At 37.5% G+C, this 57,671-nt stretch carries 39 protein-coding genes and 3 tRNA genes (2 of these 42 running past the window's edge); 15 read left to right on the top strand and 27 right to left on the bottom strand.

The genetic code is table 11. The annotated features are described in order from the left end of the window. The 12 genes from EO244_RS09730 to EO244_RS16930 form a co-directional block, all read right to left on the bottom strand. Window positions 1–388 carry the 5' end (the start) of a glycoside hydrolase family 2 TIM barrel-domain containing protein gene (locus EO244_RS09730; protein ID WP_129254476.1) on the bottom strand. It extends 2,756 nt beyond the left edge of the window, so 388 of the gene's 3,144 nt are visible here — the first part of the coding sequence; its start codon is at window positions 386–388; the stop codon falls past the left edge of the window. 102 nt (window positions 389–490) lie between these two features. Next, on the bottom strand, window positions 491–2,122 hold the full coding sequence (locus EO244_RS09725; protein ID WP_129254475.1) for a dipeptidase: 1,632 nt from the start codon (window positions 2,120–2,122) through the stop codon (window positions 491–493). A gap of 59 nt (window positions 2,123–2,181) precedes the next feature. Then, on the bottom strand, window positions 2,182–3,492 hold the full coding sequence (locus tag EO244_RS09720) for a S28 family serine protease (protein WP_129254474.1): 1,311 nt from the start codon (window positions 3,490–3,492) through the stop codon (window positions 2,182–2,184). Between the two features lie 136 nt (window positions 3,493–3,628). Next, window positions 3,629–4,669 (bottom strand): proline racemase family protein, encoded by a 1,041-nt coding sequence (locus EO244_RS09715; RefSeq protein ID WP_129254473.1) that lies wholly within the window; start codon window positions 4,667–4,669, stop codon window positions 3,629–3,631. A gap of 41 nt (window positions 4,670–4,710) precedes the next feature. Then, window positions 4,711–5,670: an ornithine cyclodeaminase family protein gene (locus tag EO244_RS09710; protein ID WP_164977457.1), complete on the bottom strand. Its 960-nt coding sequence runs from the start codon at window positions 5,668–5,670 to the stop codon at window positions 4,711–4,713. A 75-nt stretch (window positions 5,671–5,745) separates the two neighbouring features. Continuing rightward, on the bottom strand, window positions 5,746–7,125 hold the full coding sequence (locus EO244_RS09705) for an aminopeptidase P family protein (RefSeq protein WP_129254471.1): 1,380 nt from the start codon (window positions 7,123–7,125) through the stop codon (window positions 5,746–5,748). Window positions 7,126–7,500: 375 nt separating this feature from the next. Then, window positions 7,501–8,106 carry a lysine exporter LysO family protein gene (locus tag EO244_RS09700; RefSeq protein ID WP_129254470.1) on the bottom strand — a complete coding sequence of 202 codons (606 nt, stop codon included), beginning with the start codon at window positions 8,104–8,106 and terminating at the stop codon, window positions 7,501–7,503. 61 nt (window positions 8,107–8,167) lie between these two features. Continuing rightward, entirely contained in the window at window positions 8,168–8,455 is a 288-nt protein-coding gene (locus tag EO244_RS09695) for a LysO family transporter (protein WP_206734525.1), read from the bottom strand. Window positions 8,456–8,606: 151 nt separating this feature from the next. Then, window positions 8,607–10,139 (bottom strand): RagB/SusD family nutrient uptake outer membrane protein, encoded by a 1,533-nt coding sequence (locus EO244_RS09690; protein WP_129254469.1) that lies wholly within the window; start codon window positions 10,137–10,139, stop codon window positions 8,607–8,609. Between the two features lie 16 nt (window positions 10,140–10,155). Continuing rightward, window positions 10,156–13,341 carry a SusC/RagA family TonB-linked outer membrane protein gene (locus tag EO244_RS09685; protein WP_129254468.1) on the bottom strand — a complete coding sequence of 1,062 codons (3,186 nt, stop codon included), beginning with the start codon at window positions 13,339–13,341 and terminating at the stop codon, window positions 10,156–10,158. A gap of 514 nt (window positions 13,342–13,855) precedes the next feature. Further along, window positions 13,856–17,950, bottom strand: a complete 4,095-nt coding sequence (locus tag EO244_RS09680; RefSeq protein WP_129254467.1) for a hybrid sensor histidine kinase/response regulator transcription factor — start codon at window positions 17,948–17,950, stop codon at window positions 13,856–13,858. A 111-nt stretch (window positions 17,951–18,061) separates the two neighbouring features. Next, window positions 18,062–18,235, bottom strand: a complete 174-nt coding sequence (locus tag EO244_RS16930) for a hypothetical protein (protein WP_164977456.1) — start codon at window positions 18,233–18,235, stop codon at window positions 18,062–18,064. A gap of 134 nt (window positions 18,236–18,369) precedes the next feature. Here EO244_RS16930 and EO244_RS09675 point away from each other — a divergent pair, with 134 nt between their 5' ends. From EO244_RS09675 to EO244_RS09645, 7 genes are all read left to right on the top strand, one after another. Then, entirely contained in the window at window positions 18,370–19,284 is a 915-nt protein-coding gene (locus EO244_RS09675; RefSeq protein ID WP_129254466.1) for a discoidin domain-containing protein, read from the top strand. A gap of 78 nt (window positions 19,285–19,362) precedes the next feature. Continuing rightward, window positions 19,363–22,395, top strand: coding sequence for a SusC/RagA family TonB-linked outer membrane protein (locus tag EO244_RS09670; RefSeq protein ID WP_164977455.1), 3,033 nt, complete (start codon window positions 19,363–19,365; stop codon window positions 22,393–22,395). Between the two features lie 125 nt (window positions 22,396–22,520). Beyond that, a complete protein-coding gene (locus EO244_RS09665; RefSeq protein ID WP_206734524.1) occupies window positions 22,521–24,185 on the top strand; it encodes a RagB/SusD family nutrient uptake outer membrane protein in 1,665 nt (554 codons plus the stop codon). A gap of 234 nt (window positions 24,186–24,419) precedes the next feature. Next, a complete protein-coding gene (locus EO244_RS09660; RefSeq protein WP_129254463.1) occupies window positions 24,420–26,231 on the top strand; it encodes a DUF3472 domain-containing protein in 1,812 nt (603 codons plus the stop codon). A gap of 199 nt (window positions 26,232–26,430) precedes the next feature. Then, a complete protein-coding gene (locus EO244_RS09655) occupies window positions 26,431–27,753 on the top strand; it encodes a DUF3472 domain-containing protein (protein ID WP_129254462.1) in 1,323 nt (440 codons plus the stop codon). A 199-nt stretch (window positions 27,754–27,952) separates the two neighbouring features. Then, entirely contained in the window at window positions 27,953–29,398 is a 1,446-nt protein-coding gene (locus EO244_RS09650) for an SUMF1/EgtB/PvdO family nonheme iron enzyme (RefSeq protein WP_129254461.1), read from the top strand. Window positions 29,399–29,412: 14 nt separating this feature from the next. Next, window positions 29,413–30,726, top strand: coding sequence for a Gfo/Idh/MocA family protein (locus tag EO244_RS09645; RefSeq protein WP_129254460.1), 1,314 nt, complete (start codon window positions 29,413–29,415; stop codon window positions 30,724–30,726). 123 nt (window positions 30,727–30,849) lie between these two features. Here the strand turns inward: EO244_RS09645 and EO244_RS09640 are convergent, their stop codons facing one another. From EO244_RS09640 to EO244_RS09625, 4 genes are all read right to left on the bottom strand, one after another. Beyond that, complete coding sequence (locus EO244_RS09640; protein ID WP_129254459.1) at window positions 30,850–31,869, bottom strand: hypothetical protein; 1,020 nt, start codon at window positions 31,867–31,869, stop codon at window positions 30,850–30,852. A gap of 277 nt (window positions 31,870–32,146) precedes the next feature. Then, complete coding sequence (locus tag EO244_RS09635) at window positions 32,147–33,562, bottom strand: SDR family oxidoreductase (protein ID WP_129254458.1); 1,416 nt, start codon at window positions 33,560–33,562, stop codon at window positions 32,147–32,149. 259 nt (window positions 33,563–33,821) lie between these two features. Then, entirely contained in the window at window positions 33,822–36,065 is a 2,244-nt protein-coding gene (locus tag EO244_RS09630) for a spermine/spermidine synthase domain-containing protein (protein ID WP_129254457.1), read from the bottom strand. Window positions 36,066–36,288: 223 nt separating this feature from the next. Further along, on the bottom strand, window positions 36,289–37,302 hold the full coding sequence (locus EO244_RS09625; RefSeq protein WP_129254456.1) for an aldose epimerase family protein: 1,014 nt from the start codon (window positions 37,300–37,302) through the stop codon (window positions 36,289–36,291). 230 nt (window positions 37,303–37,532) lie between these two features. Here EO244_RS09625 and EO244_RS09620 point away from each other — a divergent pair, with 230 nt between their 5' ends. The 4 genes from EO244_RS09620 to EO244_RS09605 all read left to right on the top strand — a co-directional run bounded on the left by EO244_RS09620 (window position 37,533) and on the right by EO244_RS09605 (window position 42,637). Continuing rightward, on the top strand, window positions 37,533–38,546 hold the full coding sequence (locus tag EO244_RS09620; RefSeq protein ID WP_129254455.1) for a GntR family transcriptional regulator: 1,014 nt from the start codon (window positions 37,533–37,535) through the stop codon (window positions 38,544–38,546). Window positions 38,547–38,643: 97 nt separating this feature from the next. Then, a complete protein-coding gene (locus EO244_RS09615) occupies window positions 38,644–39,831 on the top strand; it encodes a galactokinase (RefSeq protein ID WP_241687967.1) in 1,188 nt (395 codons plus the stop codon). Window positions 39,832–39,840: 9 nt separating this feature from the next. Continuing rightward, the gene (locus EO244_RS09610; protein WP_129254454.1) at window positions 39,841–40,893 is read left to right on the top strand and encodes a UDP-glucose--hexose-1-phosphate uridylyltransferase; all 1,053 of its coding nucleotides are present in this window, start codon (window positions 39,841–39,843) and stop codon (window positions 40,891–40,893) included. Window positions 40,894–40,975: 82 nt separating this feature from the next. Then, window positions 40,976–42,637: a sodium/sugar symporter gene (locus EO244_RS09605; RefSeq protein ID WP_129254453.1), complete on the top strand. Its 1,662-nt coding sequence runs from the start codon at window positions 40,976–40,978 to the stop codon at window positions 42,635–42,637. 206 nt (window positions 42,638–42,843) lie between these two features. Here the strand turns inward: EO244_RS09605 and EO244_RS09600 are convergent, their stop codons facing one another. After that, on the bottom strand, window positions 42,844–43,431 hold the full coding sequence (locus tag EO244_RS09600; RefSeq protein ID WP_129254452.1) for a pentapeptide repeat-containing protein: 588 nt from the start codon (window positions 43,429–43,431) through the stop codon (window positions 42,844–42,846). Between the two features lie 297 nt (window positions 43,432–43,728). After that, a complete protein-coding gene (locus tag EO244_RS09595; protein WP_129254451.1) occupies window positions 43,729–46,209 on the bottom strand; it encodes an AsmA-like C-terminal region-containing protein in 2,481 nt (826 codons plus the stop codon). Window positions 46,210–46,491: 282 nt separating this feature from the next. Between EO244_RS09595 and EO244_RS09590 the strand changes: the two genes are divergently transcribed. From EO244_RS09590 to EO244_RS09580, 3 genes are all read left to right on the top strand, one after another. Continuing rightward, a tRNA-Arg gene (locus EO244_RS09590) sits at window positions 46,492–46,565 on the top strand. Between the two features lie 212 nt (window positions 46,566–46,777). Further along, window positions 46,778–46,851, top strand: a tRNA-Arg gene (locus EO244_RS09585). 120 nt (window positions 46,852–46,971) lie between these two features. After that, a tRNA-Arg gene (locus tag EO244_RS09580) sits at window positions 46,972–47,045 on the top strand. A gap of 614 nt (window positions 47,046–47,659) precedes the next feature. On the opposite strand, the gene EO244_RS09575 is transcribed toward EO244_RS09580, so the two are convergent. The 9 genes from EO244_RS09575 to EO244_RS09535 all read right to left on the bottom strand — a co-directional run bounded on the left by EO244_RS09575 (window position 47,660) and on the right by EO244_RS09535 (window position 56,822). Continuing rightward, window positions 47,660–48,613, bottom strand: coding sequence for a glycosyltransferase family 2 protein (locus tag EO244_RS09575; protein ID WP_129254450.1), 954 nt, complete (start codon window positions 48,611–48,613; stop codon window positions 47,660–47,662). A 687-nt stretch (window positions 48,614–49,300) separates the two neighbouring features. After that, window positions 49,301–49,915, bottom strand: coding sequence for an NlpC/P60 family protein (locus EO244_RS09570; protein WP_129254449.1), 615 nt, complete (start codon window positions 49,913–49,915; stop codon window positions 49,301–49,303). Window positions 49,916–50,020: 105 nt separating this feature from the next. Then, complete coding sequence (locus EO244_RS09565; protein ID WP_129254448.1) at window positions 50,021–51,139, bottom strand: ABC transporter permease; 1,119 nt, start codon at window positions 51,137–51,139, stop codon at window positions 50,021–50,023. A 46-nt stretch (window positions 51,140–51,185) separates the two neighbouring features. Then, window positions 51,186–52,292, bottom strand: coding sequence for an ABC transporter permease (locus EO244_RS09560; protein ID WP_129254447.1), 1,107 nt, complete (start codon window positions 52,290–52,292; stop codon window positions 51,186–51,188). Between the two features lie 36 nt (window positions 52,293–52,328). Next, on the bottom strand, window positions 52,329–53,075 hold the full coding sequence (locus EO244_RS09555) for an ABC transporter ATP-binding protein (RefSeq protein WP_129254446.1): 747 nt from the start codon (window positions 53,073–53,075) through the stop codon (window positions 52,329–52,331). Next, window positions 53,072–53,998, bottom strand: a complete 927-nt coding sequence (locus EO244_RS09550) for an ABC transporter ATP-binding protein (RefSeq protein WP_129254445.1) — start codon at window positions 53,996–53,998, stop codon at window positions 53,072–53,074. The genes EO244_RS09555 and EO244_RS09550 overlap by 4 nt, the downstream gene beginning before the upstream one ends. A 3-nt stretch (window positions 53,999–54,001) precedes the next feature. Beyond that, on the bottom strand, window positions 54,002–54,892 hold the full coding sequence (locus tag EO244_RS09545) for an HlyD family secretion protein (protein WP_129254444.1): 891 nt from the start codon (window positions 54,890–54,892) through the stop codon (window positions 54,002–54,004). A 22-nt stretch (window positions 54,893–54,914) separates the two neighbouring features. Further along, on the bottom strand, window positions 54,915–56,204 hold the full coding sequence (locus EO244_RS09540; protein ID WP_129254443.1) for a TolC family protein: 1,290 nt from the start codon (window positions 56,202–56,204) through the stop codon (window positions 54,915–54,917). A 9-nt stretch (window positions 56,205–56,213) separates the two neighbouring features. Then, window positions 56,214–56,822 carry a TetR/AcrR family transcriptional regulator gene (locus EO244_RS09535; RefSeq protein ID WP_129254442.1) on the bottom strand — a complete coding sequence of 203 codons (609 nt, stop codon included), beginning with the start codon at window positions 56,820–56,822 and terminating at the stop codon, window positions 56,214–56,216. Between the two features lie 319 nt (window positions 56,823–57,141). On the opposite strand from EO244_RS09535, the gene EO244_RS09530 reads away from it, so the two are divergent. Next, window positions 57,142–57,671, top strand: partial view of a putative quinol monooxygenase gene (locus EO244_RS09530; RefSeq protein WP_129254441.1) — the 5' portion only. The gene runs 136 nt beyond the window's last position; only the first 530 of its 666 coding nucleotides appear in the window; its start codon is at window positions 57,142–57,144; the stop codon falls past the right edge of the window.

The raw sequence follows: 57,671 nt of genomic DNA, 5'->3' as shown, positions 1-57,671 counted from the left end.
GAATATAAGGTTCGTTGTTTGGAAAAGGGTAGGAGACATCGGTATAAATAGGTACACCATAGCCTTGCAATTCCCAATGACCGGGAACCTTAATGTCTTTCCAGTCTGAGATATCGTAATTGGTTTTGTAAAAATCCACAGGTCGATCAGCTGGTTTGCGAACCCAGTTGAATTTCCATGTGCCGTTCAGATTGATATAATATTCTGAATTCTCTTTTGAGTTTTTAAGAGCATTGTTCAAGTTGCGGTAGGCAAAATAGGATGCTCTCGGTTTTTCTTTATTAATGCCAATGATCTGAGGGTTTTCCCAATCGTTGACAGCTGCGTTCTCTTGAGCAAAAATGCCCTGGTAGAAGAGAATAAGCACTAGCGTTAAAGTTGTTCTCATTTTATGGTTCGTTATCGATTGTAAGTTTTAGTTCTTAGGTTGAGACGCACAATTGTGCGTCTGTACGTAATTGCTAATCATTAATTGTTTCTGATGAATGGTTTAGCTTCCTTGTTTGTTATTGGTGTATTTTGTAATGAGGATATTCCTGATTTTCGTGAACAAATCTACCACAGCTTGCATATTTTCATTGCTTTTTTGAGTCAGGAATGCCTTAGCCTTTTTAGGGTTTTTATTGTATAAGGCAGTCGCTTTTTCATCAATGGCTTCCATATTGTCGAAGAGGCTTTGTTGAAAAGGGTCGCGATACATTTGCATATCTTTTACGGCATCCTGCCAGCGCAAATACATTAGGTTATCCACAAAGTCGATAGCCCAGCGTGCCGATGTTGGATCGTATTGGTCGGGATTGTAATTCTTATATGATTCGTGGATTTTCTGTGTGCCTGCATAGATGGGCACATAAGGAGATGTGAACTGATTATCCTGAAAAACCCAGTAAACCCCACCTATGGCATCAGGTAACCACGATCGCAACTGACAGATCATCCCATAATTTCCTTTCGATACATTTCGACGATTTGTAATATCCAGTAATTCGCGCATGGCTGTGGTTGGGAAAGGTGTTGTTAAGGGGCTCTTCACAAGTTTTCCGTCCTTGTTTGGGACATACCAATCCGGATCTGAAGTTTTATCGTAAATGGTTCCTTCGAATGTTGATCGTTGAAAAGCCATAATGTCCTGTACGGAGATTTTCTTCTCAGGTTTTACTGAAAAAGGGTAGAGTGAAACATCCTCGACATATTGGTGGTAGGCATCCTGCCCCTTGTAAGGATCACTCAAGCTACGGTCAGGCCATTGCTTTAAATTGGGTGCAAAAGTGCTGTAGAATAACCAGAAACGACCGCTTGCCCATTCGCGAAAACAGGGGCTGTAGGCTTCCTGCCAAATAAAGGGTTTGCCTGAATTTTCTTTATACCAACCATGATCAATGGCTACTTGCTTGTAGTTGTCTGATGCCATAAACCATTCCGGTTTTGAAAGATCGATCTCCTTAATAATACTCCAGTTGGGGACAATGGCAATGTGATCGTCCGGTACACGTTGTGCGGCCCAAATGGCACCCGCTTTTCCAGATTCAGGCGTCCAGTTTTGACCAACAGCTACAATTTCGAGTACCCAAACTTCATTGGGGTCGGCAATACAAAGCGCTTCAGATTCGGGACCACAAGAAGGTAAAAATCCATATTTGTCCATCAGTGAGGTAATGAATTTGATAGCTTCGCGAGCTGTTTTGCAGCGCTGCAAGGCAAAAATCATAGCTTGTTCTACAGTCATAATTTGTTTGCCCGTTTCTCTGTCAACCTGCAATTCCGGTTTTTGACTCAGAGTACTTTCAGCAATAGCCAGCTGATGTTCGTTCATGTGCGAATAGGCTGAATGAAAGTAGGTGTAGGTTTGTTCTACTTGTGGAATTTGTCCAATAATCTCTCCGTAATTATCCAAAGCTCCATTAATTTCCTGGATGCCGTAATAAACGGGGCACATGCTTCCAGACGGAAATTTTTGCCCGTGTACAACACGAATTCGTGTATCGTTCCCCCCATAGGTGTGGGAGGTAATCACCGAACCGTCAACCGTTGCCTTTTTGCCTGCGACAATATCGGTACATGCCTTTGTATTTTGTCCTGTTATCAGGCTGATGAGGCCTAGTAGAATGAGTAGCTTTTTCATATATCTTATTGTTTTCTGTTGTCGGAAAACTGATAATCGAAAACAGAGAATAATTTTATTTAGTTACGGATTAATTTTTCTTCGTCAATATCCATTTTCAACCAGGTTTCCAGCGCTTTCACAATTTCTTTTTGCATTTCAGGAGGAAAGCTTTTAATTCGGGTACTGTGTGCTCCTGCAGGATTGATGAATTTCTTGCATTTGTCATTACCGTTTAAATCCACTTGAGTTGCTGACCATGTATCGTATTCACCATAGATGCATAGCATTTTATCAGCATCAGTTTGTAGCCAATGGTTGACAGCCAGCATCGATTCCGGCATGAAAGCTCCTTCAACACCTTTGGGCAAAGTAAAATCGAAAGTTAAATTCTTTGGGGCGTTGAGGTATTTTGCAAAAGGTGAAACTTCGTAGCTGTACATACCAATTTCGGTTAGTGCCTGATAGAAAAAGGGTTGTTGTTTAATGATATCTTTATCTTCGAAGAAGCTAAATGATGACGTTTTGGTCAAGTGCTGGAATAGTTCTTCAGCACTGGCATCCGATCCCGGGATTTCATCGGAATTGGTATTACCCCATTGCCAAAAGGAAAAAGAATATTCAAGAATATTCAGGTCCAGAGCCTTCTCAAGTCCTATCGAAAATTGGTAATCTTTATCTAGAGCAAGTTGTTCGAGTAATGGTATTAGCTCGGCTTTCTTTTCGAAACACGCAATCTGAAAATCTTTGATTTTTTTTCGAGTCAATTCATCTCCTACGCTTGCCAGATGTTTGTGTATTCTTTCATCTTCGCGGCTGAGGTTCATCGGAGCCACATAAGGCACACTCACATCCACATCATCGGGATAGAAAAAACGATGATAAATGGTTGTTTGCCCGCCTTTGCTGATACCTGTTGAGATCCATTTGTTTTTATAGATCTTTTTCAAGGCTTGAATGACAGCATGTTGGTCGGCTGCAGCTTGTTTGATGGTAAGCTTGTCCCATTGCAAGCTATCAGGTCTTGATTGTTTGAAGTAGCGATGTTCAATGGTCAATTGGTTGGCATCGATTAGTTTACTGAGTTCTCCGGCTTTTTCAGTCCAGATATTATAGCCCTGAATCTCAACAACCATGGGTTTAGAAAGATCGCGGTGTCCCAGAAGAACTCTTTGCTTAAAAGTACCGAGTTTTGGATTTTCGTGATCGATGGGCTGTGTGAACCACATTTCGTAATAGTCATTGAAAGTGGTATCGCCGACTATTTTTTCGACACTTACATTCGGTAGTTCGCTAAGTTGTGTGAGTAGATCTTTGGGCTGTGTTTGGCAGGCTGTCACAAGCCCTATGGCAGCGATGACTAATAAATATTTGAGTTTTTTGATTTTCATATGATTTCAATTTAGAGTTTTTTATCAAAAAGAAAACCTGACAGCTAAAGTCTAAGGCTTACTGCAAATAAGGTGAATCTTATATAATTCTTTTGACTCAGCTTACAGGTTTTCTATTTTCATGGTTGTTGTTGTCTTATCTAAAAATAAACCCATCCTTTAGAGGATCATTGGGGTCGAAATAAAATTCGTTTTGGCCTGTTATCGAGGCCGTGCCACTCACTTCCGGAATGACGGCCTGATGATTGCCATATTCACATGTTTTCACAACTTTTACGGTCATGGTGCTGCCTAAAATACTCTCGATTGTGATTTCCTCATTCTCTTTCAGTTCTCCTTTAGCATAATGGATAGCTGCTCGGGCACTCACGCCTGATCCGGTTGGAGAACGATCGACCTCACCTTCGGCAAAAATGCAGACATTGCGTGAGTGATGCTTGGGATCGTTCGCTTCTCCAATAAAGATTGTTCCATATAAAAAGCTTAGGTCTTCTTCAAAGGGATGTTTTACTTCGAATTGATCCATGACGGCATATTTGATTTTACGGCCATAGTCAATTAGCTTATTATAATCTGATTCATCCAGATTTAAACCCAAATCTTCAACTTGTACATAAGCATAAAAAGCGCCTCCATAAGCCAAGTCAAATTTAATTTTGCCTAATTTGGGGACGTTGACAATTTGATCTCTCAAAGCCATAAATGAGGGAACATTTTGAAAAGAAACGCGTTGTACTTTACCCTTTTCTCTGAAAGCCTGACAAGTGATTCTTCCCGGAGGAGCATCGATGCGGATGATGGGATCGTTTTCCTCGCGAACAATCATACCTGTATCCAGAACCAGTGTAATTAGTGCAATCATGGCATGACCGCACATGGTACTGTAACCTTCGTTGTGTAAGAAGAAAGTGCCGAAGTCTCCATCTTCAGTAGTGGCTTCAGTAATGATTGCCCCGTACATATCAGCATGTCCACGGGGTTCCCACATAGTTCCGGTACGGATGTAATCAAAATTATCACGAAAGTAGCGACGCTTTTCAAGTATGGTATTGCCTTTGATCTCTGGCAAGCCATGGGTGAATACGCGTAAGGGTTCGCCTCCGGTGTGCAGGTCGATGGTTTTTATTTTTAACCAGTCTTTGGGTGCTTCCCATTTCCAATTGTCGAGTATGTTCATTGTTTAAGGATAAAGGTTAAAGTGAGAAAAGCTGATAACATCTAGATTTCTATTTCGGAACCGATTTTTGATTCCATTGCACGCGCGTATATTTTTTGAGCCATAACAAGGTCGAATAAAGCCATGCCAACAGATTTAAATAGGCTGGTCGTTTCAGCTATTGTTTTTTTTGATGCAATAAGTTTACTAATTGGAGTCACTTGTGAATCTGAAATGAGTCCATTTTTAAGAGCAGTTGCTACATCGCCGGTTTCTTCTTTGGCAAAGGGTGTGTCCACATATAATTTATCCAGAAGCGGGTAAAGTTGTGCAGGAAATTCATGCATATCGGGTTTGTAGGATCCAATGCCAATAAAATGCTTCCCCTTTATCAGTTCTGCATCATCAGGAACAACTGCTTTTTTCGAGGTGGTTGTTGTAATGATAATTTGACTCTTGTTTACCAATTCTATATTGCTGCTACAGCTTTGTAGTTTTAGATGGGGTAATTCCATCTTAAGCTTGGCAATAAATTCATTTGCTTTTTTTTGCTGCGTATCGAAGACGTAAAGTTCTTTGATAGGACGGACTTTACAGGCAAATAGAGCTTGAGTAAAGCCTTGCACGCCAGTGCCAATAATGCCGACTGAATTTGCATTTACAGGCGTGGTGTATTTTATACCAATACCTCCAACAGCTCCGGTACGGAAAGCGGTTAGAGCCGCACCATTCATTAGTGATAAGGCTTCACCACTTGTCGTATCGTTTAAAATCATACTGCCGTAAATGGCAGGTAGATTTCTTTTTGGATTTTCCGGGTTTACACTAACGAGTTTTGTTCCAAAATATTGATTGGTGAAGCAAGGCATCAGAAGCAGGGTATTGTCTCCGTGGTGCGCATGCATGCGATCGGGCATGTGAAAGTCTCCTGCCTCAAAAAGCAGAAAAGCTTCTTCCATGGCGCTTAGTGCTTCCTCAAACGAAAGCGCTGACCATATTTCTCTTTGGTTTAGTATGAGCATGAATTCTAAAATCATGGAAAAAATAGAGTTGTCAGTTTTCGTCTGTTTCAATTGAAAACTGACAACCCATAACACTTATCTCATAGCTTCGACATCAGCTATAGTTTTAGGAATAGGTTTCCCCAGAAGACGAGCGCCATCCTTGGTAATCAGGAAGTCTTCTTCGTTGCGGCAACCACCAAAATCTTTGTATTGTTCTACTTTGTCGTAGTTGATAAATTCAGCGAAGCGATTCTCGGCTTTCCACATATCAATTAGCTCAGGAATAAAGTAGATGCCGGGCTCAATAGTCAGCACGAAATTTTCTTCCAATTCACGACCTAAACGCAGTGACTTTAGTCCAAATTGTGTGCTTTTAGGCTCGCCGTTGTAGCCAACATAAACTTCACCCAGGTTTTCCATATCATGCACATCCATACCCATCATATGACCGAGTCCGCACTGGAAGAAAAGTGCATGAGCACCTTGTTGAACGGCTTCGTCCAGATTCCCTTTCATAAAGCCCAGTTCCTTCATACCTTCGGCGATGGTTCGTCCGGCTTTTAAATGAATATCCTTAAATTTTACACCCGGAGCAAGCATTTCAATCGCTGCCTCGTGGGCATTAAGAGCGATTTGGTAAATTTCTTTTTGGCGAGTTGTGAATGTTTTGTCAACCGGGAAGGTACTCGACATATCACCAGCATAATGCATGCTGTTTTCTGCTCCACAGTCGAGAAGTAACATATCGCCACTTTTTAGGGTGTTGCCATGATAATGGTTGTGCAGTGTTTGTCCGTTGATGGTTGCAATAACCGGAAAGGACAGTTGTCCACCGGCAGCAATTGCCACTTGTTGAACGGCTGCTGCGATCTCAGATTCCTTCATGCCTGCACGAGCCATTTTCATAGCCGCCAAATGCATATCAGCAGTAATGTTTACGGCATCTTCAATTAACACAATTTCTTCCTGACTCTTGTAATTTCTCTGGTTTACCACAGCTTTTACAAAGTCGATAGATTGACCCGCATTGGCTTGAGATGGCACAATATTTAAAAGTTCAAATAATTTAACCTGATGTTCCGGACGGTATGGCGGTAAATAATGTATCTTTCTTCCCTTTGCCATTGCTGCTTGCAGATAATCTTTAAGTTGAGCAGCAGGTGCTGTTTCATGAATTCCAACATGCTCTGATTTTTCTTTTATGGTAGGTTGAGTTCCCATCCATACAATATGGTCTATTGTTAATTCGTCCCCGAAAATGATTTCTCTATTCTCATCAATATCTATAATGGCATTTAAGCCTGCATAGTCAGAACCAAAGAAATAGAGAAAGGTACTATCCTGACGGAAATGGTAGGTGTTGTCGGCATAATTCATGCCTGATTCATCATTCCCTAAAAATAGAAGAATGCCGGGTTGAACATCAGATTTAAGTTTATTGCGTCTGTTGATATAAGTTTCTTTTGAAAACATATTAGTGGATTTTGGGTTTGTTTAGCTTTGTTTTATAGTTGCTTACAATGAGCTGGTTTTAGCTTGTAAGTGTTTGTTTTGTCCAATTTACAGAATACAATAGTCCCATGTAAAGAGTATAATCTATTGAATTTTAATGAACAAAATGGGATAATAGAGTGGGGGAAGAAGTTAACAGATCCAGCATTCGTACAGACCCTTGTACGAACAATTATAGAGAAGTATGAATTCGTTAAAGCAAATCATTCAACTGGATGTTAATGGTGGAGTAAATTTATAAAAAATAAATTGTTTTTAGCTTTTATGTGCTTTAAAATGAGTTTAAACTGCTTAATGTGTAAGCTGATTCGTTCTCAGAGTTTAGTCGTTGTGTTTTTATAAAAATTGGAGAATTAGTGGTACAATAACAGGGACTAATATTGTTAGCACAATCCCACTAAAAACTGCAATGATGGCATATTCTTTACCTGAGTATTGCACAATGATGGGCATGGTGGTATCCATCGCTGTTGCTCCGCCTGATGCAATCCCGGCAAGCTTTCCAAAATATCTTACAAAAAGAGGTGTGGCCAGTAGTGTAAGGATTTCTCTAATGATATTTGATAATAAAGCAATAACGCCTAAGGTTTCACCATGAAATTCTGTTATCATAACTGATGAAAGACTGTAATAGCCAAAACCGGCACCCACAGCCATAGCCTCGCCAAAATTGATGTTGGATAAAAAGACAGATACGGCTGACACACCAATTAATGAACCCACAATCACCGAAAGGGGAACAAGTATGATTTTAATGTTGACTTGCTTAATCACTTTCCATGAATCACGATCGGTACCGATACCAATGCCAACTAAAAACATAAGAAGGTATAGGGCGTATATGCTGAAGTTTCCTTCCAAGAGAGTAGTGGGTAAAAAGCGGGTTAAGCCAAGGATTAAGCCCAAAACAAAAAAACTAAGAATAATTAAACTGCCTTTCATAATTAATTGACGCTTGTTGATTTCAGATTTTGAGTTGAAATTCAGATGTTGGATAATGGGATTATTTCCCGGTTTTGAAAAAGAATTTATAGGTTGCCCAGGCACAAATCAACGAACCGAGTATGGCTCCTAGCGTCAGGACGAGAGCCTGTAAACCTATAGAGTGAAGGTTCTTGATGATTTTATCATTTGTACCTACACCTATTCCCAGCAGAAATAGTAAAAGAAAGATGGCGAATGAAGTTAAAACGCCAACAACTTTTATGATTTTGGGGCGGTTACCAATAAATAGGCCAATTCCTATTCCTAATATCATAATAGATAGGACGATGATGATGTCGAGTAGCATAATTGAATCAGATATTATCAATTAATAATTGAATTGTTTCGCAAAATAAACAAAATACACTGCAAAGATTTATGTTGTATTGAAAAATATTGAGCGAAGTTAATTAAAACTCCGCTCAATAAGCCAACTACTTACTTATGAAAAAAAGTGTTTATTCGATAGCATTATTAGAGTTAATCTCACTTTCAGGAATAGGGAAAAAATGTGTTGCATCGCTAACTCCTGTTCTTCCGTGATCAGCCATTGTTGCGTTAAGTTTGCCCCAACGTCTTAAGTCGTGGAATCGTGATCCTTCCATAGCCAATTCGCAAATCCTTTCATGTTCAATCTGTTTAGTCACATCTGATTTTGATGATCCGGTCATCGCAGGCATTCCTGCGCGTGCTCTTACGACGTTGATATGAGGAATTGCAGCTGATGTTTCATCTAACTCGTTAAGGGTTTCAGCATACATTAGTAAAACGTCTGCATAACGAAGCAATGGAATATTATTTCCAATTGCGGTTGAATAGAATTCATCTTCGCTTTTTGGAAGGTATTTTCTGAAACCAGTCTTGTCATAAGGAATACCGTTGTAGTCCCACCATTCTTTGTAAGTATAACTGTATACTCGTGGATTGGCTGCATCATTGAAATATTCATCATCGAAGAATAGAGTCTCGTACAGACGATGGTCAAATCGACCGTCTATAGCCGTTTTACCTTCTTTTTTAAATTCCTGAAGAAGGAAATCACTACCGGCAATCTCATCCCATCCACCTAAACCAGCGGGTTTTAACCAACGGTGATATGGGAATTTAAACCAAGAACCATTATCCGTATTAGTCGATAATTGCAGTTCGAATAATGCCTCGTCAGAGTTTTGGTTTGTCCCATCAAACATAGAGATAAAAGATGTTTCTAAATTATCTCCTTTTTTTGCAACAATTGGTTCAAATGCAGTTTTTGCAGCTTTGTAATATTTAGCAGGATCTGAATTGGTTTCACTGGCACAGAATAGGTTTGCTTTACCTAAGAAAGCTAAAGCTGTCCATTTTGTTGCACGCCCCATATTTTCAATAGAGTTATTTTCAGGTAGGTGGATTGCTGCGGTTTCAAAATCTTTTATAATAAAATCCCAGCATTCGGTTCTTTCGCTTACACCCTTATCAATTCCGGACAATCCTTTAGGATAGGCATCACGCAGAATAATTTTTTCCCAGTTTAATAGTAACTTAAGATGATAATAGCCTCTAAGGAAATGAGCCTCTGCAAGGATTCTGTCCTTAGCACTGGTATTAATTTGCTCCTCAGTCATTTCACCAACCTTTTCGATGACCTGATTGGCATAATTAATGCCTTTGTAGTGGATATTCCAATATTGTGTTGTTTGTGTATTACCAGCAGTCGTGTTAAAATTGAAAATTGAGAACCAATCTTCATAATTTAAAGCATCATTACCCAGTTTGATTAAATCAGAGGGAAATAATTCGACTGTAAATTTAATTTCGGCAAAGCCCCAATAGCTGGTGGCACACTCAAGCTGAGAATAGGCAGCAGCTAGTCCTGCTTCGGCGTCACTTTCGTTTCTCCAAAAACTTTCTCCAGTTAACTGATCGGGAGATTTCACGTCTAAATAATCTTCATCACATGCACTGAAAGACAAGCCAATGCAGATGAAGAATAAATATATATATCTGTTCATTTTTTTTTAGTATTTATTAGAATGATAATTGTATTCCTGCAAAGAACGATTTATTGATAGGGTAGAGGCTTCTATCAATACCTGTATTCAGAACATTGCTACGTCCAACTTCGGGATCGATACCTGAATAATCTGTAATTGTGAAAACATTCTGAGCGTTAAAGTAAATTCGACATTTGTTTACACCTAAACGATTAATCATCGATTTTGGAAGGGTGTAACCCAGTTCAATATTCTTCAATCGAAGAAATGAGCCATCTTCAAGGTAGCGATCTGACTCGCGAGTGTTTGTGTTTGCGTCACCCAGTACGGCCCTTGGGATGTTTGTATTTCTATTAGTTTCTGTCCATGCATTAAGCGAAGACGCCAGGAAATTTTGTCCGGCTGACATGTTTTCTAAGTAATAGCGATTTCCATTATATAGTTCGTTTCCCTGAACACCATAAAACATCATTGAGAAATCGAAACCTTTGTATGATGCATTAAAGTTGATAGAATAAGTAAAATCAGGAATACCAGAACCGGAATACACCTTATCTTTTTCATTCAATTCACCATCTCCATTGGTATCTTTAAATCTGATGTCACCAGGTTTAGCACTGGATTGGAGTAAGTCTCCTTCTGTATTTTTATGTGCATTTACTTCATCCATTGATTGAAATATGCCGTCTGTTTGATATAAGAAGAAAGCGCCAATCTCGTAACCGACTTTGGTTTGAGTTGGGAAATGAGAATCACCGTACTTCAAACCTTCACCAAACAGAGCTTGATCGGGACTAGCAAGCCCAACTACCTCATTCTTTGTTGTCGTAAAAGTTGTATTGATACTGTATTTGAAATCGCCCTCTTGTTTGTAATAACCTAACTCGAATTCAAGACCTTTATTGCTAATTTCACCTACATTTAATACCGGGCTGTCAAGACCTGCCGAACCTGGTAGTTGACGGTAAATCAACATGTCTTCAGTGGTTGTACTATAGTAGTTAATGGTACCATTGAATTGATTCCCCAATAAAGTGAAATCCAAACCAAGGTTTTTTGAAATGGTTGTTTCCCATTGTAATTCTCTATTTTCGAGTCCGGTAGCAATTGAACCTGTCCAGGGATTTGCTCCGGAACCACGTACAGCACCCAGTTCATAATCGTTACCCGTGCTGATAAGAGCTTGATGATCGTAGAAACCAAGAGTCACCTCATTACCTAATTTACCCCAACTGGCTCTTAGCTTTAAATTGTCGATAAAGTCATAGTCAGACATGAAATCTTCTTCAGTAATTCGCCATCCAAGTGCGACTGAAGGGAAAGTCCCATAACGTGAATCAGAACCAAATTTTGATGATCCATCACGTCGAGCAGTTACTTGTAATAGGTATTTGCTATCGAAAGAATAGTTTATTCGACCTAGTATTGAAGTACGGGTATACTCATTTCGGCTTCCGTAGGCTGCATAGGTACCACCTTTGCCTGCATTTAAAGTCATCCAGCTTGGATCTAAGAATCCAGCCATTTCATCTTTGGTCTTAACTTCATCACCTTCGGCAGAATAAACAGTATTTTTACCAGTGACATTGGCCCCAATCCAATTGTTGGTTTTCTTAGAAGCTGTGTAACCAATTACTGAAGATACAGAATGCTTACCAAATTCTTTTTGGAAGTTAAGTAGGTGTTCCATAATTTGAGAACGGTAGTTGTTGCGTTCTTCACCGTAATAGATCCAATCTTCACCATCCTTAGGAGAGCGGTCGAATTTTGTATGATAACTCCATTTGTTATCATTACTGTTGATTAAACCCAAGTTAACTTGGTATGATAACCAATCGGTGAATTTTAAACACCCTGTAATATTCGCTGAAAAATATTGAAGGTCAGCTTCACCTTTCATATTTTGATGATTTGCATATGGATTTGCGTTGGCTGGCATATCACCAGACGTTAATTGCACATCTCCATTTTCGTCAAAAGGATCGATTAAAGGTGTTAGTTTATACGTATCAGATAAAGAAAATTTCTGTCCTTCAGAGTTAGTTTCTGCATACGAAATATTAGCATCTACACTTAAGCGACCTTTGGTCATACCTAATTTAGCACGAAGTGTTTTTTTTAGATAATCACTACCAATTAAAGTCCCTTGTTCATCGTTCCAACTGCCTGAAATGCCATAGTATCCTAAATCGTTACCCCCGTTAATGCTTAAATTGTAATTTTGTTGAAGAGCTGTGCGTGAAACTTCATCCTGCCAGTTTGTGTTTGCGGTGATTGGAGCTGTCACATAATCAGGTAACGCTTTTTTGTCCGCATCAGCTGCATACATGTTGTAATTGTCATACATCATTTTGTGTACCTTAACATAGCCTTCAGAATCTAACAGGTCCAACTGGTCTATAGCTTTAGTTTGTCCGATATGCATATTAAAGTCAACATTGATTTTGCCCTTCTTGCCTTTTTTTGTTGTGATTAAAACCACACCGTTTGCAGCACGAGAACCATAAATAGCAGCAGCAGCACCATCTTTCAGAATTTCAAATGATTCAATATCATCAGGATTTAGTAGAGACATTGAACCCGGAAGTCCATCGATAATGTATAGAGGTTCGTTGTTCCCAACAGTACCAATACCACGAATTGTAATACTTGATCCTGAACCTGGTGCTCCACCGAATTTAGTAATGGTAACACCTGCAACCTTACCTTGTAAAGAGTTTACGGGGTTTGATGATGGGGTTTTCTTTAAATCTTCACCTTTGACTGAAGATACCGCTCCTGTAAGGTCACTCTTTTTCTGAGTTCCATAACCCACAACGACCACTTCTTCAAGGCCTAGATTTTCAGACTTCAGAGCCACATTTAAGTTGTTGCCTTTAACAATCACTTCCTGAGTGGTCATGCCTACGAAAGAGAAGACAAGTGTTTGTCCTTCTTCAGCCAGAATAGAAAATTTGCCATCGAAATCGGTACTTGTTCCTATTGCTGTCCCTTTAATTACAACAGATACACCCGGGATTGAAAGACCATCATCAGCAGAAGTAACGATACCCGTTACGGTGTTTTGTTTTTGTTCAACATTGTTGAAACCAGTCGTTTGTGAGGCTTTCACCAGAATAGGTGAAAACAGAATTGCCACGATGCATAGTTTCATGAGCCATGAAACACCGCGTTTTTGCGCATAGTGGAAGGGCGCAAAAGAGTTTGCATTTTTTTTCATAAATTTAGGTTCGTTAAAGTTAATGGCAGTTGCGTTCTTTTTTGCGATGGAAACAACTTAGCCTGTTTAATGTTTGGCAGGGATTGTTGGTAGCTCTCTCTGCCTTTTTTTGCAATTATATTTTGCTGTTGAGCCGATCGTGATTAACAATCGATCTCAATTTTGTACGGTTTTCTTAATAGGTGTTTTCATCCTGATTTAGGATGTTGTGAGAGATCTCTAGTGTGGTGAATTATAGAGATAAGAGAGCTGCTGGTCTAGTAAATCCAGCATTCATACAAACCTTTGTATGATCTGTTGTGCTGTTTGTAAAATTTTGCTAGTCTAATCATAATTACCAAAACTGAATTTGTTAATAGTAGCTATCTTTAATTTGTTTGATACAAATATATAAAAATACCTACCAGTTCCTACCAGTATGGCAAATAAAAATGATAATTTATAAAAGTTGTTTATTTGTTTTAGCTTGTATGACTAGTTTTTACAGAGGTTTTTAATGATGAGAAGAAAATGATTAATTTATTGTGAGGTCATATGTTTCCAGAAATGTATCTCCATTTTCAGAATTTGCAAGTTGTTTAAATTGTTTGGGGGTGTAGTTGTATTCTTTTTTAAAGCATCTTGAAAAATATTTGGGATCGTTAAAGCCCACATTAAAGGCGATTTCAGAAATGGTGTAGTTGTGTTTAACCAGAATCATGGCCGCTTTCTTTAATCTTAAACAGCGCATAAAGTCAACAAGGGTTTTGTTGGTAATTGATTGAAATCTACGGTATATGTTCGAATAACTCATGTTGAGAGCATTTGATAAATCTTCCAGTTTAAAATCGGGATTAATTAAATTTTTCTCAAGTTCAATCAGGATTGATTCTATAAATTTTTCGTCGGGTGATTCCGCTTGTGGGGCTTCAGCCTGTGACAGTAATTCGGTTCTGTACTTTTGAATCAGATTTTTGTGTGATTCGAGAATATTATTGACTTTAAAGATGAGTTCTTTTACATTGAATGGCTTGTTGATGTATTCAATGGCTCCATATTTTAACCCCTCAAGTTTTGATTGGGTCGTATTACGTGCGGTAAGAAGAATAATCGGAATATGTTGAGTCGTTTTTGTGTTTTTCAATTCTTTACAAAGGGAAATACCATCCATGATTGGCATCATGATATCACTAATGATTAAATTAGGCGTTGTTTCCTTTAAAACAGACAGGGCTTCTTTTCCATTTTCAGCCGTGAATACGTTATAATAAGGACTAAAGGTATCTTTAAGTAAAAGCAACATCTCGTAATTATCCTCAACGATTAGGAGTTTAATTTTGCTGTTAGGATTAATGCTGGGTGTGTAAAGATCTTCTTTATTCGAGTCATCTGTTTGAATCATTTCATTTATATCAGTCTTACTGATGATCTCATCTGCATTTAAGTGTTCGCAGCCCAGAGGAATTTTTAAACTAAATTCGGTACCCTTATTTACAGATGATACGACATTGATTTCACCCTTGTGTAAAGTAATAAGTTCTTTAGTAAGGGCGAGTCCGATTCCGGTTCCCCCCACTTCTTTTCCTTCCTTTGATTGGTAGAACATATCAAAGATATGTGTCAGATTTTCTTCATTTATTCCAATACCCGAATCAGAGATCTTTAGAAAGAAGTGTTCGTAGTTGCTTTGAATTTTAAATTGAATATGGCCTTCGCGTGGGGTGAATTTAAAGGCATTTGCTAGAAGATTATAGATCACATGTTCAAGCTTTTCTTTATCGTACCAAAGCATGATATCATCTTGTTTCGATTCAAAAACAAAGTCGATATGCTTAAATCGCGCTTGTTCTGTAAAGGAAAGGGCTATGTTTTCGCAATGTTTCGATATGTTATTTTTGCTTGCGCGTAATTGTAATTTTCCTAATTCTCGATTTCTTACGGTCATTAACTCAAGTGCAATACGCGAAAGGCGTTGCGCGTTGTTGTGAATAACTTTCAGGCGTTGTTTTAAGAGCAGATTGCCATCGGCTCGTTCTATCATATTTTCGATAGGGGCCATGATGAGGGTCAAGGGTGTCTGGATTTCGTGCGACATCTTCGCAAAGAAATTCATTTTTAGGGCATAGAGTTCATTGTTTTTTTCATTCTGCCATTCTTCGAGCATCAATTTTCTTTTTAGTCGGGCCCACATGATGGAATAGCGAATAATGAAAAAGAGAGCAACTATCAGAACAAAACCGTAAATGGTGTATGCCCACCATCTCTGCCAAAGAGGAGGGAGAATTCTGACTTGTATGGCTTGTGGGGCAATATCCCAAATATTCCTTTTGCTTCCAGCTTTAACTTCGAATGTGTAATCTCCGTAAGGGATATTGGTGTAAGTTGCGATTCGTTTATTTTGGGTTGTGATCCAATTTTTATCAAAGCCCTTTAGGCGGTAGGCGTAAAAATAATTGGGATCTAAATGATCATTAATTACTGAGAATTGAAAAGAAAAAGAAGTCTGTTTGTGATTGAGTTTAATCGATTTTAACTGTTCGATGCCTTTGGATAGTTGCTCCGGAATGATTTCATTAGCATTCCGATTTACGATTTGAATTTGATTGATTTTCAGATGAAAGCGACTTTGGCTTGTTTTCATTTGCTTGGGATCGAAGTAGTTCAATCCCCCAACACCTCCAAAATAGATGCGATTATTTTGATCTATACTGGCACTCCCCGAAAGGTAATTATCTTTTAAGGTTCCATTTTTCCAGCCATAAAAATAGTCTTCGTGTTTTTGCAAATCAAGATGCGAAATTCCATTTGTTCGGGATACCCATAGATTCGATGAATCCGTAACAAGAACAGCTGAAACTCTGTGAAGATCTTCATTGCTAAAGCCTTCTATTGGAACTGTTTTTTTCTCTTTGAGGTTAAACTTGACAAGTTTAGAATAGGAGTTAATTAAATAGAGGTGTCCATGTAAGTCTGAAGCACCATGTATCACACTGTTTTCGGAAAGATTGTTTGTATTAGCTAATTTATATGTGGTAAACTGAGATTGGTTGAGAGTTTTGTTTTCCTGAAACAAACAGATTCCTCCCTCAAACATTCCAACCCACAATTGTCCCAATTCATCTTCTATAAACACTTCGGGAACACTACCTTTTAGTCCGTTTTTATTGTGGGGAAAGAATGCAATTTGTTCACCATTTAGGGCAAATATTGTGATACCAATATTACTGCCAACCCAGAGCCTGTCTTTCTTATCGATATGTAAGGATCTGACATCAGTCGCAAGTTGTCCTTTTTCATTAGTTACATTAACAGATTTAAATTGATCTGTTTTTGTATTAAAATACATCAAGCCATTAAGGTAGGTGCCTATCCATTTGTTGTGGTTTTTATCCTCGACCATTGCTTGAATGTAATTGCCTTTTAAACCGTGTCCGCTTTTTGTTTTTGCAATGTATTGTTTTTTAGTGCCGGTTTTCTTATTCACCAAGGTAATGCCTTCACCATCTGTACCAATCCACAAATCGCCATTCTTACAATTAAGAATAGATAAAACGCGGGTTGGTGAACCTGAAATACTCCCGGAATGATACCCAACTGTTGAGGATTCGTTTGCCAGGATGTTGATACTTCCATAATTTGTAAAAACCCAAATGTCATTATTCTGGGTTTCCCCAATACCAATTACCGTGTTACTTTGAAGGGAAAATTTATTGGTTTTAGAATGGTTGTAGATTTTGATTTGTTTTGTCTTAGGTGTAACCCGGTACAACCCACCACCATCAGTACCAATCCAAACAAGTCCTTTGCTATCGCGAAAAATTCGAATAAGCATATTGGTTGGAATAAAATGTGATGTTTGGGCCTGATTGTGGAAATGTTCGAAGGATTGATTTTCTATATTATAATAGAATAAGCCATAGAGTTCAGTCCCGATCCATAAATTACCGTCAAAATCAGTCGTTAATATCAATTTATTAAATGGGTTATTGAATGGGCCTTTTAGTTCAGTTAGTTTTTTGCTTGAAAGATCGGCTTTAAAAATTCGCCCCTTATTTGTACAGAACCAAACCGTGTTAGACTTGCCCGCAGAAACAGAAGTTATGCTTTCATTGGAAGAATGAATGTTGAATTTAGTTAAAGTTGAATCAACTAAAGATAATCCGGTGAGAGTTCCAAAACTACTACCTAACCAAAGCCTGCTTGAATCGATACTGAAGGCTTCAAAAGATTGATGCTCTTGGAGAGGAGAAAAATCAGAAAACTGCGCATGAAATTTACCCGTTGGCATCAGTTTGGAAATAGATCCTGATTTGGATACACACCAAATATGTCCTTTCGGATCTTTTCTTATGCCTAATGTTGAGCTAGGCGGAACCTTGTTTCCAAAAATTTCCCGGAATGGGTACTCCCGGTATTCGTATCCATCAAAGCGAAGAATACCCATATGAGAATTGAGCCATAAATAACCCAGGGAATCTTCAAGTACATTGGTCGCAATGGTACTTTGGCGATCAACTTCTACACCCAGATGGATGAAGTTTGTTGATTCTTGTGCTTTTGAAAATATAAAAGAATGACATAGCACTATAAGCAAAATTAGCTTCACCAGTCGTGAATAGTTCTTGGTCATGAGGGCAGATTTAGGTTGTTAGTAACAAAACAAAAATAGAAATCTGACTGTCGTCTTCCAAGTAAATATTAGGGAATGTCTGCAAAAAAAAATACTGTATCTGTTTCTGATTTAGGCTAGTGGGAAAATGTCTACCAATTCGCCTAAAATGTCCACCTCCCTGTAATAATTAATCCCCATTATTATCATCGCAAAATAATAGTCGATAACGCGAGTAAGCGCAGACGAGATAATATAGTTTCCAAACAATAGAAGGAACATCTCATCCCAAAACAATTTCGGCATGAGATAATATTTAAACAACAAATGAGAATGGAAATTACATGGTGAAGCCTACCGTGTTGATTTATAGTGATTTTTTAATACAGTTATTTATTAACCTAACACCTAATTTTTAATGTTATACTAACTCTAATCTTATGAAGAATCAGAAAGTTAAAAAAAGTAATTATCAGAAATTTATAAAAATGGATTTTAAACGGATCTCATTTTTATTATTCGCAATCGTTGTCATGTCTTTTATCACGAGTTGCGACAAAGATGATACAGTTAACTTACCAGTGACGACCACAGGTGAAGTTACTGATATCACAGGTCAGGATGCTGTTGTAAGTGGTAGCGTGACATCTAACGGGGGATCAAAAATTCTGGCTATGGGAGTTTGCTTTACGACTGAAGATCGTGAGCCAACTGTAGCAGATAATTTTGCAGAAGTCGGTGAATTTACTCTGGATGGTATTTTAGAGAAGGATTGGAATTATTCGGCAACCCTAAAGGGATTAGCTGTTAAAACCGCTTATAAAGCCAGAGCTTATGCATCGAATGAAGCAGGTACCGCTTATGGAGAAACCATTTCATTTACTTCGAAAGCAGGAAAGACTTTCCATACACTAAGAGATGACATGATTGACACCTTTACGCAAGAAGGAAGTGAAGGACCTAAGGAAGCCCTTATTGATGATAATTTCGACACATATTGGCATTCTGCCTGGTCAGACGGTGTAGCACCTCTTCCTCATCATATTCAAATTACATTTGACGAAGCTAAAAACATTGGTGGTTTCCAATTCTGGACACGCAGCACATCTAATAGAGGTAATGATCCTGTTAAATTCGATGTGCAAACAAGTACAAATGGAACTGATTATACAACAGTATGGACTTCTGAAACTATAGAAACTCAGCCACGTCCGGCAGATAATACCATTTCACTTGATAAGAATTACTCTTCTAAATATTTTAGAATTAGAGTTCTTGATACACGTACAACCGGTTTAACACACACTACGATCAGTGAGATAAAAGTGTTCGATGATGGTATGCTACCTTATTAAAAAGGGAGTTGATATAGAATAATTAAGAACAAGATGTATAATAGTTTATTTATCTAATTAAGATTTAAGATAATGATTATGAAGTGTTTACGACAAGTCGATTTTTATCGAAATAATATAAAAAATAAAATAAGGATCAATATTTCCGGCATTCAAAAAGCGATAAGTTTGTTCGTTTTCATGCTGTTTTTTACAGTTATTGCAAGTGCACAATCTGTTGAAATAAAAGGGAAAGTATTAGATAATGATAATCAGGAGTCATTGCCAGGCGTTAGTATTATAATAAAGGGGACTACTCAAGGTTCTACAACTGATATAAATGGAGATTATACTCTAAAAGTAGGACAAGCCGATGCAATTTTAGTTTTCTCATTTATTGGTTATGAACCACTTGAAGTACCAGTTAAGGGGCAGACAACTATTAATGTCAAGCTGAAAAGTTCAACCAGTGACCTTGACGAAGTTATGGTTATTGCATATGGAACGACAAAAAAATCAAATTTAACAGGTTCAGCTGTAGCATTAGATAGTGAAGATCTAAAAGATGTTTTTGTGTCGAATGTCGCATCCATGCTTCAAGGTAAAGTTGCAGGTGTGAACGCATCATCACGTAGTGGAAGACCTGGTTCGAGTACAGAAATAACCATTCGTGGTAAAGGTTCCTTGTCAGGTGAGACAGCACCTCTTTGGGTGGTTGATGGTATTATAATGGGTAATTCTGACCCAGGTTTTAGTCCTGCTGATATTGAAAGTATGACTATATTAAAAGATGCTTCGGCTACTTCACTATATGGTTCTTTGGCTGCAAATGGGGTTATCTTATTACAAACTAAAAGAGCGAAAAAAGGGGAGTCCAAAATAAATGTGAATGCGACCTACGGACTCACCACATTTAATACTGGGAATTTCTCCGTAATGAATTCACAAGAGTTATACGATTATCAAAAAACCTGGAACCCTAATGTAACGGAGGATGTATTAAACACAGATACGGATTGGATGGACATTGCTACTCAAACTGGAAAAGCACAAGAGTATAACGTAAACTATTCTGGTGGGAACGAAAAGATGACTGCTTATTTGTCTGGTACATACTATAATGAGACTGGTGTCTTAAAAGGATATGATTACGAACGTTATTCAGCTATTGCAAACTTTGATATTAATGCAACTGAACGCCTTAAGATCAAAGTAAATTTATCCGGTGATTATCGTACGATCAAAGATCAACAACATTCTCCATATAATATGTTTACTTATATGCCATGGGATGAAGCTTATTTACCTGATGGCTCTGTTTTACATCCAAAAGTTGCTAGTGGTAAAAAATATTTACAAGACAACAATAAAGGTTGGTATGGTAGAGACGAAAGTAATTATCTATACGATTTGCAATACAATTATGGCAAGTCACGTAGCAATAATCTTCGTGCAAATATTGGGTTTGATTATAAAATCAACGAATGGTTAACATTTGCTTCGATGAATAATATTATTCTTAATCATGGATTAACTGAAGATTACGAAGACCCTCGTTCTATAGTAGGTCTTGCTAACAGAGGTTCTTTATCTGAAAAATATAGTTTTAATCAAAAGCGTTTTACCAATCAAATGTTGCGAATAAATAAAACCTTTGGTGCTCATGTTTTAGGTGCATTTGTAGCATGGGAATACAGTGATTCCCACTACGACGATGCTACTGCTAAAGGTAAAGGTGTTTCTGCTGGACTGACTGCACTTAACACCACTGCAGAAGCTCTAGAAGTAGGTGGGTATAAAAGCGAAAGTGCTAAGCAAAGTACGCTTGTTAATTTGCAATATGCTTATGATGATAAATACCTGGCTACTGCTTCGTTTAGCAGACAAGGTTCAAGTAGTTTTGGTTCAAATAAGCAATATGGTAATTTTTGGTCGGCCAGTTTAGGATGGAATGCCCATAGTGAAAAATTCCTGCAAGGAGTAGAATGGTTAAACGTATTAAAATGGACTGCCAGCATAGGACAGGTAGGTAATGCTCCAAGCGGTTTTCAATATCTTGGGTTCTTTGAGTTTGCTTCTCAATACAATGGGAACAATGCTGCTACACCCTATCAAAAAGGAAACCCAAACATTAGTTGGGAGAAAGTAACCAGCTACAACACAGCTATCAATACCAGATTATTCGACCGTATCAGCATCAACTTAGACCTGTACTATAAAAATAGTGATGATCTTTTAACTAAAGTGAAACTTCCTGCATTGACCGGATATAGTGGAGTGTGGATGAATATTGGACGTATTACCAATAAAGGATATGAGTTAACTGTTTCACCTGAAATAATTAAAACTTCCAGATTTAAGTGGGATATGACTTTGAACCTGGCATACAACAAAAACAGGGTTGAAGAATTGTACGATAATAAAGCTTATTTTGATGTACATGATCCAAATATCAAAATCGAAGCAAAACATGATAAAGATGCATACTTTCAACGTATATGGTACGGTGTAAATCCAGCCAATGGTAAACCGCTTTGGGAAAAAGTTACGGAAAACGAAGATGGTACTAAAACTGTTAGTTTAACATCAGAATACAATGATGCGACCTTGCAATTTACCGGAACCAAAGGTACTCCAACATATACAGGAGGTATCCTCAATAAATTTACTTTTGATGATTTCACCTTAACTGCCAATATTAGTTTTGTTGAAGGTATTGATAGATATAATAGCAACAGAGAATTATTTGATAGCGACGGATCATACGTTGGTTTTAATAGTATGAAATTGCATGACGACTGGAAACGTTGGGAAAAACCAGGAGATGTTGCGACTCACCCAAAATCACTTAACGGAGGGGCTGATGCTAATAAACCCTCGTCAAGATATTTAGAAGATGCAAGTTATATCCGTTTACGTAATGTAACCCTGGCATATAATGTTCCAAAAAACGTATCAAACTTACTTAAAATATCAAGTGCTTCAGTTTACGTAAGTGCAGATAACCTAATTACACTGACAAACTGGTCAGGTATGGATCCTGAAGTTGGAGCTACACGTTATGATGAGACGCATGGTTATCAATATCCGATGGCTAAGAAAATTATGGTAGGCGTAAAAATAGCTTTTTAATAAGTGAAATTTATTAATGATTAAAAAGATGAAATGAGCCATGAAAAAGTCTTCTCATACACGAGCATGATTATCAAATGGCGACTTCCATCTGACTTTAATAAAAAAAATATAAACAGATGAAAATGAAAAATATATATTCTTTTATTGCGATTCTATTAGCGCTTTCTATTAGCGCTTGTGATATCACGAGAGAGCCGTTTCAGGATTTATCAGATGATAAAGTATTTGCCGACGAATTAGGTATCGAAGCAGCAGCCCTAGGGACTTATGCCCTTTTAAAAAAGAATGAGTTTATGCGTCCTTACCACTTTCATGGTGAATTTGGTGGTGACAATATAGCATTAAGTGGCTCTACCACCGACGCATTATATTACATGTATAACTATCAGCACACCCCAACAAATGGCCATTTAAATAGCCTATGGTCTGGATGTTATAAAGGGATTGTGAATGCAAATAAGGTAATTGATAAAGCACAGAAAGGTACAGATCGTATGAACCACGTTATTGGTGAAATGTATTACCTGCGTGCCTTCTTTTATTTCACTTTAGTAAATGTTTGGGGAAGACCTTATAATCAGGCTCCAGAAACTAACCTAGGTGTTCCAATTATTCTAGATGCTGAACCCAATGCGGATGATTTGCCTCCTCGAGCTACTGTTAAAGAGGTTTATACGCAGATTGAAATCGATCTGTTAGAAGCTGCAAAACTGATGAGTGGATTTAAAAGAGATCCTTCTGAATATAACATATATGCATCAGAACAAGCTGCCAATGCTTTATTGTCCAGAGTCTATTTATATATGGAGGATAATGTAAAAGCAGAAGAATATGCCACTAAAGTTATTGAATCAAGCAACTTTACATTACTGGATGGTTCTGATTATGAAACATTCCCAACTATGGTGCCTGAAGAAAATTCAGAAATTATATTTGCATGTAGAGCCTTAAAAGATAAAGATGACTACGACTGGTATGCTTTTGGCGGTATGTATGCTACAATTCAAGGTGTAGGCTGGGGTGAAATGTATGCTTCTGAGCCATATAGAAATTTACTTGATCAAAATCCTTCGGATAGAAGACATAAGTTTATTGATCCTCAGTATGTAGATGGTGACGCATATGAGATCACTTATTCATACGACAAAGCATCTCCGGTGGGTTCAAAGATGTTCCAAATGTATGACGTTACCAATAATGCAGGCAATTGGGAATATGATTACAATGGTACAAAAACGGTTTCAACTGAACTCGTAAATGGTAACACTGTGTATTTTATCACTGAAGGTGAAAACATCAGTGGAAAAACCTATGTGAAATTGACAAAGAAGATGCCGGTAAGACAGGGATATCCAAAATATTTTGTGATAAAATGTTCAAATCAGGAAGGACAACCACAATTGTTCTCACCAGTTATTTCGCGTCTGGCAGAGATGTATTTGAACCGTGCTGAAGCTCGAGCAAAAATAGGTACAAATATGTCAGGAGCATTAGATGATGTTAATTTGATAAGAGAACGTGCAAATATTGATAGTTACTCTGCAGTGCCTGCTGGTAGAACCTTGCTGGAAATTGTGCTTGAGGAACGTCGTTTAGAATTGGCTTACGAAGCGCATCGCCGTTACGATATTTTTAGGAATGGCTTAACTTTAGATCGCAGATATCCGGGAACACACGATAGAGGAGCTAATCCTTTATTAACTGTTCCTGCAACAAGTCCTCGTGTTGTTGACTATATTCCGGAAGCTCAGATTTTAGCTCAACCTAACTTGGTTCAAAATCCATAAATAGTAATAAACGCATAATACAATAAGACTTTACAAAAGTCTTATTGTATTTAAATGTGGTTAATGATTTAGTCTTGAGGTTGTAAACTGATTTATTGTGCCGAGTAAACCTTTTTTGATCCCTTAGGAAATACCCTGAGCTTATTCATATTTAGGTTTTTACAAAATAGATAAAAGTTAGTTGTTAAAGGCTCAAGCATAAAAACAGTAAATTGTTAATTAAAATTTTTCGTCATGAAAATTACCAAATTAGGCTTATTAACATTTCTATTGGCTTTGTTATTCTTCTATTCTTGTGATAAGGAAGAAACCCTACCTGAAGATGAAAGCTTGAAAAAAGGCAAACCTGTGACTTACGATTTGTCTATATCAGTTCCTTGTGAAGGGAATAGTTGGGTCGTTGCGAATCCCGCTGCTACCGCAAATTTAGTTGTAACAGGAGGAATTAAAAATTGGACGAATTCAAGTGATAAAATTCGCACCTATTTTTATGCAAAAACAACCGGAACGATTCAAGTGGGTATTCGTGCCAAGCTAGACGTATCCACAACATTAAAAATAACGCTTGGAGATGAAACACAGGAACTTACTTTTGAGAAAGGGAGTGCCTATAAAGATTATAATGTAGGCACTTTTAGTATTAATCAAGCAGGCTATCAATTTATTGAACTGGAAGGCGTAAGCAATGGTGGAAGTTCTTTTGGTGATATTTCAGATATCTTATTAGGAGATTCGTCATGGAACTCTAACATAAGTTATGTGGATGCAGAATGGTTCTACTGGGGCAGAAGAGGTCCTTCTGTTCATTTAGGTTACCAGGTGCCGGCTAATAAAAATATTACCTGGTTTTACAACGAAGTGACTGTTCCTGTTGGGAAAGATCCAATAGGATCTTATTTTATGGCTAATGGTTTTTCATCTGGCTATTTTGGAATGCAGGTCAATTCAGCGACAGAGAGACGTATTTTATTTTCGGTATGGAGCGCATTTGACACGCAAGATCCAAATCAGATTCCATCAGAATATACAGTACAACCACTGGGATATGGTACAGGTGTAACCGTAGGAGAATTTGGTGGTGAAGGTTCTGGAGCTCAGAGTTATTGGGTTTATGATTGGAAACCTGGAACTACTTATAAATTTCTATTAAAAGGTGAATCCAATGCTGATAATTCAATCGACTATACGGCTTATTTCTATGCGCCTGAACTTGGTGACTGGAAGTTGATTGCCAGCTTTAGAAGACCATTTCCTACTGGTAAACATTTAACCCATTTGCATTCGTTTTTAGAGAATTTCAATACCACGATGGGTGATGAAACCCGACAAGTGGATTATACAAACCAATGGGTTTATGATACTCAGGGAAGCTGGAGTGAAATGACGAAGGCGACATTTACAACCGATGCTACCGGAAGTAACGGAGCTCGATTGGATTATGATGGTGGATCAGAAGGTGATCATTTTTACCTGAGAAATTGTGGCTTTTTTAGCGATAATGAAACCCCCAACACATCTTTCTCAAGAACAGCTAACGGAACAGCACCAGCTATTGATTTCTCGAAATTAGAAGTTTCTTCCATTACAGAACCATCAACACAAACAGTAATGGACCGAACAGGATGGACTGTAGTCGATTACAGTACTCAGGAAGATCAAGGAGGAGAAGGAGAGACAGGTCGTGCTGCCGATGTGCTTGATGGAGATGATAACACTTATTGGCATTCATGCTGGTCAGGTTGTACCGCAACAGCTCCACATTATATAACCGTTGATATGGGACAAGCCAATACGGTAGATGGGTTTAGTTTTACTCAAAGACAAAATCTATCCAGAACTGTTCAGGATTTGGAAATCCATATAAGCGATGACAATACAACTTGGGAAAGTTTGGGAGACTTTGTTCTGAAAAAGGCGACGAACCAGCAGACAATCGAACTCAGCACAGCAAAAACATTCCGATATTTTAAATTCATTGCTAAAGTATCTCACGATGGAACCAATAATGCCGCTATGGCAGAAATTGCAACCTATATTGTAGAATAAGTTTGAAATTGCATTTAGAGACCGTTCCAAATTTTAATTTGAGTCGGTCTTTTTTATTTGATGAAAATTCAAAATTGTTCGGTTTTAATGAGGTATGCGCTGTTTATTGGTTGTTTGTGAAAAATTCGACCTTCTAGCTTAATATGTCCACTTTTTTGTTAAGGATATTTATCATTTTTGAGATATAAAAATAAGATAAATGAAAAGAATTAGATATTTAATATTGACCACTTTTGTAGTGGTTTGTGTCTTGTCAGCCTGTTCGTTTGAAAAAAAAACGAAGAAAGAAGAGATTCAGTCAACTGAAGATTTAGTAATAGAAGTACCTCTTAGAGGAAATGCATGGTTGGTTGACGATGTTTCTTTAAATGAGAGTATGATTTCGGAGAATGGTTTAATAAACTGGACAAAAGAAAGCTCTCTGATCAGAACCTTTGTTAGAGTCAACCGTACAGGACAATTGAGTCTGGGGCTAAAGGCTAAATCTTTGAAAGGTTCTTCAATTGTGAGAGTTACCATTGGAGATGAATCTAGAGAAATATCAATCAGTAAGCAAAGCTCTGAAATTATTCCAGTTGGTCGCTTTAATGTGACAAAGACAGGTTACGTTCAGATTGATATGCAAGGGGTGTCAAAAACAGACCCGTATTTTGCTGAGGTTTCACACTTGCTTATAGGTGGGGAAGCCACTTTGGATGGAACTGATTTTGTAAAGGATGATTTTTACTGGGGTAGACGCGGACCATCGGTTCATTTATCTTATCAGATTCCGGAAAATGCGGGAGATATTCGTTGGTTTTATAATGAGATTGAAGTGCCTGAAGGAAACGACGTCATTGGTTCGTATTACATGGCCAATGGTTTTGGTGAAGGTTATTTTGGTATTCAAGTCAATTCTGATACTGAACGAAGAGTTTTATTTTCAGTTTGGAGTTCTTATGTGACGGATAATCCGAATGATATTCCTGATGAAGAGAAGATTACCTTATTGAAAAAGGGAGCTGACGTTAAAACCGGTGAATTTGGTAATGAAGGTTCGGGAGGACAAAGTTACCGGGTATACAATTGGAAGGCAGGAAATAAGTATCGATTTCTTTTGGGAGCAGAACCCAGTGCAGATAATTCCACTGATTATACGGCTTACTTTTTTGCTCCGGAAATTGGCAAGTGGGAACTGATTGCAAGTTTTAGACGTCAGAAAACAACGACTTATATCACACACCCTTATTCATTCTTAGAGAATTTTATGACTGAAATGGGGCAGTTTACCCGTATGGGTACCTATACCAATCAATGGTTCAGAAACACAGAGGGAAAGTGGTTCGAAGTGATTGATGCTAAATTTACTGCCGATGCCACTGCTCGCAAGAATTCGCGTTTAGACTATGCAGGTGGTGCAGATGGTACTTCTTTCTTTTTAAAGAATTGTGGTTTTTTTAGTGATCGAACAACTATTGATACTTATTTCAAAAGAGAAAGTACAGGCGAAGCTCCTCTTATCGATTTTGAGAATTTACCATAGAGTATGGAATCTATATAACGCAGTGGTTAGTAATTAGAGGAGATGAAACCGAAGAATAGGTTTGGTAGCTTTTGTAAATGGCTTTAGGTTGATTCTCCTCTTTTTTTTCGATATAAGTTCAAATAAAGCGAATGTAAGCTGATCTAAAAGGGTCGGCTTTACTCAATTTTTAAAAGGATGACTTTTTTTGTTTAGATTGGTGAGATTCAAAGTAAAAATAATAGGCCTGATTGCGATGGTTGGACTGTTTGTCTTGTATCGCTCAATTGAAAAGTTGGATATCTACACGTCGACTGATTCTTATTGTATTAATTGTCATGTTCATACATCTGCAGATCATTCCTGGGAATTATCCTCACATTATAGCACAGATTCCATTAAGAGGACTGCCTGTGTTGATTGTCATTTGCCTCCCAAAAAAAGTATAGACTATTGGCCCCAGAAGATAAAAGCCGGAACAAGGGATTTGTATAGCTATTATTTTAAAGATCACTTTAAGATTAATTGGGCTGAGAAATCGGAAATTGAAAATGCAGTAAGATTTACCCCCAAAGAATCTTGTATCAATTGTCATGAAAACTTGTTCCCTTTTTCCCTGTCTGATAAAGGTGAAAAAGCGCATTTGTATTATCGACGAAATGAAAATGAACTGCATTGCATTAATTGTCATATTGGTGTAGGACATGGTCAGCATCGGGCTATTTATGGTCAAAATACTTCTCTTTTAAAGAAAACGAGACTTGATTCAATGGCTTTATTTACTGAAGCCAATAAAATAACCGGTTTTAAAAATTTCAAAGAACAAATTCCCGGCTCGGATGTTTCTTTTGATATGATAGCTATTCCCGCAGGAGAGTTTGAGAAGGCTATTTATCACAATAATAAATTCAATAGCAAGCCCCTTGTTCGAAAGAAGATTCAGTTATCTCCATTTTTTATGGCGAAAGTTGAGCTGACCTGGGATGCTTATTTGGTTTTCTTAAGGGATGTTGAGTCGGAAGGGCGAGAGCAGACTCAAGCTCTCGATTCACTTGAAACGGATGTCATAAGTGGGGCAACACCTCCTTGGGGTGATCCTGCTCAGGGCTGGGGAATGGGCCAGCGTCCTGCCATAAGCATGACCTGGCAGGCTGCTAATACTTATTGCAAATGGCTTTCAAAGAAGACAGGGAAAACCTATCGTTTACCAACTGAAGCAGAGTGGGAATATGCCTGCAGAGCCAATTCTGATTTACAAGATAATTGGACTGATGAGGAGATGGCCAATCGGATAATATTTAGAGACAATTCTAAAGGGAAAACGCACTTGCCAGAAGGCATGAAAGCTAATGCATTTGGGTTGGTTAATATGCTGGGCAATGTTAAAGAATTTTGTTCGGATTGGTATGCTGATAATCCTTTTGAGAATGATTCATTTGTAGTGAATCCTGAAGGTCCGGAAACTGGGGTAGAAAGAGTTATCAAAGGGGGCTCGTATCGGTCTGAGAAAAAGGACATGCGAGTTGATTACCGGGAAAACACACAACATGATAATTGGCTGAAAACGGATCCTCAAATGCCTAAAAGTATTTGGTGGTATTCCGACTGCCGCGATGTGGGGTTCCGATTGGTATGCGAATGGGATGGAGATAAGGAAAAACAATAAATGGATTTTGAACGATGAAGACAGAGAAAAACGCAAGACGTGAATTTTTGAAGAATGCCAGTACTATAGGTATGTTTTGTGCCCTTGGAGCTACAGGTCTCATTCAGTGTGAATCGAAAAAGGAGAGATCTTATACCTATCCGCCCCTGCTTAATCAGGCTCCTGATGGTCCGCTTTTGAAAGCAGGACTTATTGGTTGTGGTTATCGGGGAACTGGGGCTGCTCTTAATTTTCTGAACGCCGGGTCCAATTTGGAAATCACAGCTTTGGGCGATGTTTTTATGGATAGGATCGATTTGTGCAATAAAATGCTGAAGGAGAAAAAAGGGTTTGAATTGCCCTCGGAGAATTGTTTTGTAGGATTCGATGCATTTGAAAAGGTAATTGACAGTGGCGTGGATGTGGTGATTCTTGCTACTCCCCCCAATTTCAGACCGGAGCATTTGGCTGCTTGTGTTAAGGCAGGTAAGCATGTGTTTATGGAGAAGCCCATTGCCGTCGATCCGGTTGGAGTTCGGTCGGTTATGATATCGGGAGAAAGGGCAGATGCTTTGGGTCTGTCTATTGTGACGGGTACCATTAAGCGTCATCAAAGAGATTATATTGAAACCTTTAGGCAAGTTGCGAAAGGTGAGATTGGAGATGTTGTATCGGCCAACAGCTATTATAATGTGGGGAAACTTTGGCACAAGAAACCTAAATCAGAATGGACTGAAATGGAAGCCATGATTCGTGATTGGGTGAACTGGTGTTGGCTTTCGGGTGACCATATTGTAGAGCAAAATGTGCATAATCTTGATACCGTGAATTGGTTTGTTGGCAAACATCCATTAAAAGCAATGGGCTTTGGGGCACGACATCGTCGATTGACAGGCAATCAGTATGATATGTTTAGCGTGGATTTTCTTTATGAAAATGATGTGCACTACCACAGCATGTGTCGACAAATAAGTGGTTGTGAGAATAATATATCAGATTTGATTAGAGGAACTCAGGGCTATACGAATTGTAAAAACACCATTTATAATCACAACTCGAGTATTAAGTGGGCGTTCGATTATGGCAATAAAGACCAAACTTTACCGATAAGTCCTTATGATCAGGAGCATATCGATTGGGTGACTGCTATTCGAACAGGCAAACCTGTAAACGAAACTCAAGCTATTGCCGAGTCGACCATGACGGGTATTATGGGACGAATCTCGGCCTATACTGGTAAGGAAACCACCTGGGAAGAGATGATGAACTCGGATCTCTATCTTTCGCCTAAGCATTACAGTTTTGGAAAAGTGGATGTTGTTAAATCTATTCCTGTCCCGGGGCTATAAAGAGAGACAAGAATTAATTTTCATAAAAAACAAAAGTAGGCCTGGACCTACTTTTATACATATAACTCTATTGTCGGGGTATTGACAGACTTATTAGAGGGCTATTTTTCAGAAACAGCTGTGTTATTTTATGGTAGCTCTTTCTATGTTGTTTTTCAGAATTTCACGCAGAGCACTATTGGTTATCTCCCTTTTTTCAAAATGATCTTCGATATATTTTAAAATATCAATTTCCGAATTTTTTTGAATAGTTATAAGGCTCTTTATTTTGGCCATTCCATATTTATCTTTCCAATATTTTAATGTTAATTGAGCAAGAGCATAAACGTCTTTACGTTGCATGTTGGCTTCTACAAAAGTGGGAGGATTTAAGTATTTTTCATACCCATTGTTTTCAATTAAATTAAGAACAGCTTGAGCTTTTTTAGCCTTTTTTGTCATATTTTTGTTTCCAAAACAGGTTGCAACACCTTCGTCAATAAAAGGATTTCCATTTCCAAATTCATAGGCATAAATATGAGCTAATTCGTGTACATGGTTAACGGTTTCGACAGCTTTAATCGCTCTGAAACGGGCTTTCCCTGCACCTTTATCTACCTCACCAACTATATTTTCAGCTTCTTCACCAAGTTTGGCATAATAATATTTGAAATCGTTTAGCTTTATTCCAAATTCTTTACTTAGTCTATCGTTTTCCAAAGTAAAAAGCTCAGCTTCCTTTAGGGTTTCTTTGCTTAGAGGCGAACTGCTGACATAAGTTACACTTCCTACTTGTGTTTTTATCCAGTTTGATGTTAGATGTTCCAGAAGTTCGTTTTCGTCCATTGTCATCATCCAATTTTCATTGTGCTGTTTAAAGGCAATCCATATCTTAAAATCATAGATTTTTAGGAAGATACGACCTGAGTGACCATAGATTTCCTCTGAAAGAGGTTTCATATTATTAACCAATTCTGATCCGGGTTGAACGAAGCCATAAATACTACCAAAGTTAGCGGGCTCAATAAATGCTTTTGCCTCGTCAGTTGTTTTTGTTTTTATGTATTCGTTCCACCTATCGATTAAAACATGGCTTTGTTGTGCTATTCCAAGCTGACATAAGCTGAATGTCATGAAAATAAATAAAGAAATTTTATTAAGCATAAGTAAATTTTAAAATGAGATGCGAAAATAATTATTTAACCTCAATTATAAATATGCTTAAAAACTACTTTTATTTAAGGATCAACCAAACTAGGTAATTGGGAGATTGATTTGACAGTTAATTGTATATAAATGTGTAGAGATTTAGTGATGTGGCAATTAGCATCCAAAAAATATAAGGGACTATTAAAGTTGATTTAAATCTTAGTACTAATCTGTAATAAACAAGCAAATAAATGATGAGGAATAGAGTTAATTTTCTGTTCATAAATGGTCTTTATTTGGTTAATTGCTTAAGCAGCCCTCTGAAAATAAAGCCATGAAAGGGGTAGATGATATACCAGTACAATCTGCCGGGTAAACCTTTGGGACGATAGGTTGCTGTTTGGATAAGTTTGTCACCATCAATTTTAAATTCAAGCCAGGCCTCTCCAGGGAGTATCATTTCAGCAAAAAGGAGGAGACGACCTTCTTTTTTATTGGCATATAGCACACGCCAAAAATCGACCGTATCGCCAGCGCTCAGTTTATTTTTATTCCTGCGGCCTCTTCTTAAGCCTACACCTCCCATAATGCGATCGATATAACCTCTAAATTTCCATAAACGATCTGCATAATACCAGCCTGTTTTGCCACCAATTCGCCATATTTTATCTAAACAAGCTTGCTTGTCAGCATAAACCCGAGTCCGTTGATCGGTTAAGCAACCAAATTTGGGGACGTTAATAAAGTCGGAGATTTTAATATTGAGTCGGCCGCTAATTAAGGAATCTTTCCAGCTTGAAACGACTTCATTACTTTCAATTTTTAAAAAAGCTTTTGATAAAGCTTCCTTATATGGAAGAGGTTTTACATCGAGAATTTGATTGATTTTATCATCTCTGCAGATCACCTCTATCTTCATACTATTGACAAGTGCTATGGCTAATTTGTATGAGGTGGTTGTGACAAAATAGAGCCAATAGGACGAAAGTCGAGGAGTCATCACAGGCACAATAATAATGCGGCGTATCAGTTTTCGTACACGGGCATATTCAAGAAGCATTTCTTTATAAGTGAGAATATCTGGTCCGCCAATATCAAAATCCTGATTATAGGTGTCCGAGTTCAGCAGGCTTTTGGATAGGAATGCAATGACGTCTCTAATAGCTATGGGTTGACATTTGGTATTGAGCCATTTGGGAGTAATCATGATGGGGATTTTTTCAACTAAATCCCGAATGATTTCAAAGGAGGCACTACCTGAGCCAATAATGATTCCAGCTCGTAAAGTTGTTAAGTTGTATTTACCTTTTTGTAATTCCAATTCAACATCCCCTCTCGATTTCAGATGTTTTGAAAGAATCGTTTCATTGATAATACCACTAAGGTATATGACCTGTTGAACTTGGGTTTTATTAAGAGCTTGTCTGAAATTAATGGCCGATTGTTTTTCTAAAACTTCATAATCGCTTGAAGAAGACATAGAATGAACCAAATAATAAGCCACAGCGATATCTTCAGGAATTTGCCTGAGTGAAGCTGAATCTAAGAGATCAACCTGAATGACTTCGATGTGAGGTAAAAGTGAAGGAGGCGGATTGAAGCGCTTAATGTCACGAACACAGCAAACCACCTGATGCCCATTCTCAATCAGAATAGGTAAGAGTCTTTTGCCAATATAGCCTGTTGCCCCTGTTAGTAGAATTTTCATATGATTATGCTTAAGTATAGATGACTTGATTTTAGATTATTTTGTTCATCTTCAGTGTGCTAATGAATATAACACTATTTTGAGGAGAATCCTAAATGAGATCTTTGATTATTTAAGCAATCTTTATTGTTTTATAGGCTTAATATATCTGAAGTAAGGTTTTATTTGAAAAATGCTTCTTAGTTAAAACTGACAAATGAAATAATCCCGGCTCGCATTGCTAGTCGGGATTATTGTTAAAATCAGGTGTAAAAAAGAATTACTCAGTTTTGAGAGGCATACGCAATAAAAGATAAGCTATCAGATAGAAGAAGATGGCAAGAGCTAAGCCACTTGAAAAGCCGTAATTGAAAACAGGTATTAAAACCAATGTACTTCCAATAACTGAGGCTGCTCCATTAATAGCAAATCCCCAGTCGATCAGTTCACCGGTTTTTGCACTTCCTTTTACAAATGGCATTCCCATAAAGAAACCCAAAGGCGCAATTAGTATGCAAGTGATGATGATACGCCACATAATACTCAGATCTGTTAGTGATGAGGTAATATAGGGGAACAGTAAAATCTCGGTAAGCAGCCACACAGCAATAAACAGGAAGGGTGTGTGTTGCTTAAATTTAGGACTTACCAAGCTGCCAATTCCAGAGCTGGCAAGGAGAATAAACAGGATGGTCATAAAGGTGTAAGAAGAGGATCCAATAAAAAGGGTGTATTTCTGTATTAAAACAACTTCAACGGCCATAAAAGCAATACCGATCGTGAAAAAATAGAACCATCCTGCGGCTTTAAGGTTTGTTCCTTTTTTGAAATAGGGTAGTAAATTAAGTGGCACTATCAGAACGATAACAATAAAAAGAATAACCAGTACGATGACCTTTGAAAGAGGGAATCCTTGAAATTCGTATGGCAAAAGTCGTGTTTTCACTTTCTCGAGAGAAAGATTTTTCATCATACCCAGTTGTGCAGTAAAGGGTTTGTTGTCGTAACAAGGCGAAATATTGGTTTTCGATTTCCCCTGCAGCTCTTGCCATCCGTTTAATACAATTTGGTTGATCAGATTATTCTTTACTGAATCAACGGCTGGATACAATTGTCTGTAGTAGGGATAGTTTTCTTTATTTGATTCATAAACGGCATTCTGAATAAGTTCTTTGCTTAGAGTTTGTTTCCCCATTAGAATCAGATGGCGGCGCATGGTAGGCAAATGATACACGGCTAAATGAGAAGCCGGATCTTTGACTCCTTCTCGTTTGAGAGCTTCCAATACCTCAGAAATCATTCTTGGTACATAAAACTGATGCTCCATTAATAAATACCCATTAGGTGATAAGGCTTTATAATAATCCTGAAAAGCTTCGGTAGTGAAGAGGTAATTTTCGGCCAAAGCGAAGGATCCTGAAGCCAGTGCCGCAAAGGTGTTGGAACTTAGCGAATAGATGACATCGAAATGATTATTGAAACGGCGAACGTAGGAACGTGCATCTTCACTGACCACTTTTACGCGAGGATCGTTGTAAATTTTACCCGTAAAATCTTTAAGGAAGCCTTTGGTCATCATTTTATTGATGTATGGATTGACTTCAACAGCATGAACCTCAGTCGCACCATCCTGTAAGGCTTGTAGGACATCGCCACCTGCTCCGGCACCCAGCGATAAAAATCGGCATGAATCGAATTGTGTGGTTAGATTAGTGGCAGGAATAGAAAATTGAACTTTAAGTGAGTCGGGACGATCCCAGTTCCCATCGAATTTAATTACAGGCGAGTTGGCTGCATCATCGATGTTTAAACCCCAGTTTTCATCATCGTATTTAAATACTTTTAGGCGTGCCATGGCATCCCAATGGGAGTAGATGACTTCTGCTCTTTCTTTTTTAGGGCGTGTTAGCAGTTCGGAGCTGTAGGGTAAAGCCCAAAAACTGGAAATAAGGAGTAGGATAGGGATGATTTTGAACCATCGGCGGATACAGATCAGGGCCGAAAGAAGTACAGGTAAGGTGATCATCAGTGCAGCTTTGTCGGTTCCGATTGTATTCATCAACAAGACAGAAACCACGACTCCCAAGGCAGCTCCAATTAAGTCGGCCATATAAAGACGAGGCATGTCTTCGTGTGTTTTTCTGAAGATGCTGCTTAGGATAATACCGCCTGTGAAAAATGAAGAGCCTAAAATGAGGATGGTGGTAATTAGTTTGATGACCATCCAATTATTACTCAGTAACTGAGTGAAATCAAGCTGTAAATGAAGAACGAGCGGAGGACCAATCAGCATGAGTCCAGCGGTTAGACTTAATAAGCCACCGTAATTATTAATGTTGGTGAGCGATTTGCTCATTCGCAATGACAGTGCTCCGAGTCCTAGTCCCAGAATGCTGACACTTAGTATAAGGAAAGCAAAGGTGTAAAAATATTCAGCAGAGAAGATTCTTGACCAAATAATTTCCATGGAGATTAAGGCCAGAGATAAGAGAAAGACAATTAGATTTTTACTTGTGAGTTTCATTGATTTGAAAAATTAATAGAGTTTGGGTTAATTAGGTCTTTAAGTTAACAATAAACAGGCCTAATTGCGTATTAATTTAATAATCAATTTTTTGTTTAACGAGTTGCTGCTTGTTATGGTGATTTGTGTTCGAATATGAATGCTTTATTGTTCATATTCGGACAGGTTTTGTATAATGGCTAATAGAATATTTGCTGGGAAATTAAAAGGTGGATTTCATTCTCTAAAAATGAAATTGGTATCGGGTTTGTTGTTCGTAAATTTCACCCGGGTGAATAAATCCATCTGAAAAGTTGGGTTGATTGGGTGCATCGGGGAATGCTTGTGTTTCGAGAGCAACACCTGAAAAGGGGCCAAATTTCTTATTACCCTCTACATTGATGAATTTGCCTGTGTAAAGTTGTAGTCCGGGAAAGTCTGTAGAAATTTCCATTCTGATATTAGAACTCTCTTCGTAGAGTTCTGCAACCTTCATTAAATTTTTGCCTTCTGTTTTTAAGACGTAGCAATTGTCATAGTTTTCAACCTGAGCTATATTTTGTTTGATTTGTTTTAAATCTCTAAAATCAAAAGCTGTGTTATTTACTTCAATATAGTTCCCTGTGGGAATGAGTTCGGAGTTGTTTTCAAGAATCTTGTCAGAATCAATTTGTAATTGGTGGTTTAGGATGTTTTCTTTGCCACCGGTAAAATTGAAATAGCTGTGAGAGGTCAGATTAATAGGACTCGTTTTATCGCATGTTGCAGAATAATAAATGGCCAGTTCATTTTCATCATTTAACTCATAAATGATATTAATTTTCATATTCCCGGGAAAGTTCTGATCCCCATCTTCGCTATCCAAACTCAATTGGAGTTTAGATTCGCCAATGATTTCTGCATCCCAAACGCGTTTGTCGAAACCCGAATGCCCGCCGTGTAATAAATGTTTGCCATGGTTGGTTGATAATTGAATTTCTTTAGCATCTATAGTCACCTTTCCCAGATTGATTCGATTGGCAAACCGACCTATAATGGCTCCGAAATAGGGGTAATCTTTCAAGTAGGCTTTAGATTGATAGTCTTCCAAAGAATCGAAACCCAAAACAATGTCTCTATCTCCTGATTTTAAAGGAATTTTTAGTGAAGTCAGAATAGCCCCATAATTGGTGATTTTTGCACAAACACCATTTTTATTTGTAAGCACATATCGTTTTACATTTGTGTTGGTGTGGCTGAATGTTTGGGTTTGAATCATCTGTGAAAATGCTTTGTTTTGGTTATTAGAATCTTATCTTTGGATAAAACTCCGTTTTTTCTTTTCAATTTTGAATGCCGAAATTAGAAGAATTTATTTCACAATCAAACATGTTGTTTAAATTATTATACTCGTACTGGTGGCTACCTGTTGTTAAAGTGTTATATTTGTATATTCTAGTATTATCTTAAATATTTTATCTCATTTATCTGAGATTATAAATGCATTTTATGTTGAATCAAATTTTTAAAATCTCTTCCGATTCCGGTATTCCTAAATATAAGCAATTAATCAATTCGTTATTGGAGGCTATTGAGACCGGTGTCATACAAAAGGCTGATCGTTTACCTTCAATTAATGCAATTTGTAAGGAGTTTACACTGTCGAGGGATACAGTTTTGGTTGCTTTTAACGAGCTCAAAGCACGTGGAGTCATATCATCTGTTCCGGGTAAGGGGTATTATGTGGAGAGTACGGTCACTCAGTTTAAACACAAAATTTTTCTTTTATTCGATGAGTTGAATGCTTTTAAAGAAGTGCTTTATAATTCTTTTCTTGAAAGTTTAAAAGGACAAGCAGTAGTCGATATTTATTTCCATCATTTTAACAGACAGGTGTTTAAAGATTTGATTGATGCAAGTAATGGTGCTTATACCTCTTATGTAATCATGCCTGCAAAGTTTAATGATGCTTATTCAATTCTCAGCCAGTTGCCTCAGGATAAGGTTTATATTCTCGATCAAACAAATGCAAGTTTGAAAAAATACTACCCATCCGTTCATCAAAATTTTGAGAAAGATATATTTTCAGCTTTGAGTTTTGGATTGAAAGAACTTGAGAAATATCAGAAACTTATTTTAGTTTTTCCTGGAGGTAAGGAGCCTTTAGGTCAGATGAAGGGATTTCAAAAATTCTGTCATAAATATGAGGATAAGTGGGAGGGTGAGGTGATTGCAAGTCTTCATAAGCATCCGATTAAAAAAGGAGAAGTTTATATTGTGCCAAGTGATAAGGATTTGGTTGCTCTGGTGAAAACGGCCAGATCCGAAAATCTTAAATTGGGAGTCGATTTAGGCATTATCTCGTACAACGATACGCCATTAAAAGAAGTGGTTGCTGATGGAATAACAACCATATCAACGGACTTTGCGGCTATGGGGGAGCATTTGGCACATATGGTTTTAAATAAAGAAAACCTACAATTAGAAAATCAGTCCTCTTTAATAAGAAGAAAATCATTATAAATTGTTGTTAGATATTTAGGCGGGTCTTAGGATCCGCTTTTTTTTGTTTTTAAACTTAAGTTGTTCAGATTTGGAAGTGTATAAAATATAATTAACTTTGCCTACCAGTACCAACCAGTATGATTTTAAAATGAGTATTGAGAAACTAAAAGAGCAGTTTTTTAACCTTTATGGTAAGGGTGACTGCAAAATATATTTTGCTCCTGGACGGGTTAACTTGATTGGGGAACATGTTGATTATAACGGAGGAAGGGTGTTCCCTTGTGCTTTGAGTTACGGCACTTATCTTGTTGTCCGCGAGAGGGAGGATGATTCCATTTTTTTTGCCAGTGAGAATTTCGAATACAAAATTCGAATTACAACAGATCAGATTTTAAAGGGAAACGATGAATGGGTGAAATATCCCATGGGAGTGATTGACCAATTCCAACAGAAAGGTTTTAAAGCCAAAGGTATGGAACTTTTATTTGCAGGAAATATCCCCAATGGAGCAGGTTTGTCGTCTTCGGCTTCTGTAGAATTAGTGATGGCTGTGGCATTTAACGAGGTGATTCAAGCAAATTTAAATCAAGTTGAGCTCGTGAAAATGTCGCAAAGGGCAGAGAATGACTTTGTGGGTGTAAACTGTGGTATAATGGATCAGTTTGCTATTGGAATGGGTGTGAAAAATCATGCTTTAGCTTTGAATTGTGATACGCTGGAATATGATTTAGTTCCTCTTGAAATGGAGGGTTATAAATTGGTGATCGGAAATACCAACAAACAAAGAGGCTTGGCAGATTCGAAATATAATGAACGGCGTTCTGAGTGTGATCGGGCTGTGGAGTTACTTCGGAAAGAAAAAGAAATTAATTTTCTATGTGAGCTTACAGAATCTGAATTCGAGGATTTGAAACATTTGATTGGAGATGAAACTCTTTTGAAAAGAGCCAAACATGTAATTAGTGAACACGGACGGGTGACTAAAGCAGTTCTCTGTTTAATTGATAGAGATATGGTCCGTTTCGGTCAGTTTATGAATGCTTCTCACGATTCCCTTCGTGATGATTACGAGGTGACTGGCGTGGAGCTGGATACCATGGTTGAAGAAGCCAGAAAAATTGATGGCGTTCTAGGTTCTCGTATGACAGGAGCCGGATTTGGTGGGTGCACAGTGAGCTTGGTTAAAGAAGAGGTTGTGGATTCGTTTATCAAAACCGTGGGGGAAAATTACAAGAATCGAGTAGGATTGAAAGCGGATTTTTATGTCGCTGAAATTGGTGATGGTGCCAGAAGATTGGATTAAACGATGGAAATGAACAAATTTAATATGGAGGATCATCCTCATCGACGATACAATCCTTTAACAGGTGAGTGGGTTTTAGTTTCACCACATCGTGCCAAGCGTCCCTGGCAGGGACAAGTCGAAAAAATTTCAGAAGAACAACGTCCAGAGCATGATCCTGACTGCTATTTGTGTGCAGGAAATGAGCGTGTGGGAGGAGAGAGGAATCCTGAATATAAAGACACCTATGTTTTTACTAATGATTTTGCAGCATTAAATTTAGATGCATCAGTTGGTGAGGTGAATGAGGGTGATTTATTTAAGGCTAAAAGCGAGCAGGGTATTTGTCGTGTGATTTGTTTTTCGCCGCGTCACGATTTAACCATTCCTCAGATGGAAGTATCTGATGTGAAGAAAGTGGTGGATTTATGGCAGGAGCAATATATTGAGCTTGGCAACCGATCAGAAATCAACTACGTGCAGATATTCGAAAATAAAGGTTCTGTGATGGGATGCAGCAATCCACATCCACATGGTCAGATATGGGCGCAATCTTCTGTACCTGACGAACCAGCGAAGGAGTCTGTGCGTTTTAAGGCTTATTACGAAAAGTATTCCAGAACTTTGTTGGGCGACTATCTTGAAAAAGAATTGCAGAAAAAAGAACGAATTTTAATCGAAAATAATCACTTCGTGGCTTTGGTTCCTTACTGGGCAACATGGCCTTTTGAAACCATGATTATTTCGAGACGGGCTATTCAGTATTTGGGACAGATGAATGAGGACGAGAAAGAGGCTCTGGCAGCCATTTATCGTGATTTGACCATTCGGTATGATAATTTGTTTGAAGTGTCTTTTCCTTATTCTGCAGGTATTCACCAGGCTCCAAGTGATGGTATGGATCATCCTGAATGGCATTTGCACATGCATTTTTATCCCCCCTTATTACGATCGGCAACGGTTAAGAAATTTATGGTGGGGTACGAAATGTTGGGCAATCCACAACGCGACATAACGCCCGAAACCAGTGCTGAAAGATTAAGATCTCTATCAGCCCGTCATTATAAACAAAGTTTGATTTAGGAAAGTTTGCTGTAAATGTTAAATTTATAGATTCGTAAAAGAGTCGATTTCAGTCAAAAATAAAAATTCAAAATAAGAAGGTATGAATAATACATTTTCATTTTTAGATTACGCGATTTTCATCATCTATGGAATCGTTATTATTGGCGTTGGTTTATGGGTATCCCGTGACAAAGAGGGGCATCAAAAAAATGCTGACGACTATTTTTTAGCGAGTAAATCTTTGCCATGGTGGGCCATTGGTGCCTCGCTGATTGCGGCTAATATTTCGGCGGAACAATTTATTGGGATGTCGGGTTCGGGTTTTGCTATTGGTTTGGCTATTGCGTCATACGAATGGATGGCGGCGATTACCTTAATCATTGTTGGAAAATATTTCCTGCCGATTTTTATTGAAAAAGGCTTGTATACCATTCCCGAATTTGTTGAAAAACGTTATTCAACCAATCTGAAAACCATTTTGGCTGTTTTCTGGTTGGGGCTTTATATTTTTGTGAATCTAACTTCAGTCCTTTATCTTGGAGCCTTAGCCATGGAAACCATAATGGGCATTCCGATGATTTATGGCATTTTTGGTTTGGCACTTTTTGCAGCAAGTTATTCTCTTTACGGAGGACTTTCGGCTGTGGCCTGGACTGATGTTATTCAAGTCGTTTTCTTAACCCTAGGAGGTTTGGTTACCACTTATCTGGCATTGAATCACGTTTCAGGAGGCGAAGGCGTTTGGAAAGGTTTTCAACATATTTACGAAGCAGCTCCTGATAGTTTTCATATGATTTTGGATAAGGCACATGCTCAATACGTTAATTTACCGGGTATTGGTGTTTTGATTGGTGGAATGTGGGTCGCGAATCTTTATTACTGGGGGTTCAACCAGTATATTATTCAAAGGACATTAGCTGCAAAATCTTTGAGAGAATCTCAAAGAGGGATTGTATTTGCCGGAGTTTTAAAGTTGATTATTCCTTTGATCGTTGTTATTCCGGGGATTGCAGCCTATGTGATGGTTAATGATCCATCTATATTGGCTCGTTTGGGTGAAGCTGCTCATAACAATATGCCCACGCTGGCTGCTGCAGATAGGGCATATCCCTGGCTGTTGCAATTTTTGCCTAGTGGACTTAAAGGTGTTGCTTTTGCAGCTTTGGCTGCTGCTATCGTTTCATCCTTAGCGTCTATGTTGAATTCAACTTCAACCATTTTTACCATGGATATTTATAAGCCATATTTCGATCCCAAAGCTTCTGATCGGAAAACAGTAAATGTGGGAAGACTTTCAGCTGCTGCAGCGTTGATTATTGCTTGTATGATTGCACCTTTTCTGAGTGGACTAGATCAAGCTTTCCAATACATTCAGGAGTATACAGGGATGGTTAGTCCAGGGATTTTAGCTGTTTTCATTCTGGGTTTATTTTGGAAGAAGGCAACAAATAAAGCAGCCATTTGGGGTGCTGTTCTTTCAATTCCAGTGGCCTTATTCTTTAAAATTGCGCCTAAAGGTTGGGTTGCCGGTACTTCTCTCGAAGGCATCTTCCCTAATTTGCCTTTCCTTGATCAGATGGGACTGACTTTTCTGATTTCAATGTTATTTATTGTTGTATTGAGTTATATTCAAAACAAGGGTGTTGATGATTCAAAAGGTATTGTGATTACCAGAGAGACTTTTAAAACTGGTAAAGTCTTCAATATTGTATCTTATGCCATCATTATTATTTTGGTTGCATTATATGCTTTGTTCTGGTAAGATATTTAGAATTGGATAGGTATCTAATAATTAGCAAATAGGAATATTTCTTGGCTGGCTATTCCTATGGGCATATCTCTAAATGCTTATTCAATTGATATATCAAAAGGTGGATTCTTAATTGGATCCCCCTTTTTTTGTCAATTTATTTCAGTACAACTCAGTTAGTAGCTTGTTCTATTTTAATTTCTTGGTTGAAATCAACTTTAAGAGCTATAATCGATATCTAATTGGTATTTATATAGTAAACCTTCAAGATTGAATGCTGAAAATTTGGCTTTCTTTAATTTATTAGATTCAGGATCTATCGAATAGTTTTTTGCAGTTCTAAAATCTACTTTTTCCAGTATAGTATTTAAAAATACTGCATTTGTTAAGTCACAGTCAGAAAATATTGAAGCAGATAAATTTACTTCAGTAAAATCAGTCTCTTTTAAAGAGCATTTATCGAATTTTGTTTTCATCAACCTTGTGCCAAAAAACGTAGAATAATCTAAATGACAGTCATAAAATGAAAAAGAGAACATAAATTTGTTACATTCCGAAAAATCGACACCTAGAATTTTACATCCCTTAAATGTCGCATTCCTAAAACCTGCCCCTTTAACTTTTGTCATCGAAAAATTGCAATTTTCAAAAGTACAATCTTCAAAACTATTACCAATAAGATCACTTCTTTCGAAAATACAGGCTACAAATTTACATTTATAAAATTCTCGATCTCTTAAAGTCTTTCCCGTGTAGTCAATATTTGTGAACAACTTTTTTTCGTGCGTTTTTATTTCAATCGTCATTGAATTTATTTTTCTCTTTAGTTATTTAATACTGTTTTATTATGACGCTTAAAGGTCTTGCTAAAGTTTGTGTTTTTCTGATAGTTATCCGGATTACTCCCCTTTTACTGCATGGTTTTGTTGTGTGCTTTTTAATTTATTAATAAAGGACCGCGATACAATTGCACATCAGTGTGGGGAAAGGTGGATTTTTAATTGGAGACACCTTAAAAAAAAAAACAGATTTGGTAGCGATTATAAGGAGAAAGGGCTGATTCCATTGAGGTGTCAGCCCTTAGTTTTATTATTAATAGTTGCTTAGAAAAGTTTCTTGAATAAATCTTTAGCTTTCTTTTCCAGTTCTTTTTTACTTTTCTTTTTAAGCTCTTTTAAAGCAGCATCTTTTGCCTGTTTAATTGCCTTGCTTAGATCTAAATTTACTTTTGGATCCTTGGCCGTTCCAGTAATCTTAACAGAAACATCCAGTTTGTCAATAGTACTGTTGCCAGGGATTTTATCCAAAAATTTGGTGACATCACTACCTAATTCTTCTTTGGGCAATTTCATGTCCATGGTGAAATCCAACTTTCCATCGACAGACTGTGTCCCGTATATGGTAGCCTGATGGCCTGCAATTTTTGTTTTAAAGGGTTTTACAACAATATTACCATTTGTAATCACAAAATTCATATCGAATTTTGAAACGGAGATACGTTTGTACTTATCATTCTTTAGAGCTTTAGCCAATGCAACAAAAGCCTTATTGTCTTTAATGATGATGCCTCGAGAATGAAAGGCTCCTAAACCATTTAGGGTGTTCATTACGGGTGACATTTTTTCATTCAGTTGAGATTTTAGTTTTAGATCAGATGAAATTTTTCCGTCACAGTTTATTGCAATTGGAACTATTTTTTTAACCATACTTAATGATTCGTAAGTCGATTTGATATCGAAATCTCTTACATCTAATCCAAAATCGAAATTAGGTTTTTTGATGTCTTTAGTGCTATATGAACCATTCATGGTCATCTGTCCCTTAAGCATATTCATTGACAGATTAGTCAGTTTTGCTACCGAATTTTTAACAACAATAAGCCCTTTTACATCCTTAATTAGCATTTTATCAAATTTGATCTTTTGCATAGCAGCTACAAATTTGATATCCAGATTGGCAGGAACAGTAACTACAGACATTGGAATTGTATCTGCACTTTCAACTTTTTTTGTTTCACTTTCTGTCATAAACTCGTTTAAGTCGAAGGTGTTCGAGCTCATGTTGAAATTTCCCTTAAGTGTTTTCCCTTTTAAGGCATATGGGATGTAGTTTTCCAGCTTGCCACTCAATTGGACATCTGACTTGCCAATAAGAGAATTGAATGAGTTTAGGCTAATGAAGCGTGGGGTAAAACTTAGTACAGAGCTGATAATACGAACCCCTTGTGGGAAATCGGGAGTCGTGAATTCAAAGTTCTGAAGCTTTAGATCACCTTTAGCCATAAACTTTTCATACTCTTCCTTTTCAATTGCTGATAAACGACCGTTGAAACTGATATCTGAAGTCACAATACCAGCAATTTTTATGCTATCCATAGGAATGGCATGTCGAATTTTAGCAAAATCGATAACACCTTTACACAAACCACTAATTTCCGGATCGCTCATAGGAGTTTTAATATGCATCTCTGCATCAATAGGGTTGTTAGCTACTTCGAAATGGAAGGCATTCACATCGGCTACCAAGGCATCCAAGTCTCCTCCCGGGTGGTTTACTTCTGCATCAATCTTAATATTGTTGATGGTTTCCGGTAGATCTGGGTACTTGATGTTGGCATCGGCTACTTTTAGTTTTGCTCCGAAAGCAGGCATATGATCGTCTCTGTATTCACCTTTTACAAAAGCATTCAAAACTAAGTTGCCGGAAGTTTCCAATCCTTTAACATCTTTTAGGAACACTTCCGGTACCATGGATAAGAGTGATTTGAAGTCGGTTTTTTTCGCATCCAGTTTCAAGTCCATTTTGTATGCATCCTCAAGCATTGCAAAATTACCCGTCATGCCAAATTCCAGATCGTTTAGAGTCAGCTTGTTTCCCTTAAGAGTGAAAATCATATTTTCTAAATCCGCACCCAAATCAGCTTCTAAACCTAAGTTGGCATTATTAAGGTATTTTATGCCTTCGAAATCAAAAGTGATTCCGGTAGCTGTAGAGTTAATATTTAGATTGGTTTCTTTAGCTGAAAAATCACCGTTTAGATTTAAGTCCAAATCATCAAGTAACAGATTCGCTTTGAGTGTGGCATCATGATATTCGAGTTTGAAATCTTCTACACGAACTTCTTCAAAAATAATTTTAAAGTCAGAAGCTTCGCCTTGTTCTTCTTTAACAACTTTTTCTTCGCCACTTGCTTTTGCAATATCCCAATTGGCTTTACCTGATTCATGAACTAAAGCATTTACTTTTGTTTTAGCTAATACAATAGCGCCAACATTAAGTTGTTTGCCTGAAATAGCCGAACCTAAATCGACAGCTGTATATAAGCTACCTACATAGGCTAAGGTGTCATTTTCAAATTCCCCCTTACCAACGACAGAAATACCTTGTATCTCGACAAATAATTTTGGGAAATTTCGAAACATAGATAAGCTAACATCAGCAATTTCAATTTTTGCATCTACAGCTTTATCCATTTCTACTTTGACACGATTCAGGATTTGGTCCTTGAAAAAATAGGGGAGTAGAGCTAACAGTAGTATCAGGACCAGAATTATTCCACCAAAGATTTTAAAGAATTTCTTCATTTCAGTAATTTTATATTTACAAAGTTGATTTAACAAAAAGGGGAAATTGTTTCAAATACTAAAATTAGGCTTTTTTAGCTTTAGAACAATTTACCTGCTCATGTTTTAATGAAATTTAAGCATAAAAGCTCCCAAATTAAAAGTCTTTGATTTTTTTTTGTTTTGTATACGGTTTAGATTCAGCTTCGTATAATGGATAAAGGGCTTTGTGCATTTTTTTGCAGTAAAAATGCTTGCAGCATTAGAAAAAAAAGCCTTATATTTGCATCGCAATTAAGAAAAGGACGTGTAGCATAACTGGATAGTGCACCTCGTTACGGCCGAGGAGGTTGGGGGTTCGAATCCCTCCATGTTCACCGAAACCCGAATCAAGAAGCAAATCGATTTCATTTATTGAATGACGTTTGGGACTAAAAGAGGGTGAGAATCCAATAGGGTTCGTAATATATTAATGACGAACGAAGTGAGGAATCATCCCTCCATGTTCACAATAAGGGCTTATACAGATAACGATTTGTATAATTGAAATCAGAAGAAAATCCGTAGTTCTGATTGAAAAAAACATAATGGACGTGTAGCATAACTGGATAGTGCACCTCGTTACGGCCGAGGAGGTTGGGGGTTCGAATCCCTCCATGTTCACTTAATGAGATTGAATTTCCCACCTGATTGGAGGGAGAGAACCCAAGGGGGTTCGTAATATATTCATGACGAACGAAGTGAGGAATCATCCCTCCATGTTCACATTATAAGAAACAGATTGGACGCGTAGCATAACTGGATAGTGCACCTCGTTACGGCCGAGGAGGTTGGGGGTTCGAATCCCTCCGTGTTCACAAATAACTCATCAGGAAACTGGTGAGTTTTTTTGTACCCAAGTTCTGCTATGAAAAATGGGGTTGAACGGATCACTGGTAAAAGTTGGGTCTTTCTAATTCCAAGTATTAATTTTGGAAGGCATAAACAGGAAAAATCTTAGACCATATACGAACCATTTTTTCTCTTTTATTTACTTTTCCTTGATGAAAAGTAACAAAAATCAATGGCTCCGGCACTCAGTGACCCATCACGGTTCAAAGGCTAAACAGACTGAACTCGTTCGTACCTCACTCAAACAGCATTCTGTTTTTAACGCCTTTTTCACCTATGGGTCCCCACTTGCGTTGCCAAGGCCAGAAACAATAAAACGTCTCACAATTTCAATCATTTTTTATAAAAATGTTTTGGGCGTGTCTTGTCAGCCTGCCGTGAAGCGTGCTAATTTTCTTTCCACTTAGAGAAAACAAGGATCAGGCTGACTTGATTCTTTTGTCTACTTTTCTCATCTAAGGAGAAAAGTAGAAGCCTAGCGGCTTGAGCGAAAAATTTAAAAGATAATCCTAAAATATATTTAATCACTTTGACCCAACTTTTATAACTGATCCGCTTTTCTAAAAGGTATGGTCTATTTTTAGTTGAGTATTTTATTCTGATAACACGAAACGATATTCTTAATTTTAAAAGGTTTTTTATGCTGAGCTTCATAGTAAGTTCGCATTTGTATTTCAGATATTATACCAATGGTAATGAGTTGGATGCCACCAACTACCAGTAATAAGCCCAATATTAATATGGGTTTGCCCCAGATATCTTCTCCCATTAATTTTAAAACGAGAAGATAAAGATTAATGATAGCTCCAATAGAAAAAATCAGAATGCCTGTACCACCAAAAATATGCATGGGTTTTTGCATGTAGCGGGTTAAGAATACCATCAAAATCAGATCGCTTAAGACTTTAAATGTTCTGAAAATATTGTATTTGGATTTCCCAAATTTTCGGACATGATGTTTTACGGGGATTTGTGTAATGCTTGCACCGTTAAAACTGGCAAGAATTGGTATAAATCGGTGTAGCTCACCATAAAGACCCAGATCCTTTGCGATTTCATTTTTATAAAGCTTAAGAGTGCAGCCATAATCTTTGATGTTTACTCGTGTGACCAAACGGATAAGATAATTGGCTATTTTGCTGGGAATTAATCGTAAAAATAAACTATCCTTCCGACTGTTTCTGATTCCGGCAACAAGATCCCAATCCTCCTCCTCTGCCAACTGAAGCATTCGGGGTATATCTGAAGGATCATTTTGTAAATCGCCATCTAATGTGACAATATATTTTCCAGTGGCGACGGAGATTCCAGCTGCTAATGCTGAGCTTTGTCCGTAGTTCTTTCTAAGTTGCACCATTGTAAATCGCTCGTCATTAATTTGTAGAATCTTGTGCCTGGTAGAATCTGTTGAGCCATCGTCTACAAAAATGACATCAAAGAAATAACCGTTTAAGGCTTCAATAATTTTTTCACTTAAAGGCTTAATATTTAGTTCCTCGTTGTAAACACAAATAACCAGACTGAGCTTTTTCATACGATCAGTTCCTCCTTGTTTTATTCATTAAAATTACGGTCGTTCTATTTTCGAATACGTCTTTTTGTTCGAATATTTTTAGAGCAAATTCCTGATAGTTTACATGACGTAAACTTTTGCGAGTGGATATAACACAGACTTTTGTGTGATTAACAAGGAAATATTTAAGGCTTGTTTCTACTCGCATAAAAGTTGCACAGCTTTAAACAAGCTTCTTTTCATTTTAGCACGAAGAAAGCTTGAAATGTGTCTATTTAGATACAAGTTAAAATTTTTATTTGTTAAATGCTCTTATTTATAGCGACTTATTGTATTTGTTTTGAAAAATGGATCTATGTTTGGAGGATTGAATGAAATGAAAAATATTTATTCTTTTCATTGAGTCCGATTTTCATAATACCTCAGAATAAGGATGTTTAATTTGAGTGGTAGGTTTGGTGAGGGCAGGTAATTAGAATTGGGAACAACAGGGATAGGGTTACCGATGTTCTGGTGGAGCGGGTATCGGTATTTTGAGTACAAAACTGTCCTTTTTTTTTATACGATCGTGTATTTGCTAAAAAAAATGATAAGACTAAAACCACCCTTATTTCACCTTTTTACAATTCAAAACAATTCGGTTTGTGCTGTTCCGTAACTTTTAGTCAGCAATGTATCGTGGTGGATAGATTGTCAATTCGAATCAGACTAGGAGCCAGCATTTGTTTGAAGTAGCCTTCGTGATGTGAAATAGCATTTCTTCCAATAAGTTGTATTTAAATTGGATTTTGTAACCCCTCTTTTTGTTGAGACGTGCATAAATTGATCTTTACCAATGTATATTCCGACATGCTGGTAGTTGCTGGTTGGTTTGAAAAATAACAGGTCGCCAATTTCAAGTTTATTTTTTGCGACTACAATGCCTACTTTCAGCATTTGTCTGGTAGAACGGGGTAAGTTTATATTTAAAGCTTTTTTGTAGGTAAGCTGTACAAAGGCAGAACAATCGAAACCTTTAATTGAGGTGCCACCATATTTGTAGGGCACCCCTCTATATTTTAGATATTCATTCTCGAGTTTGTTTTTTATGCCGGCTTGCCATTCCAGATGTTTATTTACAAGTCTGTTTGTATCCGGTTTACTTATATATTTGTTTGTATCCTGTTTGATTGCTGGTTTACAGGTATCTTGTTCAACCAAATTGATACTTGTGTTTTTATTGCTTACAAGTTGTTTAGCAGCTTGTCTGCTTGCATGTTTATTGATTGAGCAAGACGTAACAATGAGTGTGATGATAATTAGTAATAGTATTTTTCTAAACATAAGATATGATCACGAATATAAAGTGGAGATATGAATTGCTGACAAAAGTAATCTTTTCAATTAATCAACGATGTTCAGAGTAAAATGTTATTTACAAGTGATTGTTTAGTTCGTTTTTTTGTATCGATTTGTTGCAAAGCTCAACATGGCAATCGAATATAAACTTAAAATAGTTAGGTCCTTTAATATATCCATAAATCCGGATCCCTTTAGCATGATCATTCTAATGATTTTGATAAAATAGGCAACTGGATTTAACAAGTTCATTTTTTGTCCCCATTCGGGCATACTTTCGGTCGGTGTAAACAAACCACTCATCAGGATGAAAATAATCATAAAAAACCAGGCTATAAACATGGCTTGTTGTTGAGTATCTGTTTGTGTCGAAATAAACAAACCAATTCCCAATATGGTAAGTAGGTAAATAAAAGCAACCAGGTAGATCAACCAAACTGAGCCTAAAATCGGGATTTTGAATACGAATGCAGCAAGGATTAGACCAATGCCCAATTCAAAAAATCCGATAAATATGAAAGGAATTAATTTGCCAATCAGAAACTGATATTTTTTGATAGGGGTGACATTAATTTGTTCAATTGTTCCGATTTCTTTTTCACGAACCACATTCATCGCTGATAAAAACAGACCGATGACTGTAATCAGTAAAACCAATATTCCCGGTAACATATAGGGGATATATTTCATTTCAGGATTGAACAGGTGAGAATATGTATTTTGAACTTGCTGAACGGCTTGTTTTTTTATCGTAGTCTGAATACTTGATTCAAGTTTTTGATTGTAATCCTGTATGACAGAAAGAATGTAAGCATTGTACAATCCTGCAGCACTGGCGTCTATGGCGTTCACCAAAACTTGAACTGAAGCAGCTTCTTTTTTGTCCACCGCATTACCAAAGCCATTTTCAAAATGTAAAATGGCATCCACATTATCTTTAAAAAGTTCGTCTTCTGCATGCTTTATGGAAAAGTCAGTATGCTTAATAGTGAAAAATGGTGATGCTTCGAATTTTGATATAATTTGCCGGGAATGGCTGGACAAATCCTGATCAACGATGTATAAATTGGTGTTTTTCATTTCGAAAGTTGCTGCAAAAACCAAGACACAAAGTTGAATGATAGGCATGGCAAATATGATGGGCAGCATACTTTTGTTTCTAAAAATCTGAAGAAACTCTTTTTGCAAGATATATTTTATTGTTCGCATGTGTTTGTCTTAAAAAGTTTAAAAATGTATTCTTTAAGTTCACCAATTACTCTAACCTGATTTTAAATTTCCTGACACTTAAACCGATTAGACCTGCTGTCATTCCAATGAGAATAAGGGTTTCTTTCCAGATAAATTCAAAACCGGTTCCCTTTAGCATGATGTTTTTGATAATGATAATAAACCATCGGGGAGGGATAATGTTGCTAAATATCTGCAAGGGCAGAGGCATGTTTCGCAAAGGGAAGATAAAGCCTGATAACAAGATTGTTGGCAGCATTAAAGCAAACATGGAAAGCATCATGGCAACTTGCTGGCTGTTTGAGATTGTGGAGATGAAAATTCCGAGCGACAGAGCGAGTAATATAAATAAGACACTTTCGGCCATAAGTAACACAAAACTCCCCAGTACCGGAACCCCAAATACGAAATATCCCATGCCAATAATAACTAAGGTGTTAATGAAAGACAAGATTAAGTAAGGCGTGACTTTCCCAAGGATAATTTGCAAGGGGCGCAGGGGAGAAACCAGAAGAATTTCCATTGTTCCCATTTCTTTTTCCCTCGCAATCGATATGGAAGTCATCATTGCTGAAACCAGCATCAGTATGGTTGCCATAATACCTGGCACAAACATATAGACACTTTCCAGCTTAGAATTAAAGTACATTCTTGTTTTAGGGATAATTTGATTTGTGACTTGTTTGCCTCTGTTTATTTCAACATTGTAATTTTGCAGGATTCCCTGAAGGTAGCTGACCTCCATATTCGCGATATTTGGATCGGAAGCATCTGTAAGAATTTGTACTGAGGCATGTGGCCCCTTGACGAGTTTCTTCCTAAAATCAGGTTCAAAAACTAATACCAGTTTTGTTTTACCCTTGCGAAAGGTTTCGTCAACCTGAGAAATATTATCGAGATTCTCAACCAGTTTGAAATAACCTGAAGATACAATTTTGTTAATAATTTCAGATGTATATTCATCTTTGGAATGGTCAAGTACCGCCATTTTAACATCTTTAAGCTCGTTGGTAATTACAAAACCAAAAAGTAAAAGCTGTACAACGGGCATCCCAAATAGAATGAGCATTGACCTTTTGTCTCGGAAGATGTGATAAAACTCTTTTTTTAGAAAACCGATAAAACGTTTCATAGTATGTTTTTTAAGTTGATAAGTATCAACTGCTTTTTATTCCTGATAGTTACTTTTTCTGGCCAGCTGTAGAAATACCTCATCCATATCTTTGGCTTTAAAGTGTTTTTTTAGTGCTTCAGGCGTATCCAATGCCTCAATTCGTCCGTCAACCATAATTGATATTCGATCACAATATTCGGCTTCATCCATATAATGGGTTGTGACAAAAACGGTAATCCCGGCTCGGGAGGCTTCATAAATAAGGTCCCAAAATTGCCTTCTGGTAACCGGATCAACCCCTCCGGTAGGCTCATCCAAAAATACAATCCCCGGATTGTGAAAAATGGCTACTGAAAATGCCAGTTTTTGCTTCCAGCCCAGTGGCAGTTCACCTATGCGCTTGTTTCTGGCATGAACTAATCCTAATTTCTGCAGCAACTCATCAGCTTTTGTTTTGATTTCCTTGGATGACATGCCGTAGATACCTGCATAAAATCGTATGTTTTCAAATACGGTCAGATCTTCGTATAGGGAGAATTTTTGACTCATATAACCTATGTTTTTTTTCAGCTCTTCCCGTTGTTTGTAGACATCCAAACCAGCAACCATGATTTCACCGGATGTTGGGTATGAAAGACCGCACAGAATTTTCATCGCAGTGGTTTTACCCGCTCCATTAGCGCCAAGAAAACCGAATATTTCTCCCTTGTAAACATCAAAGGACAAGTCGTCGTTTGCAGTAAAAGAGCCAAATCTCTTGTATAAGTTTCTTACTGATATTACTTTTTTGTCCGTATTCATGCCTGTACATTATTTTGTTGACTTAAAGCCATAAAGCAGTCTTCGATGCCAGCAGTAATTCTTTTGATTTCAATTTTATTTTGCCCCTTTGATATCAGGTAATCTTTAAGTTCTGAAAGTGACACATCCTCTCGTGTATCGGTATAGTGAACACTTTGACCGAAAGGGAAAACAGAGTTGGCGTAGGGATATGCCCTTAAATCCAAAAGGAGTTGGTAGATATCCTGACCTTGTATGGCGTATAAATCCTTTTTAAAACCTGAAATGATACCTGCGGGTGTATCCAAACTTAAAATCTCTCCGTTTTGCATGAGTGCAACTCTTTCGCATAAGTTTGCTTCATCCATGTAGGGGGTTGCAACAATAATGGTGATGCCCTTTGCTTTCAGACTCTTTAACATTTGCCAGAATTCATTTCTAGAAACCACATCAACACCCGTAGTTGGCTCATCCAATAATAATATTTTGGGTTGATGGATGAGTGCACAGCAAAGAGCCAGTTTCTGTTTCATTCCACCGGATAATTTGCCCGCCAATCGGTGTTTAAAGGGTTCTATTTGCAGCCAGATATCCCGGATCATATCCATATTATCTTCGATTTTCGTATTGAAAACAGTTGCAAAGAAATTGAAGTTTTCGAGTACACTTAAATCCTGATACAAAGAAAATTTGCCGGGCATATAACCCAATAGATTTCGAATGTGCTTGTACTCTTTTACCATATCAAAACCACAGAGTGTTGCTGAACCCGAATCCGGAAGCAATAAAGTTGCCAGTAGACGAAAGAGACTTGTTTTACCAGCACCATCAGGCCCTATCAGACCAAACAACTCTCCATGTTCGATATCAAGATTAATCCCTTTAAGAGCTTGAACATCCCCATAGGATTTTGATAGATTTGTTATGCTTATCTTGGATTTCATATGCTATTTGAATCTGATTTCGCCTGGCATGCCAATTTTTAATCGACCGTCGTTTTTCACTTTTACCTTAATGGCATAAACCAATTTTACACGCTCTTCCTTGGTTTGAATAATTTTAGGGGTAAATTCAGACTGGGAAGAAATCCAGATGATTTTACCTGAAAGAGTCTGATTTTCCTCTTTGTTTTTATCAATCAGGACTTTGACATCCTGACCAATTTTAACCTCGGAAAGCTGATCGCCACTGATATAAGCTCTTAAATCAAGTGTGCTTAAATCTGCTAGTTTGAAGAGTGGCGTTCCTGTATTTACCATTTCGAATTGTTCGTGATATTTCTCTAAAACGGTAGCTGCTTGAGGTACTGCAATGATGCTTTTTTTAATCAAATCGTTTAGAGCCTCTATCTTGCGATCTACATTTTCCAGTTCACCCAAAACCTTGGCATTTTCAGTTTTAATTGCCTGTATTTGTTTTTGAGCAAGCTGAATTTTTCCATTGATATCGTCCACTTCTTTGCTGGTTGCTGCACCATCTTCAAACATCTTGTCTATTCTTAACTTATCCTTTTTTAGTATGGCGATTTGTTCCTTGTAAACAGCGATACGCGAAAGAATGTTCTTAATTCCGGAAGCGATGGTTTGTTTTTGTGCTTTCAGTTGTTCTCTCTGTAGGAATAGTTGAGTGGTATCGATGAGTCCGACTTGTTGCGCTTGCTCGAAAACATCGCCTTCATCCAGATTAAGAGCAAGAATTTTACCACTGTTTTCCGCTGAAATCATGTATTCAGTCGTTTCAAAATTTCCGTATGCATCCGATTGAATTGTGTTTTGATTGCAGGCAGATGCAATAAATGCTAATGCAATGCTTACTCCAATGATTATAGTTGGTTTCATATGATTGTAATTTTAGAATTGTTTAAATGCCTTTAATTCTTTGATATTCTGCCAATGATTGTTGCAGCTGAATCAGGTGATAGGCTTTGTTTAGTTTTGCTTGAATTTCTTTATTTAAATCATCAAGGTAGTCGCTTGAAGTAATAACACCATTGTCCAGTTGTGAGGCTGAACTTTCACTGATGGCTTTTTTTAGTTCTATGATTGCGTCATCTTTTTCGAGTAAGATTTTAATTTTTTTCAATCTGATGCTTTCATTTCCCAACTCGATCAGTTGATTCTGTGTAAAGCTTAGTTCCTGCGTGTTTACAATATCCTTGCGGATTGTAATTTCTTTTTGTTTACGACGGTTCGATTTCCAATCGAAAATATGCCAGGATATTTTAGCCCCCAACATATAATAAGTATCAAACTGATCGGTCAATTGATTGTAGCCGGGGTTGCCATATCCCAATTGGCCAAAACCTGATATTACGGGATAGCGGTCTTTTTTCAAGAGTTCTTTTTGCGCTTCGAGTAATGATTTTTGACTTGAATACATCTGATATTCTGGTCTTTCTTTACTTTTTGTGTTTAAATTATCTACAGATTCGATATTAAGACTGTTGTCCTGTAGTTGTGTATTGGTATCAATTTTACGTCCCATTAGTTCGGATAGAACATGAAAAGAAGTTGCTTCATATGCACTCAATTCCTGAATTTGTTGATCGATGAGCAATAGTTCTGATTCCATTACTTTTAGGTTGGCAGGAAGAAGGACTCCATTTTCTACAGCAGATCGGATTTGTTTTATTCGATTCGAAATGGTTTTGTGTTTGTCGAGAAGTACCAGCTTGTTTTTGCGAACCAGCTGAATGCCAAAGAATGCATCATTTACTCTTTTGCGCAACTGATAGAGTTGAATTTCCAGGTTTTGGATTTCGACTTCCGAAGCCTTTTTTTCTAATTCAATTCTGTCTTTGGTTTTTCCACCGTCATAAATCAGCTGTTCAATGTCAACATTAAGAGCATATTGATCTTTTGGTGCCTGGGGGGTTACCATATTGGGTAAAGAAATACCTGTAACATCGGACTGATAGGTGACTTTCCCATTTGCATATAGTCTGGGTAGATAGGATGTTTTGAGATTTTCAATATTCAGTTGTGAAGATTGGTTTAAAAGATCTTTCCCTTTTACTAAAGGAAAGTTTTCCTGCACTTCTTTCTGACATTGCTCCAAATTAAGCACCTCTTCCTGAGTCCATCCAATTTGAAAATGAAAGATGAGTGCCAGTAGAAGTAGGTACCTGCTATTTTTGAAAAGTGAGTTCATCTTGATTTTTTAGATTTTTATCGATTGAATAATAAAGTCGGCAACACTGTCAGCTCTTGATTTAAGAATCTGATCCATGTCTTCATTTTTATATAAGAATTGTCCAGTTATGGGACGGCTTGCAAAGGGGAAGACCGAGAGACTTATAATATTCATAATGAGTTCTCGTGGGTCAATAGGTCTTATTTTTCCCGATTTTACAGCAGTTTGAATTTGTGCCATGGTTTTTTGTTTCCCTTCAGCAACGCCTTCAAAACTAATCAGGTTTATTATGCGGTTGGGATTGGTATTAATCTCATTTATTATGAAGTTTGGGATAAAAGGGTATTGGATCAATATTTTATTGTAGTGCTTGCAAATGTTTCTGATTTTCTGAAACAATTCAGAATCATCAGCTAAAAATGCAGCTAAAGGGCGAATCAGTTTTTTAAAGGCTTCTTCAAAAACTTGTTCAAACAGCTTTTCTTTGCTTCTATAATAATAATGTAAGAGAGCTTTGTTAATACCGGCACGATCGGCTATTTCCTGCATTCTGGCTCCGGCTAAGCCTTTTTGAGCAAAAATAGTTCTAGCTGCGTCCAGAATATTTTCCTGAGTTTCAATTATTTTCTTTTCCATGACTTTTGTTTTTTAACCATCTGGTTAAAATAATTTTAAAAAATAACCATATGGTTTAACTACTTGGTTAATGCAAATGTAGAGCATAAATTCATAATCGCAAATTAAAATTGATTTTTTTTAACCAACTGGTTAAATTTGATGATTAATATCTTAAACTTTCAGATAGAGGAACTTAAATTTTTAATTAATTGAAAAGTACAACAGGAATTCGTGTATGAGATTCACTGTTGCTTTATGGCTTCAAAAGTGATAACTTGTATAATTCAGATGATTAACAGAAAAAAGTAATGTAAACAGATAAAAGGAGGATTGAAGAATGACAATAAATCCAACTAAACTAGCGAATCCGGATGATTTGGTTTTCTATGTGAAATATCATATCAAGCCTGATTGTACTGAAGAATTTCAGAAACGTTTGTTTGCGCTCGTAGATCATATGCGTCGAGAGCCAGCATTTGTAAGTGCTTTTGTTCATCAGGATGCAGAGGATCCTACAAAGTTTAGTATGTATGAACGATGGACTGAGTCATCGAAAGAGGATTTTATGACCTACCAAATGGCAGCAAAGCCCTATCGTGAAGCGTATGAGAAGAGATTGCCTGAGATGAGTTCGACTCCAAGATTAATTCACATTCTTCGTCCTTTAGCCTTTTGGGCTAATCCAAAGTTTGAACCAGTAGAAAATGATTTGATTTTTTATATGAACTTTCAAATTAAGCCACATAGACAAGCCGATTGGAAAGAAGCAGCTTTGCATGTGTTGGATGGAATGGCCAGAGAGGGGGCTTTCGTTTGTGCTTTTCTGCATCAGGATGCTGAAGATTCATCCCGGTTTACTGTTTATGA

Origin of the sequence: Ancylomarina salipaludis, assembly GCF_004122035.1 — a bacterium.
Lineage (GTDB): Bacteria > Bacteroidota > Bacteroidia > Bacteroidales > Marinifilaceae > Ancylomarina > Ancylomarina salipaludis.
The sequence above is the reverse complement of the archived record's forward strand: the minus strand, read 5'-3'. Positions and strand labels throughout refer to the sequence as shown.

Excerpts from the sequence above, each read along its gene's own strand:
- EO244_RS09725 (WP_129254475.1), bottom strand. The coding sequence starts at position 2,122 with ATGAAAAAGCTACTCATTCTACTAGGCCTCATCAGCCTGATAACAGGA.
- EO244_RS09720 (WP_129254474.1), bottom strand. The coding sequence starts at position 3,492 with ATGAAAATCAAAAAACTCAAATATTTATTAGTCATCGCTGCCATAGGG.
- EO244_RS09715 (WP_129254473.1), bottom strand. The coding sequence starts at position 4,669 with ATGAACATACTCGACAATTGGAAATGGGAAGCACCCAAAGACTGGTTA.
- EO244_RS09710 (WP_164977457.1), bottom strand. The coding sequence starts at position 5,670 with ATGCTCATACTAAACCAAAGAGAAATATGGTCAGCGCTTTCGTTTGAG.
- EO244_RS09705 (WP_129254471.1), bottom strand. The coding sequence starts at position 7,125 with ATGTTTTCAAAAGAAACTTATATCAACAGACGCAATAAACTTAAATCT.
- EO244_RS09700 (WP_129254470.1), bottom strand. The coding sequence starts at position 8,106 with ATGAAAGGCAGTTTAATTATTCTTAGTTTTTTTGTTTTGGGCTTAATC.
- EO244_RS09695 (WP_206734525.1), bottom strand. The coding sequence starts at position 8,455 with ATGCTACTCGACATCATCATCGTCCTATCTATTATGATATTAGGAATA.
- EO244_RS09690 (WP_129254469.1), bottom strand. The coding sequence starts at position 10,139 with ATGAACAGATATATATATTTATTCTTCATCTGCATTGGCTTGTCTTTC.
- EO244_RS09685 (WP_129254468.1), bottom strand. The coding sequence starts at position 13,341 with ATGAAAAAAAATGCAAACTCTTTTGCGCCCTTCCACTATGCGCAAAAA.
- EO244_RS09680 (WP_129254467.1), bottom strand. The coding sequence starts at position 17,950 with ATGACCAAGAACTATTCACGACTGGTGAAGCTAATTTTGCTTATAGTG.
- EO244_RS16930 (WP_164977456.1), bottom strand. The coding sequence starts at position 18,235 with ATGCCGAAATTGTTTTGGGATGAGATGTTCCTTCTATTGTTTGGAAAC.
- EO244_RS09675 (WP_129254466.1), top strand. The coding sequence starts at position 18,370 with ATGAAGAATCAGAAAGTTAAAAAAAGTAATTATCAGAAATTTATAAAA.
- EO244_RS09670 (WP_164977455.1), top strand. The coding sequence starts at position 19,363 with ATGAAGTGTTTACGACAAGTCGATTTTTATCGAAATAATATAAAAAAT.
- EO244_RS09665 (WP_206734524.1), top strand. The coding sequence starts at position 22,521 with ATGAAAAATATATATTCTTTTATTGCGATTCTATTAGCGCTTTCTATT.
- EO244_RS09660 (WP_129254463.1), top strand. The coding sequence starts at position 24,420 with ATGAAAATTACCAAATTAGGCTTATTAACATTTCTATTGGCTTTGTTA.
- EO244_RS09655 (WP_129254462.1), top strand. The coding sequence starts at position 26,431 with ATGAAAAGAATTAGATATTTAATATTGACCACTTTTGTAGTGGTTTGT.
- EO244_RS09645 (WP_129254460.1), top strand. The coding sequence starts at position 29,413 with ATGAAGACAGAGAAAAACGCAAGACGTGAATTTTTGAAGAATGCCAGT.
- EO244_RS09640 (WP_129254459.1), bottom strand. The coding sequence starts at position 31,869 with ATGCTTAATAAAATTTCTTTATTTATTTTCATGACATTCAGCTTATGT.
- EO244_RS09635 (WP_129254458.1), bottom strand. The coding sequence starts at position 33,562 with ATGAAAATTCTACTAACAGGGGCAACAGGCTATATTGGCAAAAGACTC.
- EO244_RS09630 (WP_129254457.1), bottom strand. The coding sequence starts at position 36,065 with ATGAAACTCACAAGTAAAAATCTAATTGTCTTTCTCTTATCTCTGGCC.
- EO244_RS09625 (WP_129254456.1), bottom strand. The coding sequence starts at position 37,302 with ATGATTCAAACCCAAACATTCAGCCACACCAACACAAATGTAAAACGA.
- EO244_RS09620 (WP_129254455.1), top strand. The coding sequence starts at position 37,533 with ATGTTGAATCAAATTTTTAAAATCTCTTCCGATTCCGGTATTCCTAAA.
- EO244_RS09610 (WP_129254454.1), top strand. The coding sequence starts at position 39,841 with ATGAACAAATTTAATATGGAGGATCATCCTCATCGACGATACAATCCT.
- EO244_RS09605 (WP_129254453.1), top strand. The coding sequence starts at position 40,976 with ATGAATAATACATTTTCATTTTTAGATTACGCGATTTTCATCATCTAT.
- EO244_RS09600 (WP_129254452.1), bottom strand. The coding sequence starts at position 43,431 with ATGACGATTGAAATAAAAACGCACGAAAAAAAGTTGTTCACAAATATT.
- EO244_RS09595 (WP_129254451.1), bottom strand. The coding sequence starts at position 46,209 with ATGAAGAAATTCTTTAAAATCTTTGGTGGAATAATTCTGGTCCTGATA.
- EO244_RS09575 (WP_129254450.1), bottom strand. The coding sequence starts at position 48,613 with ATGAAAAAGCTCAGTCTGGTTATTTGTGTTTACAACGAGGAACTAAAT.
- EO244_RS09570 (WP_129254449.1), bottom strand. The coding sequence starts at position 49,915 with ATGTTTAGAAAAATACTATTACTAATTATCATCACACTCATTGTTACG.
- EO244_RS09565 (WP_129254448.1), bottom strand. The coding sequence starts at position 51,139 with ATGCGAACAATAAAATATATCTTGCAAAAAGAGTTTCTTCAGATTTTT.
- EO244_RS09560 (WP_129254447.1), bottom strand. The coding sequence starts at position 52,292 with ATGAAACGTTTTATCGGTTTTCTAAAAAAAGAGTTTTATCACATCTTC.
- EO244_RS09555 (WP_129254446.1), bottom strand. The coding sequence starts at position 53,075 with ATGAATACGGACAAAAAAGTAATATCAGTAAGAAACTTATACAAGAGA.
- EO244_RS09550 (WP_129254445.1), bottom strand. The coding sequence starts at position 53,998 with ATGAAATCCAAGATAAGCATAACAAATCTATCAAAATCCTATGGGGAT.
- EO244_RS09545 (WP_129254444.1), bottom strand. The coding sequence starts at position 54,892 with ATGAAACCAACTATAATCATTGGAGTAAGCATTGCATTAGCATTTATT.
- EO244_RS09540 (WP_129254443.1), bottom strand. The coding sequence starts at position 56,204 with ATGAACTCACTTTTCAAAAATAGCAGGTACCTACTTCTACTGGCACTC.
- EO244_RS09535 (WP_129254442.1), bottom strand. The coding sequence starts at position 56,822 with ATGGAAAAGAAAATAATTGAAACTCAGGAAAATATTCTGGACGCAGCT.